A 46,418-nucleotide genomic window follows, 5' to 3' on the forward strand; every position below is an offset into this window, starting at 1 on the left:
GGCAACACCAGGCACTGCTGAGCGCCGACGACGACCCTTCTCCTAGTCGGCCGGGCCATCGGCCGGGCCGCTGCTTGGTGAGGATCTGATGGGCGGCTCGACGGACCTGGTGCTGTCCTTGTTGTCGATCCTCGCGATCGTGGTGTTGACCCTGGGCACCGCGGTGTTCGTGGCGGCCGAGTTCTCCCTGACCGCACTGGAGCGCAGCACGGTCGAGGCCAACGCCCGCACCGGCGACCGTCGCGACCAGCTGGTCCGTCGGGCGCACCGCACACTGTCGTTCCAGCTGTCGGGCGCCCAGGTGGGTATCTCGATCACCACGCTGGCCACCGGTTATCTGGCCGAACCCGTCGTCGGAGAGTTGATCCGGCCCGGTCTGGACGCCATCGGCGTGCCATCCAGGTTCGCCGGCGGCCTGTCGCTGTTCCTGGCGGTCCTTATCGCGACGTCGCTGTCGATGGTGTTCGGCGAGCTCGTGCCCAAGAACCTGGCCGTGGCCCGGCCGGTCCCGACGGCCCGGGCGGCAGCACCGTTGCAGGTGCTCTTCTCGATGCTGTTCACCCCGGTGATCCGGATGACCAACGGCACCGCCAACTGGATTCTGCGCCGACTCGGCATCGAGCCCGCCGAGGAACTGCGCTCGGCGCGCTCGGCTCAGGAGCTGGCCTCGCTGGTGCGCAACTCCGCCCGTAGCGGATCCCTCGACCCCTCCACGGCGTTGCTGGTGCACCGCTCGCTGCAGTTCGGCGAGCGCACCGCCGAGGAGCTGATGACGCCGCGATCCAAGATCGAGGTCCTCGACGCCGGTGATTCGGTCGCCGATCTGATGGAGGCCGCGATCCGGACCGGCTATTCGCGCTTTCCGATCGTCGAGGGCGACCTCGACGAGACCATCGGCGTGGTGCACGTCAAGCAGGTGTTCGCGATCCCGCGCGACGAACGCAGCCGCACGCGGCTGGCCGGACTGGCCCTGCCGGTGGCCACCGTGCCCTCCACCCTCGACGGTGACGCCGTGATGACCCAGATCCGGGCCAACGGCCTGCAGACCGCACTCGTGGTCGACGAATACGGCGGCACGGCGGGCATGGTGACGGTCGAGGACCTGATCGAGGAGATCGTCGGCGATGTGCGCGACGAGCACGACGACGCCACCCCCGACGTGGTCCCCGCCGGCGCCGGCTGGCAGGTGTCCGGCTTGCTGCGCATCGACGAGGTCGCGGCCGGCACCGGATTCCGTGCGCCCGAGGGCGAATACGAGACGATCGGCGGGTTGGTCCTCCAGGAGCTGGGCCACATACCGGAGAACGGCGAGGCCGTGGAGCTCACCGCGTTCGATCCCGATGGCGATCCCGACCGGCCGGTGCGATGGCTGGCCACCGTGGTGCGCATGGACGGTCGTCGCATCGACTTGCTCGAGCTCACGCGCCTCGACGGCCGGGAGGACAGCCATGGGTGACATTCTGGGCGTGCTGTTGACCGTGCTGCTCCTGGCGGCGAACGCGTTCTTCGTGGCGGCGGAGTTCGCGCTGATCTCGGCTCGCCGGGACCGGTTGCAGGCCCTGGCCGAACAGGGGAAGCGCAGCGCCGTCACCGTGATCCGGGCCGGCGAGCACCTGTCGCTGATGCTGGCCGGTTCCCAACTTGGCATCACGATCTGCTCGATCCTGCTGGGCCGGGTCGGCGAACCGGCTGTCGCCCACCTGCTGGAGATGCCGTTCGGGTTGCTCGGGGTCCCCGACGCCGTCCTGCACACCGTCTCGTTCATCGTGGCGCTGGCCGTCGTGGTGATCCTGCATGTGCTGCTCGGCGAGATGGTGCCGAAGAACATCGCGATCGCCGGGCCCGAGACCGCCGCGATGCTGCTGGTCCCGCCGTACCTGGTGTACATCCGCGCCGCCCGGCCATTCATCGCGTTCTACAACTGGTGCGCCAACGCCACCCTGCGGGCCTTCCGCGTCGAACCGAAGGACGAACTGGAATCGGCCGTGTCGACGGTCGAACTCTCGGAGATGATCGCCGAGTCGGTGTCCGAAGGGCTGCTCGACACCGAGGAGCACGGCCGGTTGACCCGGGCCCTGCAGATTCGCAGCCGCACGGTCAGTGACGTGGCGATGCCGTTGGACGACATCCACGCCATCCCGGTCGCGGCCGAGGGCAGCGGTCCGACGGTCGGCGCGGTCGAGCAGGCCCTGACCGAGACCGGTTACTCCCGCTTCCCGGTGACCGACACGTCCGGGACCGCCATCGGTTATCTGCACATCAAGGACGTGTTGCCGCAGCTCAACGATCCCGATGCGGTGGTGGACGTGGCGATGGTGCGTCCGCTGCCGCGGGTGCCCGCCTCGTTGCCGCTGCCCGACGCGCTGTCCCGGATGAGACGCAGCAACAGTCACCTGGCCCTGGTGATCGCCGACGGCACCGCCGCCGACAACCCCGACGGTGCCGATCCGGTCGGCGGCACCGTCACCGCCATGGTGGCGCTGGAGGATCTGGTCGAAGACCTGGTCGGCACGGTGCGTGACGGTACGCACCGTGTCTGAGCTGACGCTCTCGGCGATCGAACGGGTTCTCGACGAACCTGACTGGACCGCTGCCGAGGAGCGTCACCGCGACCGCGTCGAGCGCTTCGTGGCGCCGCACCGGCGCCGGCAGGAGCGCGGCGAGGCGCACCCGGTGTGGGACTTCCTATTCACCTACTACAGCCTGCGGCCGCGCCAGTTGCGACGCTGGCATCCCGGCTTCGGCGCAGTGTTGGGCGGACCGGCCGCGCGGCGCTATCTCAGCGTCGGCGGTTACACCGAACACGCCCGCGGGGTCACCGTCGGGCATGACTATTTGGTCACACGCGCGGCGACCGTGCGGTTCGTGGCACGCCTGATGCGCGCCACCGCTTCGCGGACACCGCGGATGAACTGTTTCGGCCTCCACGAATGGGCCATGGTGTACCGCTCGCCCGAGATCCGCCACGGCCAGGTGCCGTTGCGCCTCGGTGCGACCGGAACCGATGCGGTGGTCGAGTCGATGCCGTTGCGGTGCAGCCATTTCGACGCGTACCGCTTCTTCACCGAAGCCGCCGCCGGCCGCAACGACCGAGCGCTGAGCCGGGAGCAGCAGATCGACACCGAGCAGCCGGGCTGCATCCATGCCGCCATGGACTGCTACAAGTGGGCCTACAAATTGGGCCCGCTGGTGTCCTCGGACCTGGTGATGGACGCGCTCGAACTGGCCGCCGACGCGCGGGCGTTGGATATGTGTGCCAGCCCATACGACTTGAGGCGCTATGGTTTCGAGCCGATCGCCATCGAAACACCGGCCGGGCGTGCCGAATACGTCAGGGCGCAACAACGCATCACCGAACGTGCGGCTCCCTTGCGGATCACGCTGGCTAACCAGTGTGAGCTGTTGCTCACCGGGCTGGACGGCTGAAAGGCCGACGTTACCAATGGGTAAGCTGGATAAACGGCAGGCGCCGCACGGCGCCTGGAGCCGAGGGAGGAAACGCGCATGACCAATCGCGTGACTGTCGGAAACCTGCGCGTGGCACAGGTGCTGCACGACTTCATCACCAACGAGGCACTGCCGGGCACCGGCGTCGACCCGGACAGTTTCTGGTCCGGCGTGGACAAGGTCGTCGCTGACCTCACCCCCAAGAACCAGGACCTGCTGGCCCGTCGCGACGAGCTGCAGGCCCAGATCGACAAGTGGCACCGCTCGCACGTGCTCGAGCCGGTGGACCCCGAGGCCTACAAGCAGTTCCTCACCGACATCGGTTACCTGCTGCCCGAGCCGGCCGACTTCACCGTCACCACCTCCGGCGTGGACGACGAGATCACCTCGACCGCGGGCCCGCAGCTGGTGGTGCCGATCCTCAACGCCCGCTTCGCGCTGAACGCCGCCAACGCCCGGTGGGGCTCGCTGTACGACGCGCTGTACGGCACCGACGTCATCAGCGAAGAGGACGGTGCCGAGAAGGGCACGGGTTACAACAAGACCCGCGGCGACAAGGTGATCGCGTACGCCCGCAAGTTCCTCGACGAGGCCGTGCCGCTGGCCGAGGGTTCGTGGGCCGACATCACCGAGGTCAAGATCGAAGACGGCGTGTTGTCCCCGGCCCTGGCCAACCCCGAACAGTTCGTCGGCTACACCGGCACGCTCGGTGAGCCGCAGTGGTCGGTGCTCCTGGTGAACCACGGTCTGCACATCGAGGTCCTCATCGACCCCGACTCCCCCATCGGCTCCACTGATGCCGCGGGCATCAAGGACGTGGTGCTGGAATCCGCGATCACCACGATCATGGACTTCGAGGACTCCGTGGCCGCCGTCGACGCCGACGACAAGGTGCTGGGCTACCGCAACTGGCTGGGCCTGAACCGCGGGGATCTCGCCGAAGAGGTCAGCAAGGGCGGTAAGACCTTCACCCGCGTGCTCAACCCGGACCGCACCTTCACTCGGCCGGACGGCGAGGGCGAGCTCACCCTGCCCGGCCGCAGCCTGCTGTTCGTCCGCAACGTGGGCCACCTGATGACCAACGACGCGATCGTGGACGCCGAAGGTAACGAGATCCCGGAGGGCATCCAGGACGCGCTGTTCACCGGCCTGATCGCCATGCACGGCCTCAAGACCGGTGACGACAACGGGCCCCTGCAGAACAGCCGGACCGGCTCGGTCTACATCGTCAAGCCCAAGATGCACGGGCCCGAAGAGGTCGCGTTCACCTGCGAGCTGTTCAGCCGCGTCGAGGATGTCCTGGGCCTGCCGCAGGCGACGCTCAAGGTCGGCATCATGGACGAGGAGCGCCGCACCACGGTCAACCTCAAGGCCGCCATCCTGGCCGCGTCCGACCGCGTGGTGTTCATCAACACCGGCTTCCTGGACCGCACCGGCGACGAGATCCACACGTCGATGGAGGCCGGCCCGATGATCCGCAAGGGCGCCATGAAGGCTCAGCCGTGGATCAAGGCCTACGAGGACAACAACGTCGACGTCGGCCTGGCCACCGGTCTGGCCGGCAAGGCGCAGATCGGCAAGGGCATGTGGGCCATGACCGATCTGATGGCCGACATGGTCGAGCAGAAGATCGGCCAGCCGAAGGCCGGTGCCACCACCGCGTGGGTGCCGTCGCCGACCGCAGCCACTCTGCACGCGATGCACTACCACCAGGTGGACGTCGAGGCCGTGCAGAAGGAACTGGCCGGCAAGACCCGCAGCACGATCGAGGAATTGCTGACGATCCCGCTCGCCGACTCGTCGCTGACCTGGTCGCCTGAGGAGATCCACGAAGAGGTCGACAACAACTGCCAGTCGATCCTGGGCTACGTGGTCCGCTGGATCGACGCCGGTGTCGGTTGTTCGAAGGTGCCCGACATCCACGACGTCGCGCTGATGGAAGACCGTGCCACGCTTCGGATCTCCAGCCAGCTGCTGGCGAACTGGCTGCGCCACGGCGTCATCACCGAAGAAGACGTCAAGGCCAGCCTGCGCCGGATGGCCGCGGTCGTCGACGAGCAGAACGCCGGCGACCCCGCGTACCTGCCGATGGCTCCGGATCCGGAGGCCAGTATCGCCTTCGGTGCGGCGCAGGAGTTGATCCTGTCGGGCGCTGCGCAGCCCAACGGCTACACCGAGCCGATCCTGCACCGGCGTCGCCGCGAGTTCAAAGCGAGCACCGCCGGGAAGTGATTAGACTTCGGCGGGTCCGGATGACTAGACGGCGCGAGACGTACAGGGGTTAGGAATGGGCAGGCACAGCATTCCCGACCCCGAGGATGCGGCCGAAGAGCCCGGCCACGGGCGCATCGGCGACTTCCGGTACTCCGGCGACTACGAACAATCGGGCCGCGAGCCGTCTCGACACGCCGATCACGGTTACCGAGACGAGCCCGAGTACCGTCCACCCCGTTACGCAGACGGTGACGACGACTACGAATCCGATTACCACGACTCGGAGTACGCCGACTACGACGAAGCGGACTACGCCGAAGACGACGAGTACGCCGCCGGTTATCGCGGCGAGTATGCGTCCGGCTATCACGACGAGTACGCCGAAGATCTTGACGCGGACTACGCCGACGACGAGCCGACCACGCAGTTCGGTGCGGTCTCCGATGCCCCGCCCCCGCCCGCTCCGCCGCCGTCCGGTCGGCAGCACGGCGGGGACTGGGACGGCGGCGAATGGACCGGCAGCCACCGCGCGGTGCAGACCGGCCGGCGCGGGGTCAGTGTCGGTGTGATCGTCGCACTGGTCACCGTGGTGGCCGTCGTCGGCGCGATGATCCTGTGGAAGTTCTTCGGGGATGTCCTGGCCGACCGCAGTGACGCCGCGGCCGCCCGCTGTGTCGACGGCGAGCTCGGGGTCGCGGTGATCGCCGACCCCACCATCTCGACGTACGTCGAAAGTCTGGCCAACAGCTACAACGAATCGGTCAGCCCGGTGGGCGACCGATGCGTCAAGGTCCGCGTGCAGTCCGCCGAATCCGACCGGGTGGTCAGCGGTTTCGCCAACGCCTGGCCGAGCGAACTCGGTGACCGGCCGGCCCTGTGGATCCCGGCCAGCAGTATCGCCGAGGCGCGGCTGGAGGCCACCGCGGGCGCCAAGACCGTCAGCGACAGCCGGTCCCTGGTCACCTCCCCGGTGCTTCTCGCGGTCCGACCGCAGCTCAAGGATGCGTTGGCACAACAGAGTTGGGCCACCCTGCCGCAGCTGCAGAGCTCCCCGGCCGCGATGAACGCGCTCAAACTGCCCGGCTGGGGCACCCTCAAACTCGCACTGCCGACACGCAGCAACGGCGATGCCGCCTATCTGGCCGCCGAGGCCGTGGCCGCGGCCACCGCACCGTCAGGCGCGCCCCCCACCTCGGGCATGAGCGGTGTCAACAGCTTGTTGGGCGGACAACCCAAGCTCGACAACACCGAGTTGGGCACGGCGCTGGATGCGTTGATCGATGCGTCCGACCCGGCCACCGCACCGGTACACGCGGTCGCCACCACCGAACAGCAACTGTTCCAGCGGGGTAGCACGCTCGACGACGCCCAGTCCACGTTGGCCGGCTGGGTGCCGCCCGGCCCCACCGCCACCGCCGACTATCCCGCGGTGCTGCTGGCCGGTGACTGGCTGGAGAACGAGCAGGTGACCGCGGCCAGCGAGTTCGCCCGTTTCCTGCGCAAGCCGGAACAGCTCGCCGAGCTGGCCAAGGCCGGGTTCCGGGCCGAGGGGACGACGCCGCCGTCCAGCGACGTCACCGACTTCTCGGAACTGGCCGCGCCGCTGTCGGTCGGTGACAACACCATGCGGGTGACGCTGGCCAACGCCACGGCCACGCCGTCGGAGAGCCGCGCGGTCACCATCATGCTCGACCAGTCGATGCCGACCGAAGAGGGCGGCAAGTCCCGGTTGGCCAACGTCGTGGCCGCGCTCGACAGCCGACTCAAGGCCCTGCCGGACACCTCGGCAGTGGGATTGTGGACCTTCGACGGCACCGAGGGCCGGTCCGAAGTCTCGATGGGGCCGCTGGCCGAGCCGGTGAGTGGGCAACGTCGTTCCGATGCACTGATTTCCACGCTGGATGAGCAGTCGGCGTCCGGTGGCGGGGCGGTGTCGTTCACCACGCTGCGGCTGGTCTACAACGAGGCACTGGCCAAATACCGTGAGGGCCAGGCCAACTCCATCCTGGTGATCACCACCGGCCCACACACCGACCAGAGCCTTGACGGCGCGGGCCTGCAGGAGTTCATCCGCGGCGCGTTCGACCCGGCAAAGCCGGTGGCGGTCAACGTGATCGACTTCGGCGGGGGTTCCGACCGAGCCACCTGGGAAGCTGTGGCACAGGCCAGCAGCGGCACCTATCAACACGTAGCCAGCTCGGCCTCACCCGAATTGGCCACCGCCGTCAACACCCTGCTGGGCTGAACCGGTCGCTTGGGCTGAGCCGGTCGCTTGGGCTGAACCGGTCGCTTGGGCTGAGCCGGTCGCTTGGGCTGAGCCCGCCGCGCCGTTTTCTACCTCAGGGTCGTTCCGAACGACTTAGCACGACCCTGAGGTAGAAATCGACGAGCGTACGCGCTACGCGAACGCTCCAGCTGTTGGGCGCGCTACGCGAACGCCTCCACCGGCGGGCACGAGCACACCAGGTTCCGATCACCGTAAGCCCCGTCGATACGGCGCACCGGCGGCCAGACCTTGGGCCGGAAGCCCTTACCCAACGGGTAGGCCGCCTGCTCACGGGTGTACGGGTGATCCCAGTCGGCGACCAACAGACACTCGGCGGTGTGCGGGGCACCGCGCAGCGGATTGTCATCCACAGACCACAGTCCGGCCGCGACTTTTTCGATCTCGGCACGGATCGCGATCATCGCGTCACAGAAGGCGTCGACCTCGGCCAGACTCTCGCTCTCGGTGGGCTCGACCATCAACGTGCCGGCCACCGGGAAACTCATGGTGGGTGCGTGGAAGCCATAGTCCGCCAAGCGTTTTGCCACGTCGTCGACGGTGACGCCGGTGCTCTTGGTGATCGCGCGCAGGTCCAGGATGCACTCGTGGGCCACCATGCCGTTCTCGCCGGTGTAGAGCACCGGGTAGTACTCATCGAGCCGGCGGGCCACATAGTTCGCCGAGGCAATCGCGGTCAGAGTGGCTGCACGCAGCCCCTTGGCCCCCATCATGCGGATGTAGGCCCAGGTGATCGGCAGGATCGACGCGGACCCATACGGTGCGGCCGAGACGGTGTGCTCGTCGGGCAGCTCGTCGGCGAGCGGATGGCCCGGCAGGAACGGGGCCAGGTGTGCGCGCACCGCGACCGGCCCGACGCCGGGACCACCGCCACCGTGGGGGATGCAGAACGTCTTGTGCAGGTTGAGATGGCTGACATCGCCACCGAACCGGCCGGGCCGGGCCAGACCGACCAGCGCGTTGAGGTTCGCCCCGTCGACGTAAACCTGGCCACCGACGTCGTGCACGGCCGCGCAGATGTCGGCGACGTCGTGCTCGTACACCCCGTGCGTCGACGGGTAGGTGATCATCAGCGCCGCAACCCGATCGGCATGTTCGGCGATCTTGGCGCGCAGGTCGTCGAGGTCGACGTCGCCGTTCTCGCGGCAGGCGACCACCACGACGCGCATCCCGGCCAGCGCGGCCGAGGCCGCATTGGTGCCGTGTGCACTCGACGGGATCAGGCACAGGTCGCGGTCGGTGTCGCCGCGGGACTCGTGGTAGGCCTTGATCGCCAGCAACCCGGCGTACTCGCCCTGAGATCCGGCGTTGGGCTGCAACGAGATCTGGTCATACCCGGTGATGCCGGTGAGCCAGTCCTGGAGGTCGGCGATGAGCTTGCGTAGTCCCGGATTGTCCGCGGCCGGCGCGAACGGATGCTGACGGCCGAACTCCGGCCAGGTGATCGGCTCCATCTCGGCGGCCGCGTTGAGCTTCATCGTGCACGAGCCCAGCGGAATCATGCTGCGGTCCAAGGCAATGTCCTTGTCCGCCAACGACCGCAGGTAGCGCATCATCGCGGTCTCGGTACGGTAAGAGTTGAACGCCGGATGGGTCAGGAATTCCGATGTGCGCGTGGCGATTCCGGTGTTCACCGGATCAGCCGCGGGTGCGACTCCGAACGCCTCCAGCACGGCGGCCACATGCTCGCCGGTGGTGACCTCATCGCACGACACGGACACGTGATCGGCGTCGACCCGCCACAGGTTGATGCCCTTGGTCTTGGCGGCCGCGATCACCTCATCGGCCCGGCCGGGGACTCGGGCCAACACGGTGTCGAAGAAGGTGTCGTGTACCAGGGCGTCGCCCAGACCCGCCGCGATCGCCGCGGCATGATCGTGCACCCGGCGGGCGATCGCAGTCAGCCCGTCGGCGCCGTGGTAACTGGCGTACGTCGCAGCCATCACCGCCAACAGCACCTGCGCGGTACAGATGTTGCTGGTCGCCTTGTCCCGGCGGATGTGCTGCTCGCGGGTCTGCAGAGCCAGGCGGTAGGCCGGCGCACCGTCGGCGTCCACCGAAACGCCCACCAATCGGCCCGGCAACTGCCGCGCATGTTTGGCGTGCACTGCCAGATAACCGGCGTGCGGCCCGCCGAATCCCATTGGCACACCGAACCGTTGGGTGGTGCCGAACGCGACATCGGCGCCGATCTCCCCGGGCGGGGTGATCAAGGTCATCGCCAGCAGGTCGGCCCCGACGGCCACCAGGGCGCCCCGATCGTGGGCATCATCGACCAGGCTCGTCCAATCCACGACACGTCCGCTCGCACCCGGCAGCTGCACGATGACCCCGAAGAAGTCGCCCTCGGGAAGCCCCTCGCGAAGGTCGACGGTGACGATCTCGATCCCGAGCGGACGGGCCCGGGTGGCCAGCACTGCGGCGGTCTGCGCGTACACATCGGTGTCGACCACCAGACGGTTGGACTTGGACTTCGTCGCCCGGTGCATCAGCGTCATCGCCTCGGCCGCCGCGGTGCCCTCGTCGAGCATCGAGGCATTCGACACTTCAAGGCCGGTGAGGTCGGACACCATGGTCTGGAAGTTCAGCAGCACCTCGAGGCGGCCCTGGCTGATCTCGGGCTGGTACGGGGTGTAGGCGGTGTACCAGGCCGGGTTCTCCAGAATGTTGCGACGCAACACGGCCGGGGTGAAGGTGTCGAAGTAGCCCTGACCGATCATCGAGATCGCGGTGGTGTTCGAGTCGGCCCGCGCACGCAACTCGGCAAGCGCCTGCTCCTCGGTGGCCGGATCGGGCAGGACCTCCAGCCCCGGGGCCACGCCATCGGAGGCCAGTGCGTCGAGAATGCCGGCCGGCAGCGCCTTGGCGGCGAGCTCGTCGAGAGACGACACACCGATCACGTCGAGCATGGTGGTGACGGCTGCGGCGTCCGGGCCGATGTGACGATCGGCGAACCGCGGTTGATGCTGGTCGGACACTAGACTCCCTGAGGCGCAGACGTGCGCAGACGCGCAGACGTCGTAGGCGTCCCTCCCCCTCTGTCGTCGACCCGGTCCGGGCGCCTGAGAGATTCAGCCCCTGCGGGCCTTTCCCCATGGGCGGGTGCTCGACGGCACCACTTTCCAGAGGCATCGGGGCCTGGCGCGGTCCTGGGTGCCTGAGAGGTTGACGGAGAGGTATTGCTCCTTCGGCGTCCGTGACTGGCTGTCACGAAGCTCTCCCGCACGAGGGCGATGCGTCGCCTATCTTACCGGGCGGCTAGCCGATCTTGCGGTCGCGACTCTTGCGCCGCGAGGCCAGCTCGTCTTCGGGCGCGGCGATGGACTCGCCACCGTCGGCGCGCTCGCCCGGGAAGTCGGCGATCGCACCGGTCAGCTCGCGCATCGCACCCGACACCGCGATGCCGAACACGCCCTGGCCGCCCTGCAACAGGTCCACGACCTCCTCGGCCGACGTGCATTCGTAGACCGTGGTGCCGTCGGAGAACAGCGTGATGTTGGCCAGGTCCTGCACGCCGCGCTGACGCAGGTGATCGACCGCGACCCGGATGTTGTGCAACGAGATGCCCGTGTCCAGGAGCCGTTTGACGATCTTGAGAACCAGGATGTCCTTGAACGAGTACAGCCGCTGACTGCCCGATCCGGCGGCACCGCGGATGGACGGGACCACCAGCGAGGTGCGGGCCCAGTAGTCCAGCTGCCGATAGGTGATCCCGGCGATCTGGCAGGCGCTCGGACCGCGGTAGCCGACCAGTTCGTCAGGTACCGAGTCATCGGGGAACAACCCACCCTGGACGGCTTCGCCGGACGGCCTGACAGGCGGCTCCGCGCCGCTTCCGGTGGTCAGATCCAGCTCTTCCTGCCGTGGCGTGTCACCCACTGTGAATCCTCTCGCCGTTCGAACTCGCCCGCGCCATACTCAATGTCCTGCACCACAGCAACCTCTGCCACGGCGGTTTTCGGCAAGCTCGAATGTGTCGAGCATACGCTTCCCGCCGGGCCCGGAATGCCCGCTGCCAAGAAAGTATGGCGCCCGAATCCGCGCCCCGATGACTGCCGCGCCGCGTGTTGACACCGATATGCCCAGTTGAGACGTATCCGTGACCTCGCGGGCGCCGGTCATGTCGCCTTGAAGTCGTCCGGGGAGACGCTGTCCAGGAACTCCTTGAACTTCTCCACCTCGTCTTCGCGGACGGTGCCGGTGGCCTCTTCGTCGTTCTCGTCGGGAATCAGCAACCCGGCCTCGGCCAGCACCGCCTCCTCGACGTAGATCGGCACGCCGACACGCAGGGCGATCGCCACCGAATCCGACGGGCGGGCCGACACCTTGACGTCACGGTCGAAGATCAGGTCGGCATAGAAGGTGCCTTCCTGGAGGTCGACGATGCGCACCTCTTTGAGCGAATGCCCCAGGGCCGTGATGACATCGCGGATCAGATCATGGGTGAGCGGCCGGGCGGGCTCGACACCCTGCTGCTCCAGCGCGATCGCCGCGGCTTCGGACTGACCGATCCAGATCGGCAGATAGCGATCACCGTTGGATTCCCGCAAGAGCAACACGGGCTGGTTCTGCGGCTGCTCAACCCGAATGCCGACCACACGAACCTCAGCCATCTGTGCCTGCCCTCCGCACCGCCGTGCCGTTTCGTCGATTTTTCGTCCGTCGTGCCATTCGCCTGCGCATCCGCTCAAGGACCCGGCGTTGACGAATTAGCCGTCGAAATGAGTCTAGTCCTCAGCGATCCAGAACGTCGCGTACGGCGGACTTGATCAGGGACGTGTGGAGAGTGATCGCCAGGGCGGCCACTTCACGGGCCAGGTCGTCGGCCCGGTCCCGGGCTCCGGCCTTGCCCGCCTTGCCCACCGGGCCGGCGATCTGGGCGATCAGGTCGGACTGCCGGTCGGCCGCGGAGCGGAACGCCCGCAGATGCCGTGGCTCGACACCGTAGTCGCCCAGGGCGCGGGCACATTGGGCGATGACGACGGAGTGTTCGTCGAAAAGCCCGGCCGGCCCGGCGGTGATGATGCCGTTTCGCAGCAGCGCCCCGAGCGTGTCCTCGTCGACGCCCGAACGGGCCAACAGATCTTCCCGGGACAGCCGCACCTGGGTGGGCGCCACCCCGGCAACACCGGGACGGGCCCCGTCGCCCCCGTCGTCCTCGCCCTCGGCGACCGGCACCAGACGGGGAACCCCGTAGGCCGAACCGGTCTGCGGAATCTCCCCGTCCGGCTGGGCGTCCAGCTGCGCCTTGATCACCTTCAACGGGAGGTACTGGTCGCGCTGGGCGGTCAGGATGAACCGCAACCGCGCACAGTCGTACGCGGTGAAGCGCCGGTACCCCGACGCCGTGCGCTGCGGCGTGACCAGTCCCTCGGCCTCCAGGAACCGAATCTTGGAGATCGTGACATCGGGAAAGTCGCCCCGCAGCAGGTCCAGCACGGCGCCGATCGACATCCCGGCCAGTGCAGGTCTGTCGGGGGCAGTCATCGGCTAGCTGCTGGAGCTGCTGTCGTCGTCAGAGCGGGGGCCGGTGAGAAACACCAGGCGGAACTTCCCGATCTGTACCTCGTCGCCGTTGGCCAGCACGGCCGAATCGACCGGCTCCCGGTTGACGTACGTTCCGTTCAGGCTGCCGACATCGACAACCTGGAACTCGCCGCTCTCCAACCGGAACTCGGCGTGACGACGGCTCACCGTGACGTCATCGAGGAAGATGTCGCTGTCCGGGTGACGTCCTGCCGAGGTGGTCGGCTGATCGAGCAGGAACCGGGACCCCGCGTTGGGTCCACGCTTGACGACGAGCAATGCCGAACCCGCGGGCAGGCCCTCGACGCCGGAAACGGCGCCTTCGGTACCGGCCGTTGCGGGCGCATCCAGCTCGTTCAGGAAGTCTGCACGGAAAACCGATGTGGTTTCCACCGTCACGTCTTCCGACGACTGGTCGGCCCCCAAATTGCTGTCTTTGTCCGTCACCCGCTGCTCCTCACTGGCTGCTGTGGCGTTGCCCGGCGTGGCCCCAGCCCATCGTCGGTCTCACCGTCGACCGTACCGCGCCTCAGGCACCATTGTGTCCACCAACGCCGGATCCGATGGGGAAGATCTCTGCGCGCCGGGCACGGTCGAACCGGTCTCGGCGACCGGCCCTCGAAACCCTAACAATCCCTCACTCGGTCACCGCGGCGCGGTAGCCGTCCGCGTCGAGCAAACCGGACAGCGCCTCCTCGAGGGTGCCCTCCTCGAGCCGCAGATCGACCAGCCAGCCTTCGCCGTAGGGGTCGGAATTGACCAGCTGCGGGCTGTCTTCCAGATCCCCGTTGACGGCAACGACTTTCGCGGCGACGGGGGCATACAGATCCGACACCGACTTGGTGGATTCGACCTCACCGAACGCATCGCCCGAGCCCAGTTGGGCCCCGACGTCGGGCAGTTGGACGAATACCACGTCACCGAGCGCGGACTGGGCGTAGTCGGTGATGCCGACGCGCACCGTGTCGTCACCGGTGCGCAACACCCACTCGTGCTCCGAGGTGTAGTACAGGTCGGCTGGGATCTCGCTCACGGCGCTCCTTAGTTCGTGGAGTTGATTGCTCTGGTCAGGTGAAGCTCACTTGACCGGCTGAGCGTATTGGCGAGGTTTCGGTTGCCGCAAGGCGGTGACGTCGACCCGCTCGGCCTGTTGTACCACCATCGTGCCGCCGACCCGCTTGACACTGTCCATTGCCCCGCCGGGAATGTTCATCGCCGCCGCCAGCGTCGGTGGATCCCCAATGGCCAGAACCGAATACGGCGGTCGCAGGGTGACGTCGTCGACCGCCAGCGCCCCGGGCGCGCCGACGATCCAGGTGTCGATGCCCACCCGCACCGCCGACGGCTGCTCCCCACCGCGGATCTCGATGGCCTCGGCTCCGGCCGCGCGCAATTCGTTGATCACGTCGAGCATGGTCTCGGCCGGCACCCCGGGCGCGTTGTCCTCTATGGTCAACGTCACTCCCGGCCCGGTGGCGGCCACCGTGCCGATCTGGATGGACAGCGCCTCCAACCGGGCCTGGGCATTTTCGATCGCCGCCTGGTCGCTGCTGCCGGAAGCCTGGAGCTGCTGCAGGGTCCGCTGCAGATCCGACACCTCGGTGTTGAGTGAGGCCTCACGTTGCTGCAGAGAATCCAGCAGGATGAGCAGATCCGCCGGACGTGCGGTCTCCAGCGAATCTCCGGACTCGTTCTGGCGCACCTGCGTGACGATCGCCATACCCAGCAACAGGCACAGCAGCACCCCGAGACCGCCGAACACGAGCCGCGAGCGACCGCCACGCACGATCCGAAGATTGCGGAACCGGCGTGGCGAGACATCCGGGGGCATCTCATGACGGCCGTGGTGCTCGGCCGAATGCGCGGCCGGTTCGGCCTTGTCCGGTTCCTTCGTGTCCGGTTCGGTGTTGTCCGGTTCCGTCGTGTCCGGGTCGGTGTCCTTGCCGGTGTCCTTCGAGGACTCGGGGTCGCTCATGTCACGCGCCGAACAACCGTCGCCGCAGCGCGGCGGCATTGCCGAAGATCCGGATGCCCAGGACCACGATGATCGCCGTGGACAACTGGGTGCCGACACCGAGTTGATCGCCGACGTAGACGATCAACGCCGCCACCAAGACGTTGAACACGAACGACACCACGAACACCTTGGCGTCGAAAATCCGCTCCAGATAGGCCCGCAGGCCCCCGAACACGGCATCCAGCGCTGCCACCACCGCGATCGGCAGGTACGGCTCGACGAACTCCGGAACGCTGGGGTGGAACACCAATCCCAGCACGATCCCGATGACGAGCGCGACGATCCCGATCATCTAACGGTCAATCCTGTGCACGTCAGGTCTATCCAATCCGTTTGGCGAAGTTGACATCTCGTACCGACACCGGGGGAACGGTCAGACCGTCACCCACGCTCACGTTCACCCCGGCTCCATAGGAAATCTCCAACAGCCGCAGCCGGTGCAGGCCCGGAGAGCGTTCGAAGGCATCGGCCATTCCCTTCGGTGGTCCGATGGCCACAATGACATATGGGCTCGTGATCGGCTGATTGTCGACCAGAATTCCGCCGCCGGCCTGCCGGATCGTGACACCGGCGCCGACCCGCACGCCGCCCACCGAAACCGCCTCTGCGCCACTGGCCCACAGCGAATTGACCACGAGTTGCAGATCGCGGTCGAGGATGACCTGCTGGCCGCCGGCAACCCGCTGTTTCGACACATCGCTGAGATCCTTGGACATGCCCGGATCGGTGACCGTGACGGTCAGCCCCGGACCGATCATCCCGACGGCCGCCGCCTCGATGTTCGCGGTGTCGAGGTCACCGAGCAACTGCTGGCCGTTCTCGTCCATACCGAGGCGGGTGCGACGTTCGGAGTCCACCTGATCGACCAAGGCGTCGCGCGCGGCGGCGGCCTGGTCGGCACTGAGCGCAGCCGCCCGCACCCGCCCGGCCATGGTGTGCTGGGCCTCGCGGGCGGCCGGGGCCGCGGTCTGCGCCTGCCCGGCCGCCACGGCGAACACCGTGGCGATGGCTGCTGCGCCCACCACCAGCCACCCGAGGTCGACCAGCCGACGACGGGGCCGGTCATCGGCTTCGCGAGCCGCGGCGGCCGCGGCATAGCCGGGATCGAGGTGCTCGGACAGCAGCGACCGCAACAGTGAGGGCACCGGAATCCGTTTGGGCGCGTCGGCTTCATGATGATTGAGCCCGGCACCGGACTCGTAGCCGCCCAGCGTGCTCATGACCGGACCGTGGGAAGTTGTCGCACCACCATCGTCACCTGGATCAGGTAGACCACGGCCGACCACAGATACAACGCCAGCCCCCAGAGCAGGAACGCCCAACCGCAGGCCAGCACCACCCGGCTCCACAGTGCTGGATCTTGGGCGTCCGCCGTCCCGAGCAGCACCAGCGGGAAACCGGACATCAACGCGAACGTGGCGGCCTTGCCCAGGTAGGTCACCGGCAGTGCGGTCAGCCCGCGACGGCGCAGCACCGGCAGCGTCGCGGCCAGCACTGCATCCCGACCGAGCAGGGTCAGCACCAACCACCACGGCACCGTGCCGTACAGGGCCAGCGCCAGCGGGACGATGACCATGTAGATGCGGTCGACGAGCGGATCGAGCAGCTCGCCCAGCCGCGACGACTGGTTGGCCACCAGCCGGGCGATCTTGCCGTCGGCCCAGTCGGAGAAGCCGCTGAACATCAGGATGGCCACGGCCCACACGTTGGCGTGCGCGCCGAACAACAGCCACAGGAACACCGGCACCAGCACCAGGCGCAGCACACTGAGCACATTCGGCACCGTCAGCACCCGGTCGCGCGCGGCAATCGGCGCGTGTTCCATGCCTAGAACTTAGCGGAACACCCCTGGCAGGCTCAGCGCCGACATGGTGTCGTCGTTGAGTGGGTTGTCGTGCACCATGTAGGTCCACGTCGAGGTCGGGCGCGCGAGTTTGGACAGATCGATGCCCGGCTCGTCCTCGATGGAGTCGGCCGTCTCGAACGTCTGTTGGGCGGCCTCGATGGCGTCGGCGGCCAGCGAGGCGAACGCGTCCACGGCCATCCGGTGGAATTCGTCGAGCGGGTTCTGCCGGCCCAGCGCCCGCAGGTGGATGCTCTCGCGGATGTCGGCCAGGAACGCCAGGTGGTCACACCAGCCACGGTCGAGGTGGTACAGCATGATCAGCCGGCAGATCTTCGTCAGCTTCTCCTCGGCGTCGTCCCCCAGCTCCTCAGCGAGCTTGGCATACCGCTCCGGCGAGCGCTCCTCGAGTTCGCGGCGGGCGGTGTCGGTGCGCAGCAACGTCTCGCGGCGGTCGACGATGATCGCGCGCTGTTGGGCGATCAGCTGGTTGTAGCGCCAGGTGTTGGCGTGCACGTCGAGCAGCCGGCCCTCGGCGACGCGCTGGGCGTGGTCGAGCAGACCCGCGGCCTTGGGCGCGACGATGCGGCCGTCCTCGTCGGTCTCGGTGGGCAGCTTGGCGTCGTCGAGATGGGCGGCGACCACCTCGTCCTCCCAGCTGGAGAAGAACACCGAGGAACCCGGATCGCCCTGGCGTCCGGCACGGCCCCGCAACTGGTTGTCCAGACGTTCGGTCTGATGCCGGCCCGTGCCCACCACGTGCAGGCCGCCGAGCTCGGCGACCTTGTCCTTGTCCTCCGAGTCGTCACCCACATCGGAGCCACCCAGCCGGATGTCGGTGCCGCGACCGGCCATCTGGGTGGACACCGTGACCGAACCCAGCTTGCCCGCCTCGGCGATCACGGCGGCCTCTTCGGCGTCGTTCTTGGCGTTGAGCACCACCGCCGGCACGCCGGCCTTGACCAGCCTGCGGTGCAGGTCCTCGGACTCGGCCACGTCGTGGGTGCCGACGAGCACCGGCTGGCCGGTGGCGTGCACCTCGGCGATGTGCTCGACGATGGCGTGGTTCTTGGCCGCCTCGGTGAGGTACACCCGGTCGGTCTCGTCCTCACGGATGTTGGGCTTGTTCGGCGGGATCGGCGACACCCCGAGTTTGTAGAACTGGCGCAGCTGCTCACCGGCGGCCAGGGCGGTGCCGGTCATGCCGCACACCGTCGGGTAGCGGTTGACCAACGCCTGCACCGTGATGGTGTCGAGCACCTCACCGGTTTCGGTCGTCTCGATGCCCTCCTTGGCCTCGACCGCGGCCTGCAGACCGTCAGGCCAGCGCTGCAGCGAGGCGATGCGCCCGCGCGACGAGTTGATCAGGTGCACGGCACCGTCCCGGACGATGTAGTGCACGTCGCGTTGCAGCAGCACGTGCGCGTGCAGGGCGACGTTGATCTCGGTGAGCGTGGTGGCGACATGCTCTTCGGAGTACAGGTCGATGTTCCCCAGCCGGGCTTCCAGCTTGCGCGCCCCCGCCTCGGTGAGGTGCACGTTGCGGTTGTCGTCGTCGGTGTCATAGTCCGCCCCCGCGGTCAGCTCACCGACCATCCGGATCACCTCGACCCGTGGCTGTTCGCGGTGGCTGGTGCCGGCCAGCACCAGCGGCACAAGCGCCTCGTCCACGAGCACCGAATCGGCCTCGTCGATGAGTGCCACGTCGGGGTTGGGCGACACCAGATCGGCGACATCGGTGACCAGCTGATCGCGCAGCACATCGAAGCCGATCTCGTTGACCGAGGCGTAGGTGACATCACACTCGTAGGCCTCGCGACGTTCGTCGGCCGTGGAATCGGCGGTGATCCACCCGACCGTCAGCCCCAGCGCCTCCAGCAGCGGGCTCATCCATTCGGCGTCGCGGCGGGCCAGATAGTCGTTGATGGTGATCACGTGCACATGCCGGCCGCCGATCGCGTAGCCGGCCGCGGCGATCGCCCCGGCCAGGGTCTTGCCCTCACCGGTGGCCATCTCCACGACGTCACCGGCCAGCATGCGCAGCGCCGCGAGCAGCTGTACATCAAAGGGCCGCAGAGACGTCGTTCTTTCGGCGGCCTCACGCGCCAGCGCCAGGAACTGCGGCATGTCCGCCGAAGCCGCCAGATCCTGCAGTTCGAGCAGCTTGGCAGCCTTGGTGAGCTGCTCGTCATCGAGCTTGGCAGCCTTGTCTTCGAATGCGGCTGCACCCTTGACCTCGGAGAGGGACCGAGCCTGATTGCGCTCGGTGCTGGCCCCCAGCATCTTCCAGAACTTGCTGCTCAAGCGGCCCGGTTTGGCGGTGGACGTCTTCGGCACATGTTCACGGTACGCGGACGCGCCGACTGGCCCCGAGCGTGACCCCGAACCGGATCGGCGCAGCGCGCCGGGGAGGACGTCCCACCCCGCTGCGGCCGGTTGTGGAGGGTACTTTTCCCGCATGGAGATGTTCAGCCCGACACTCGACTGGAGCACCGAGCTGCAGACGTCGCTGGTCTGGATCGCCAAAGGGTGGTTGATCGCGGCGGTGTCCACCATGGTGATCCTGTTCCTGCTCGCCCGGTTCACCACGTGGGGCAGCCAATTCTGGCGCGTCACGGGCGGATACTTCACCGGAGCCGGGAGCATCAAGGTGTGGCTGTGGCTGGCGGCGTTGCTGCTGTCGGTGATCACCAGCGTCCGCCTGTCCGTGCTGTTCAGTTTCTACGGCAACGATCTGATGACCAGCTTTCAGGTCATCGCGGCCGGCCTGGGCAACGGTAACGAGGCCGTGCGGCAATCGGGCAAGGACGGCTTCTGGTTGGCGATGACGGTGTTCGTCGTCCTGGCGATCCTCAATGTTGCGCAGATCATGATCGACCTGTTCATGACTCAGCGGTTCATGCTGGCCTGGAGGAAGTGGCTGACCGACGATCTCACCGGGGACTGGCTCGACGGCAAGGCCTACTACCGGTCCAGGTTCATCGACGACACGATCGACAACCCAGACCAACGTATCCAGGCGGACATCGACATCTTCACCGCCGGTGTCGGCCCGTTGCCCAACACGCCGAACAACACCTCCACCGCCACGTTGCTGTTCGGCGCCATCAGCGCCATCGCCTCGATGATTTCGTTCACCGCGATTCTGTGGAATCTCTCCGGCGAGATCACCCTGCCCCTGGTGGGAATCGACCTGCCCCGGGCGATCTTCTGGATCGGAATCGTCTACGTTCTGTTCGCCAGCGTCATCGCGTTCTGGATCGGCCGGCCGATCATCACGCTGTCGTTCAACAACGAGAAGTACAACGCGGCGTTCCGCTACGCACTGGTGCGGCTGCGTGACGCATCCGAGGCGGTCGCCTTCTACCGGGGCGAGATCGCCGAACGTACCGGGCTACGCCGATTGTTCACACCGGTCGTGGAGAACTACAAGAAATACGTCAATCGGATGACGGGCTTCCTGGGATGGAACCTGTCGGTGAGCCAGGCCCAGGAGCCTCTCCCCTACCTTGTGCAGTTTCCGCGGTTCTTCAGCGGAGAGATCACGCTGGGCGCGCTCACCCAAACGGCGACCGCCTTCCGCGAGATTCTGACCGGCTTGTCGTTCTTCCGAAACGCCTACGACAACTTCGCCGGGTATCGGGCCGCGATCATGCGTCTCCACGGCTTGGTCGTCGCCAACGAAGAGGGCCGGGCGCTGCCCGAGGTCACCACCACACCGTGTGAGGACGGCACGGTACAGCTCACCGACGTCGAGGTCCGCACCCCTGACGGCAGGCAGCTCATCAACCCGCTCGACCTGCACCTGCAGGTCGGCGACACCCTGGTGATCACCGGCCCGTCCGGCAGCGGCAAGACCACCCTGCTGCGCAGCCTCGCCGAACTGTGGCCGTTCACGTCGGGAACACTCACCCGCCCGTGCGGCGCCAACGAAACGATGTTCTTGTCGCAGTTGCCCTATGTCCCGCTCGGTGACCTGCGCGCCGTGGTGACCTACCCCAGCGAAGAGGGCTCGGTCGACGACGAGACGCTCAAGCGGACTCTCGACGAGGTCGCCCTGGCGCACCTGGTCGGCCGGCTCGACGAAGTCCAGGACTGGGCCAAGGTGCTCTCTCCCGGTGAGCAGCAACGGATTGCGTTCGCCCGGATCCTGCTCGTCAAACCCAAGGTGGTGTTCCTCGACGAGTCCACATCGGCGCTCGACGAGGGTCTCGAGTTCATGCTCTATCAGCGGGTGCGCACGGATCTGCCCGACACCATCCTGGTCAGTGTCAGCCACCGCACGACCGTCGAGCAGCACCACACCCACGAACTCGAGTTGCTCGGTGACGGCGAATGGCGGCTGGGTCGTGTCGAAGACGAAGACGATCTGATCAAGCAACCGTGAGCGCCCGTTCCCGGTAACTTCGGCGGCTATGGAGATGTTCACCCAGTCACTGGACTGGGGCAACGAGATCCTGGCCTCGCTGTTCTGGGTCGCCAAGGCCTGGGTGATCGGGGCGTTCATCCTGGTCGCGACGCTCGCCGTGCTGGCTCTGGCCACCACGTGGGGCCGCCAGTTCTGGCGGGTCTCCGGAGGATATTTCGTTGGGCGCCAGAGCATTCCGGTGTGGGGACTGCTCGCGGTGTTGCTGTTGTCGGTGATGGTCTCGGTGCGCATGGACGTGCTGTTCAGCTATTACCTCAACGACCAGACCACGGCGCTGCAGGTGGCGTTCTCGGGTGCCGGCTCGGGCAATGAGGCGGTGCGCCGCTCCGGAATCGACGGCTTCTGGCGCTCGATCCTGATCTTCGGGCTGTTGATAACGGCGGATATCACCCGCACCCTGCTCGACCTGTATCTCATGCAGTACTTCATCGTTCGGTGGCGGGTGTGGCTCACCCACCGGCTCACCGGCGACTGGTTGGACGAACGGGCCTATTACCGCGGACGGTTCATCGGCGGCTTCGGCGGCACCCCGATCGACAACCCGGATCAGCGCATCCAACAGGACATCGACGTGTTCACCACCGGCACCGGGCCCGAGACCAATACGCCCACCGTCGCAACGGCGCAGACGCTGCTGTTCGGGTCGGTGTACGCGATCGTGTCGGTGGTCGCCTTCACGCCGATCCTGTGGAATCTGGCCGGCCCGTTGACGATCCTGGGCGTGACGGTGCCCAAGGCGTTGTTCTGGATCGCGCTGCTGTGGGTGGCGGTCACGACGGTGGTGGCGTTCTGGATCGGCCGGCCGATCATCGGTTTGACGTTCCGGAACTCGTTGACCAACGCGGCTTTCCGGTATGCGCTCGTGCGCGTTCGTGACGGTGCCGAGGCGGTCGGTTTCTATCACGGCGAACGTAGTGAACGGGGCACCCTGGCCACCCGGTTCGCCGCGGTGATCGCGAACTACCGCAGGCTGGTGTTGCGGGGCGTCGCGTTCCTGGGCTGGAACAGGTCCATCAACCAGATCATCGACCCGCTGCCGCTGATCATCCAGGCGCCCCGGCTGTTCGCCGGTCAGCTCACCTACGGCGACGTGCTGCAGTCGGCGAGCGCCTTCAACCGGGTGCAGAGTTCCCTGAGTTTCTTTCGTGCGGTGTACGACGCGTTCGCCGGCTACCGGGCGGCCGTCATCCGGCTCGACGGTCTGGTCACCGCCAACGAACAGGCAAGGGCGCTACCGTGTTTGGACACCGGGACGAGCGACAACGGCGGGGTGGAGCTCCAGGGCGTCGAGGTGCGATCACCGTCGGGCGAGCTGCTTCTCGACGGACTCGACATGCAACTGGCCCCCGGGGAGTCGTTGGTGATCACCGGCCCGTCCGGTACCGGGAAGACAACGCTGCTGCGCAGCCTGGCCAGACTGTGGCCATACGGCTCAGGTACGGTGCGCTATCCGGAACAGGGCGAGGTGATGTTCCTGTCCCAGCTCCCCTACGCCCCGCTCGGCGACTTGCGAACGGTGGTCTGCTATCCCGCACCGGCAGGCACCTACAGCGACGACGAGATCCGCGCGGCACTGGAGGCGGTGGCCCTCGGGAACCTGACCTGCCGGCTGGACGAGGACGCCGACTGGGCCAAAGTGCTCTCTCCCGGCGAGCAACAGCGCATCGCGTTCGCCCGCGTCCTGCTGGCCGCGCCGGCCGCGGTGTTCCTCGACGAGGCCACCTCGGCGCTCGACGCCGGCCAGCAGTACGCCCTCTACACCACGCTGCGGACTCGGCTACCGGACTGCATCGTGGTCAGTATCAGTCACCGCGACAGCGTGAACCGGCTGCACGACCGTCGCCTCGAGCTCCTCGGCGACGGCCGCTGGCAGCTCACCCAACCGGTTTAGCGCGCCGCAGCGTGGGTGCCGGCGCGACGGCCGAAGAACGAGCCCTCGCCCAGCTGCACGCCGCTGGCGTATCCCTGGCCGTCCTGGGCGATGTTCGATGCGCAGGCACCCGCCGCATACAAGCCGGGAACCACGCTGCCGTCCTCACGCAGCACCTCGCCGTCGATCGACACGGTCAACCCGCCCATGGTGAAACCGGAGTACATCGCGATGCCGAGAGACAGGTCGAACGCCGCCCACGGCCCCTTGTCCTGCACCGCAACGTAATCGGACTGCTTGTGGAAGTCCGGGTCGACGCCGTCGGCGGCATTCTTGTTGTAGCGGTCCAGGGTTGCGGCCAGGTTTCCGGCCGGAATTCCCAGTGCCTCTTCGGCTTCGGCGATCGTCTCGTAACCGTCGATGAACTTGATCAGCGGCATGGCCGGCATCTCCATGTGTTCCTCGTCGACGATGAGGTACGCCTGCTGGTCGGGCTGCTGCAGGACGAACGCCGAGGTGCGCGAGTGGTAGGAATCCTCGGCCACGAAGCGTTGACCCTGATTGTTGACGATGACCCCGGTCAACAGGATCTCCGGCGGATACGCCGCGGCGGTGATGAACAGCTGGTCCATGCCGTTGGCCGCGCCACCGGCCGAGACACCCATTCGGATGCCCAACCCGTCGTCGTTCGGGTTGCCCAGGATGTAGGGCTCGACCTCGCCATGGTGCTTGGTGCGACGCTTCTTGCCCAGCGCCGGCGTGTATTCGGCGACCATCTCGGGGTTCATCGCGAAGCCGCCGGCCGTGATGATGACGGATTTTGCCCTGACACAACCGGTTTCACCGAAGTGCTTCCACTTCACCCCGACCACGGCTTTGTCCGGGCCATCGTCGACGATCAGGTTGGTGGCACCCATCTCGTAGCGGATCTCCACGCCCAGCGTCTCGGCCCGCTTCAGCAGGAGATCGATCACCATGGCCGCCCCGCCCAGCTCGCCGGGCACCGGCACCGAGTGTCCGCGGGGAGCCGGCTTGGCCTGCTCGATGAACGGCCACACCTTCTCATTGCCCGTGTAGGACAGCCCCTCGGTGCCCGGCGGGACGACAACCTTGCCCGGGTAGTAGCTGCGTTCGAACTGAAAGCCTAGTGCCTCAAGCCAATTGAAATGCTCGACACTTCCGTCGCAGTAAGCCCGGATCTTGTCCAGGTCGGGTTCGCGCGATACCGCGACCAGGTACTTGTACATCTCCTCAGCGGTGTCAGGGTGGCCGGTGGCCTCCTGCACCGCGGTTCCCCCGCCGAGATAGAAGTGCCCGCCGGCCATCGCGGTGGTGCCGCCGGCCGCCGCAGCCTTCTCCAACACCAGAACCCTGGCCCCGGCCGCAGCGGCGCTCACTGCCGCGCAGCCTCCGGCGATGCCGAAGCCGATCACCACGACGTCGAACTCGTCGGACCACGATGCGACATCCGCAGCCGCTAAGACCTCGGGGACCTCGGGGATTTCCTTCACTGCTGCTCCTGTTTCACATAGTCGAAGAACGCCCGGATCTCGGGCGGGATGTAAGCGATTTCCAGATACGGCACCCCGGCCGCGGCCGCCGACACGTAGGCGAAGGTCATCCCGCCGGGCATCTCCCCTCGGCACACCACCGGTGACCCGTCGGTTTCGGCGTCGCGCAGTTTCGCCTCGAAGGCGCCGGGATCCTCGGCCTCGATGCAGATGTGGTGCAGCCCCGGTCCGTGCTGCTCGAGGAACTCGGTATAGACGCCTTGTCCGCGTACCGGCGAGATGAGTTCCAATTGGGTGTCACCGGCGTAGCTCAGCGAGATGTCGGCGACGAAGTCGGCGGGGCGGCCACGGTAACTACAGGTTTCGGGGGCAAAGTGCACCTCGGGCATCCGCACCCACCGCCGGGCCCCCAGCAGGGTGCTCAACGCACGTTCGGTGGCGTCGAGGTCCGCGGTCACCCAGGCAATCTGGACAGGTGTCTGGTCAGGCATCGCGATCAGAATATCGCCCGCCGACCGCAATGGCTAGAACGTGTTCTAGTTCGGTGTTTCGCCCGGTCAGGGCGGCCCGCCGAACAGGTTGGAGACCTGACCGGCAGCGGGGGCACCGGCGCCGCGGGCCTGCCCGCTGGCGTTCTGCCACGACACTGCCGCCGGATAGTTGCCCCACGTGCTGTTGAACATCCCGACGATGGCGGCGCGCCCGTCGGGCGTGATGACGTAGACCGGGCCGCCGGAGTCGCCCTTCTGGCTGACGATGCCGTTCGCCATGGTGAACCACCCGTTGTTGACCGCCTGAATGGTGCCGCAGGTCTCGCCGGTGACCACCCCGAAGTGACACACCGGAGCGCCCGGCGACGGCTGGAAGGCCGGGTCTTCGACGAGCATGCGTCCGCCCGGCAGGACGTTGTTGACCGCGACGTCACCGGCCAACTGGATGGTCTCCCAATCGGAGATCATGTGGTTCGTGTCGACGGTGGCGCCATCGGGCGTGTTGTCCTGATAGGCGCCCATGTGGCCGATGAAGTTTCCGTCCCGGTCACCGACCGGACCATCGGCCCGGCAGTGCCCGGCGGTGAACCCGACGCGGCTCAACGGATCCACGAAGCCGAGCGTGCAAACGTTGGTGCCCTGGCGGATTTCCATCCCGGGGTACACCAGCGATCCCGCGGCGGCCGCCGGGGTCGGCACCGTCAAAACTGCGGCGATCGGGGCCGCAGCCAGCGCCCGCATCGCATTACCAATCCTCCAGTACACGGCCGGCCCTCCCGATCGGCGGATGTGGGTGAAGTCACCCTACCGATATCAATATCGGCGGGCGGGCAACTTCGTTACCGGGAGTACCCAGTTCCGCAAGCCGAAACGACGCGCAAACCGAAACGACGATGGCCCGGACCAAAGGGGCCGGGCCATCGAGGTACAACAGGTCAGGGAATCGTCAAGACCTGGCCAGGGTGAATCAGGTCAGGGTTGGCGATGCCGCTGGCATCGGCGATCTGCTGGTACTTGCTGCCGTCACCGTAGAACCGCTCGGCGATCGCCCACAGGGTGTCGCCGGAAACCACCGTGTAGGTACGGGGCTCGGGCGCCGGCGGGGGTGGCGGCGGCGCGGCCGGCTCGGGTGCGGCGGCCGGTGCGGGCTCTTCGACAGCGGCCGGGGCCACCTCGGGCTCGGGCGCGGCGGCCTCGGGGGCCGGTGGCGGCGGCTCGGTGGTGTCGGTCTTGGACGACCAGGCCGGCCCGTCCGCGGCGTACAGCACCAGATTCCGGTCGTCCTGGAGAACCAGTTTGACGTCCTTCTTGCCCTTGGTGTCGGTGTGCCACACCGGCTTCTCGGGGGTGTACAGCACGAAGTTGCCGTCGGTCTGCACCTCGGCGCGCACCACGTCCTGGCCGTTGGTGGAAGTTGACCAGACCGCTTTGTCACGTGCGTACAACACGAGGTTGCCGTCATCCTGCAACGTCAACGTGTACGCGCCGTTGTTCGAGGTGATCGATCCCCCCTTCTCCAGCTTCTGCCCTTCGGTCAGTGTGTCTCCCACGCAATAACCCCTTTCGTGACCAAGTTCCGGATTGTGCACCCGGTTCGGTCGAGCTTACTGATGTGCGGTTTGCTTTGGTGCCATTCGGCTCGGCTCGAATTCAAACGTCTGGCCAACATCACCCGAACCACGCGGCGGCGGTCACGAATCGAAGCCGCGCCCCGGGCGATTCCCATGGCGGCCAACGGCTCTGGCGGAAACGGCAGGGACCGCTCGCGCGCTCTCTGCAGGGTGCACCGATCGAAGCGGTGTCGCGACGGGGGGACGCGCTATCGAACCGGCTGAGCGTCGGCGACCTGTGCGGGCTGCCAACCTGGTGGACCGAAGACGTAGCCCAGCCGGTCGCGCAGCCGACGCGCCCGCCGCACGTCCCGGGCGATCGCCACATATTCGTGAGTCTGCAGCGTCCAAAGGTTGAACGTGTCCACCGGCTTCGTCAGCCCATAGCGCGGTCGGAACACCTCGGGCTGGAACGTGCCGAACATCCGGTCCCAGATGATCAGGATCCCGCCGTAGTTGCGGTCCAGGTACAACTCGTCACAGCCATGGTGCACACGGTGATGCGACGGGGTGTTGAAGATGAACTCGATTGGCCGCCAGAGCTTTCCGACCCGCTCGGTATGCACCCAGAACTGATAGACCAGGCTCACCGAGAAGCTGAAGAACACCAGCCAGGGCGGGACGCCCAACAGCGGCAAGGGAATCCAGGCCAGGATCTCGCCGCTGTTGTTCCACTTCTGGCGTAGCGCGGTGGCGAAGTTGTAGTACTCGCTGGAGTGGTGGGCCTGGTGCGTGGCCCAGATCAACCGCACCCGGTGGGCAATCCGGTGGTAGGAGTAGTACAGCAGATCCACCCCGACGAGGGCGATCAACCAGGTGTACCAGCGGTCAGCGGGCAGATGCCATGGCGCCACATACGCGTAGATGGCGGCATAGCCCAACAACCCCAGCAGTTTCCAGGCCGACATGGTCGCCATCGACACCAAGCCCATCGAAATGCTGGTCCATGCGTCGCGCGCGTGGAACGACCCAGCGGGGGCTCGTTGCGCCTCGACGTGTTCGAGTCGACGCGCCGCGGTCCATTCCACCGCCAGCAGCAGGAGGAAGAACGGGATGGCGAAGACCACCGGATCCCGCATCGGTTCGGGCAGAAAGTCCAGGATGGACCGGATCATTTCCATGGCAGTTTCTTTTGTCTCGGCGGATCAGCGGATTCGTGCTATCGGAAGTTGAGGATGCGGCTTCCCCAGGCCGTGTGTAGATGACGGTCCAGGTCGGCGACGGTTTTGTCCTGTTTGTCTATCACCAGCGTGGCGCGGTCCTCGCGGCGGTACGGCCGCCACACCGGTTCCCCGGCGGCGCCGACGGGCTCGCCCGTGCCGGCGAAGTTGACCCACCGCCGACGCACCCGGCGGGACACGCCTCGCCCATGCTTGAGCCCGCCCAGTTTGAACGTCGGGTCCTTGGGCCCGGCGACCAGATTGCCCCACACGTACGGCAGCTCGGTGGCGTGGGCAGCGCCGAGCCGCAGCAGCCGCAGCATCGGGGTCGTGAAATCGAAGCGGTACAGGTAAACCGGTGCCACCGCGCTGTGCCCATCGGCGAACCACAGGGTCGGCATCCGAAAACCGATGTCGCGCGCCACGCCCAGGCCGATCGCCTTGGGCCGCAGGCCGGCGTACGCCGCGGCGACCTGTGCTTCGGTCGGCAACTGCAGCCCCGGCTGCTCGTCGGCGATCGCGGCGAACATGGTTCGCAGCGACTCGGGCGTGATCGGCATCAGGGGTGACTTCATCCAACGGAACACGGTGGCCTCGTGCTCGTTGGTGCCGATGATCAGCGGCACCGGGTGGCTGCGACCGTCCCGGGCGGCTGCCACCGGATAGTCCGGGACCAGATCGCCGTCGACGATGGGCGCGAAGGCCAGCAGGCCCGGCGACTGGTTGGGAACCGCGTCGTACACCTCTTTGGCCACGGCCAGCAGCCTGGGCACCGGCACTTCCGAGAGCTGCGCGACCTCGTCGCGCCCGATGCCCAGCCGATCCAGGACCTGGGCGGTGACCGCCCTGGCGCGCTCGGTGTCGTAGACCGATGTCGCCGGGGAACTCTGCGCGATGGCGGCGCTGAACAGCCCCTCGGCGGCCGGGCTGGTGAGCAGCGTGGTGATGATGCCGCCGCCGGCCGACTCGCCGAACAGGGTCACCCGGTTCGGGTCACCGCCGAACGCCGCGATGTTGTCACGTACCCACTGCAGCGCAAACAGCACGTCGCGCAATCCCGGGTTGGTGTCGAACCGCAGCCCCTTGGCACCCGGGTGCCCGTTGAACTCCGAGAGGTCGAGGAAACCGAAGGGACCCAGCCGATAGTTGACGGTGACCACCACGATGTCGCCCTCGCCCGCCAGCACCGCACCGTCGTAGAGCGGCTGGCTTCCCGAGCCGAGTACGTAGGCGCCACCGTGGATCCAGACCATCACCGGCTTGGCGTCGCCGGCCTCGGTCCCACTGGGTGCCCAGACGTTCAGGACGAGGCTGTCCTCGCCCTGCCGGCCGCCCAGGTCGATTGGCAGACGCGGGTCGGTGATCTGCGGGCAGACCGGCCCGGCGCCGGTCGCGTCGACGACCTCCTGCCGACGTGGCGGCGGTTGCGGTGCGCGCCACCGCAACTCGGCGACCGGGGCCGCGGCGTAGCGAATGCCCATCCACCGCTTGGTCGTTCCGTCGTCGGTCCCGCGAACCGGGCCGTACCCGGTCTCGATGACCGGCGCACCGGCGTTGGTCGGATCGGGCATCGGGACTCCTGGGCAAAGCTGGACGGGCTCCCCCACCGTACCCACCGGCGTGACGGGAGATAAGTTTGTCCGGTGCGGACATGGGCGTTGTTGATCACGGCCGTCGTCACCGAAGTCACCGCCACCCTGTCGCTGCGCGCATCCCAGGACCATGCGGCCTGGCTGGTTCTGGTGGTGTCCGGTTACGCGGCGGCGTTCGTGTTGCTGACGCTGGTCCTGCGGGCGGGCATGCCCGTCGGCGTCGCGTACGGAATCTGGGGCGCGCTGGGCACCGCGGCAACCGCGGCGCTGGCCGCGGTGTTGTTCGGCGATCCGTTCACCTGGCCGATCATCGCCGGGATCGGGTTGATCGTCGCCGGCGTCCTGCTCGTCGAGCTGGGATCACACCCGCGTGGAGCCGAATCGTGATGTGGCTGGCCCTGTCTGGGGCGATCGTGGTGGAGGTGCTCGCAACGCTCGCGCTGCGCGCCTCGGACGGGTTCCGCCGTAAGGCCTGGATCGCACCGGTGGTGACCGGTTACGTCACGTCGTTCTATCTGCTGTGGCTGTCGCTGTCGCTGGGTGTGCCGGTGGGCATCGCCTACGGCATCTGGACCGCGTGCGGCGTCGCGCTGGTCGCCGTCATCGCCCGCTTCCTGTTCGCCGAACCGTTGACCCCACTGATGATGCTCGGCATCGCATTAATCGTGTCGGGCGTCTTCACGATCGAGTTGGCCGGCGTCGGGACGTAGACCAGGTGCCGAGACCCGTCGGCCCGGTAACACCCCGGCCAGCAGGATGGCCACGATCCCGGCCAGCGGCACGACCAGCAGGCCGGCCCGCAATCCGGCGGCGTCGGCGACGAATCCGACGAGCAGTGGCGCACCGAAGAAACCGACCCGCATCAGCCAGGTGACCACGGTCAAGCCGGTGCCCGGCCGCAGACCGGGCAGCTGGTCGGCCGCATGCATGGCGGCCGGGACCAGGGTGGCCACCCCGAGACCGGCCAGCGCGAAGCCGGCGATCGTGAGGCCGATGCTCGGGAACGCGAGCGCGGTTCCCATCCCGACCGCGGTGATCACGCCGCCCGCCCGCACCACGGCGGCTTCGCCGAAGCGGTCGACCAGCCGGTCCCCGGTGAGCCGGCCCACGAACATGAACCCGACGAGCGCGATGTACCCGAAAACCGCCAGTGCCGGCGGTGCGTGCAGAAAGTCGCGCAAATACAAGGTGGCCCAGCTACTTCCGGAATCCTCGACCGTGGCACCGGCGATCGCGATCGACACCAGGGCCAGCAGCACCAGGTACACCCGCGGGCCGGCGCTGGTTCCGAGCGGCGCGTGCGCCGCCGGGTGGTCATCATGGTCGGGGCCGGGCAGCAGATAGCGGTAGGCGACCAGGGCCACCGCACTCAGCAGGGCGGCGATCACCGCAAGATGGAGGCTGCGCGGCACGCCGAGGGCGATGGCGCCGGCACCGGTGAGTCCGCCCAGGATCGCCCCGGCGGCCCACACCGCGTGCAGCGAATTGATGATCGAGCGGCCGTGTTCACGCTGCAGGCGCAGGCCGTGGGCATTCTGCGCCACATCGACCACCGAGTCGCAGGCCCCGGCCAGAAACAGGGCCGCGGCCAGCATCAGCGGTGTGCTCGACAATCCTGCTGCCACGATGAAGGACCCGAGGGCCACCGTGCCGATGACGGCGACCCGGGCACTGCGGAACCGCCGGATCAATGCTGCCGCAGTCAGTCCGGCAACCAGCGCCCCGCCGGAGAACGAGGCGACGGCGGCTCCGTACACCGCATTGCTGAGGTGCAGGTCGGTCTTGATCTCCGGATAGCGCGGCAGCAGGTTGGCGAAGATCGCCCCGTTGGTGAGAAACAGCGCGCCGACGGCGATCCGCGCCCGGCGCAGGTCGACAGCGCCACGCTGATGCGGAGCCGAACTTCGTGCCATCGAGTCGACCCTACCGACGCCGTCGCCTGACACGATCGGCCCTTGGGCCGCAAGATTGAGACCATGACCGCACTCTCCCCAGCCCTGCTGGAGTTGGCCGGCCGCTACGGCGTGGCCGCGGAGTTCGAAGACTGGACCGGCCGGCGCACCGCTGTCAGCGAGTCGACACTGGTGGCCGTGCTCGACGCGCTGGGCGTGCCGGCCGGCACCGAACAGCAGCGTGCCGATGCGCTGGCCGCCCATGACCGGCAGTACTGGCAGCGCGCCCTGCCGCCGATCGTGCTCGGCCGGTCCGGGGTGGCGTCGAGGTTTTGGGTCCACGTCACCCACGGAGATCCGGCCGACGTCGCACTGTTGCTCGAGGACGGCACCGAACGAACCGGGCTGCGGCAACTGGAGAACAACCGTTCCCCGTACGACACCGGGGACCGGCTGATCGGTGAGGCCACCTTCGAACTGCCCGCAGACCTACCGCTGGGCTATCACCGGCTCCGGTTGGGTCCGCCCGGCTCCCGCACCGAGACCCCGGTGGTGATCTCGCCGGGCACCCTGGCCCTGCCCGCCCGGCTGGGCCGACGGCGCGCGTGGGGGCTGGCCGTGCAGCTGTACAGCGTGCGCTCACGAAATTCCTGGGGCACAGGCGATCTCACCGACCTGACCGATCTCGCCGTGTGGTCTGCCAGCCGGCACGGCGCAAGCTTTCTCCTGGTCAACCCGCTGCACGCGGCCGCGCCGGCCGCGCCGATGGAGCCCTCCCCGTACCTGCCCACCTCACGACGCTTCGGCAATCCGCTGTACCTGCGGGTGGAGGCCATCGCAGAGTTCGCCGCGGTTCGCCATCGCCGGCGTCTCCGAGGGTTGCGGACCGCGCTCAACACACACGCCGACGGACATCCGACCATCGACCGGGACGCCGCCTGGCGGGCCAAGCGCGCAGCGCTGGAGCAGGTGTACCAGGTGCAGCGCTCGGCGGGCCGGGAGTTGGCCTACGCCGCGTTTCGCCACCGGCAGGGGCCGAGTCTGGACGATTTCGCGATCTGGTGTGCGCTGGCCGAGGAGTACGGCAACGACTGGCATGCCTGGCCCCACGCACTGCAACATCCGGGCAGCCCGGAGGTGGCCGAGTTCGCCGCGGCCAACCCGCAGGCCGTGGATTTCCATCGCTGGCTGCAGTGGGTCCTCGACGACCAGCTCACGGCGGCTCAGGCGACCGCACTGCAGGCCGGGATGGAGTTGGGCGTCATGAGTGATCTCGCGGTCGGCATCGACCCCGACGGCGCCGACGCCTGGGCACTCCAGGACGTGCTGGCCCTCGGCGTCACGGCGGGCGCGCCGCCGGACGAGTTCAACCAGCTCGGCCAGGATTGGTCGCAGCCGCCGTGGCGGCCGGACCGCCTCGCCGAGCAGGCCTACGAACCGTTTCGGGCGGTGGTCAACATGGCGTTGCGGCACTCCGGCGGCGTGCGTATCGACCACATCATCGGGATGTTCCGGTTGTGGTGGATTCCCAAAGGCGCCGCGCCCACCGAGGGCACCTATGTGCGCTATGACCACGAGGCGATGATCGGCATCATCGCGCTGGAGGCGCATCGGGCCGGCGCTGTCGTGGTCGGCGAGGATCTGGGCACGGTGGAACCGTGGGTGCGCGATTACCTGCACGACCGGGGCCTGTTCGGAACCTCGATCCTGTGGTTCGAGTCCGACACGTCGGGCGGGCCGCTACCCGCCGAACGGTGGCGGGAGTACTGCCTGTCCTCGGTGACCACCCACGACCTGCCGCCGACGCCGGGTTACCTGGCCGGCGCGCACGTGCGGTTGCGGGATGAACTCGGATTGCTGACCCGCCCGGCCGACGAGGAGCTGGCCGCCGACCGCGCCGCGCAGGGCGCCTGGTTCCAGGAGTTGCGCCGGGTGGGTCTGCTCGGGCCCGAAGCCGACACCGATCAGACCGTCACCGCGCTGTACCGGTACCTGGGCCGCACGCCGTCGAGACTGCTGGCACTGTCGCTCCCCGACGCGGTGGGCGACGTGCGGACCCAGAACCAGCCCGGGACCACCGACGAGTACCCCAACTGGCGGATCCCGCTGACCGGCCCGGACGGGCAGCGTCTCCTGCTCGAGGACGTATTCGTCGATCCGCGGGCCGCGGCGTTGAGCGACGTCATGGCCGAGATCACCGCCCACGCCCGAGAGGCCGGCATGTAACGCGGGCGGCGTCTGCTCCGGTTTCACATTCATCAGTGCTGCGATATGTTCGCAACCGCACCCGACTGACGGAGTACACGTGAACAAGCTTGTTGCGCTCGGCGGCGGTCTGCTTGCCGCCGGTTCGATCGCCCTGGTGGCTGCCGGAACCGCCACCTCACAGCCGACCTCGACCTCGGTCAACGTCGTGGGCGAGCCGTACATGAAGGCGCTGGCGATCCTCAAGAGCCAGGGCGTCAAGGCCACCTTCGGCGGCTCGTTCGGCAGCGCTCTTCCGCAGGCCGAGTGCCTCGTCGATTCCCAGAAGGTCAACTCCAGCGGCAAGATGATCTTGATGCTGGATTGCAGTGAGGCCGCGGCCGAGCAGTCGGCCGATTCCGCAGTCCCGGGCGGTCCGCGCGTGGGCAGCAACGGCGTGACCACCGTGACGCCGACCCCGGTGGTTCCGATCGCGGGCGCACCGGGGGCGGGCACACCACCGCCGGCCTGATCCTGCGGCGGGAATGACCGATCGAGTAACCCGGTACCGTCGTTCCCACCTAAATACGTACACTGCTGAGAGACCACTCATTTCAGGGAGGCTCTCGATGCTGCGTCCGTTGCGGTTCGACCACGAGATCGATCCGGGTCCGGTACAGATCCAGGCCCGCAAGGTGCACTTCGATCTCGATGACATCCCGTTGCACTGGATTCCGGGGCATCCGGTGGCCTCGACCATGGTGAATTTGTTCAACGTGGTGCTGCCGATGGCCGAGCACTGGTTCGTGGCGACGTTCAACGAAGCGCTGCCGTATGTGCGCGATCCCCAACTCGCCGACGACATGCGGGGTTTCATCGGGCAGGAAGCCACCCACGCCGAAACCCACGACAAGGTGCTCGACGAGTTCCTCACCGCGCACGGTGTCGATTACCAGCCGATCCTGTCGGTGGTCGAGCACATGTTCACCAAGATGCTGGCCCCGACCACCTCGACCGATCCGCGTCGCAAGCTGTCGAACCTCTGCGACCGGCTGTGGCTCATCGCGGCCATCGAGCACTACACGGCCGTGCTGGGCGACTTCGTGCTGAACTGCACGTGGCAGGACTACGACGCCGATCCGACGATGACCGATCTGTTCCGCTGGCACGGCAGCGAGGAGGTCGAGCACCGCAGCGTCGCTCACGACGTCGCGGTGTACTTCCAGGACAGCTATTACAGCCGGGTGCGGGCGATGTCGGTCGCGGCGACGGCGGTCTATCTGTTCTTCCAGCGCGGCTGTTGGGCAATGGTCAAGCGCGACCCGTCGCTCGACATCGGCTGGTGGCAGATGAACCGGATGCGCATCCGCGATTCCAAACTCGGCCTGCTGCCCAAGTTCTCCCGGATGTTTGGCACCCACACCCTGACCTACTGCCGGCCGGGGTTCTCTCCGGAGGAGATGGGCTCGACCGCGCAGGCGGTCGCGTATCTGGCCAGCTCCCCCGCGGCGCGGGCCGCGCATCTGTGACGGGCCGCGGTATGCCGCTGTTGTCGCGCTATCGTCAACTGCCGCCGAGTATGTCGGGGCGGTTCCGGCACGATCCGATGCTCGGTCTGGCCGAGGTGACGATCTCCACCATGTGGGCAGTCAGCCGCTATCTGCGCCGGCCCACCCCACCTGCAGAACTCGACCGCACGATCACGTTGACCGTGACCGAGCGGCAGGTGGTCGCCCACGACCAGGACGTCATCGCCCTGACACTCGCCGCTGCCGACGGTCGCCCGCTGCCGCAGTGGCACCCCGGTGCGCACATCGATTTGCACCTGGCCAGCGGGCGGATCCGCCAGTATTCGCTGTGCGGCGATCCCGCGGTGACCGACAGCTATCGAATTGCGGTGCGGCGCATACCTACTGGCGGCGGCGGTTCCGTCGAGGTGCACGACACCCTTACGGTCGGCACCCGGGTCAGCACACACGGCCCGCGTAATGCGTTCGCCCTCACGGTGCCCGGTTACGGCTCCCCCGCGCAACGGTTCCGCTTCATCGCCGGTGGGATCGGCATCACCCCGATCTTGCCGATGCTGAGCCTGGCCACCCGGCTGGGGGTTGACTGGTCGATGGTCTACGCCGGGCGCAGCCGCGACAGCCTGCCGTTCCTCGACGAGTTGGCCCGATTCGGTGACCGGATCGAGGTACGCACCGACGATGTCCACGGCCTGCCCAGTCCCGCAGACCTGCTGGGCGCTTGCCCGGACGGCACCACGGTGTACGCCTGTGGCCCGGCACCGATGTTGACCGGCGTCCGCAGTGCCCTGGTCGGCCGGGACGACGTCGAGCTGCATTTCGAAAGGTTCGCTGCGCCACCGGTTGTCGACGGCGCCGAGTTCTCGGTCACGATCGCCTCAACCGGTGCGAACGTGACGGTCGCGGCCGACGAAACACTGTTGGCCGCATTGGGACGGTCTGGGGTGAATGCCCCGTACTCCTGTCGCCAGGGGTTCTGCGGCACGTGCCGGATCCGGGCCACCGACGGGACGGTACAACACCGCGACACGTTGTTGACCGACCCGGAGCGCGACGCCGGTTATCTGTTGACGTGTGTGTCGCGGGCCGAGGCCGGGCAACGGTTGACCCTCGATCTGTGAGTCGTCAACAGGTGGGCGGGTCTCCCTCGCTATACCCGGCCAGCTGCGGCGCGGCCATCAACTGATCGAGCAGCGGGCGCTGCCCGGCAAGCAGCTTTTCCCGGGCGACTGCCACCGAAACCCAAGCGACACGGTCGATTTCAGGAAACTCGCCGAAGCGTCCAGACCCTTTCGGCAACTCCACGGTGAAGGTGTTGCTGACCGCCGCGGCCGGCTCGAAGTCCCCCTGGACCGCGAACGCCGTGACCACCTTGCCGCCGGCCTGCTTCACCGGAACCAGATCGATGCGCGGACCGGCAGGCGGCGGCGAGCCGAGTTCCTCGGCGAACTCTCGTTGCGCAGCCAGCCACGGATCCTCGCCCTCGGTGTACTCCCCCTTGGGCACCGACCAGGCCCCGGCGTCTTTGCGGGCCCAGAATGGTCCACCCGGATGGGCGATCAAGACCTCCACCCCGGTTCCGACGAAGCGGTACAGCAACACCCCGGCGCTCAGCTTGGCCACCGGATGCACGCTACGCGATGAGCCGATCACCGCGATTCGCCTCGGCCCGCCGGTGACGTACGCCACGTTGCTACAGCGCGGTGGCTCGTCTCACTTCAGACGCGGTGCCCACGTGTGACGCAGCCCTCGTCAAGGGTTTTCGGCCAGCCGGAATTTTAATTATGAACTGCCGGTTAACCAGTAGGTAACACCTAAAAAGACCGGCGACGGCGCGTGGGCGGGGTGTCGTCGACGACCTTGACGCGACACAACAGAAGAGTGAAAGAAGGCACGAAAGATGATGAGGATCGGGTTTGCCGCGGCGTTCGCAGGCGCCGCTGCCGCGGCGGTGATCGGCTTGGCCGCACCCGCTCAGGCAGCACCGAGCGGTCCGGGCAACGCCGAGCAGACGATCAGCCAACTGCAGTCGCAGGGCTACAAGGTGATCGTCAACCACGTCGGTTCCACCCCGCTGAACAAGGCAACCGTCGTGGCTGTGCGCCCGGGTCAGACCTACAGCCGGACGGATTCGGGAAGCCCTGGCGGCGACTTGCAGACCACCGTATTGAACAAGACAGTTTACGTAGATGTGAAGTAAGCCCAAACATCGCGAAACGCCAAGGAGGGGCGCCCATTTCGGGCGCCCCTCCTTTGCGTCCGGGGGAAGTGGCCGAGACGGTGCGCGCTAAAGTCGCCGACGTGCGACGTTTTTCCCGCTATGTCGCCCTGGGCGACAGCCAAACCGAAGGACTCTGGGACGGCGACGACACCGTCGGCCTGACCGGTTTCGCCGACCGGCTCGCGGCCCGCCTCGACGCGCTCTATCCGGGGCTGGGTTATGCCAATCTGGCCATCCGGGGTCACCGGATCGGCGATCTGCTGCACACCCAATTGCCGACCGCACTGTCGATGTGTCCCGACCTGGTCACCGTCTGCATCGGCATGAACGACGTGACCCGGCCGGGGCGCTCGTTCCAGCGCGCGTTGGATGACCTGGACTACCTCTACCGCACGCTGGCGGATTCCGGTGCCACGGTGGTCACCACGACGTTCCCGGACATCACCCAGATCCTGCCGGTGGGCCGACTGCTCGGGAAGCGGGTGGTCCAGATCAACGCCGTCATCAACGATGCCGCCGATCGATACGGGTTCCGCCTCGTGGATCTCTACGCGGCTCCCTCGATGCGTGAGCCGCAGACGTGGAGCGCCGACCGGGTGCACGGTTCGGCCCGGGGGCACGCATTGTTCGCCGCGGCGGCGGCCGAAGCGCTCGAATTGCCCGGCAGCGACCATGATTGGGCACTGGCCAACGAGCCGGCCCAGTTCCAGACCTTCCGGTCCCGCGCCTACTCGCAGGTGTTGTGGACGCAGAACATGCTGATGCCGTGGCTATGGCGCCATCTTCGCGGCCGGTCGGGCGGTGCGGGCCGCTCGCCGCGTCGGCCTGAGCTGATGTTCCTCGGCGGTTGAGCGGACTCGAGGTCAGATGCCGGTCCAGGCGGAGTCGAGTTCCTTGGCCACGTCGATCACCTTGGCCTGCTCGGATTCCGGGCTGTCGATCTCGCCGGCCACGTGCGCGGCGATGAACCGTTTGATCTCGGCGTCCACCCCGGCCAGGATGCGCAGCACCTCCGCGCGCAGCGACGTAGAGGTGACATGGATCGAGATGTCGGACGGGCGCGGCTTCTTGACATCGAGGATCAGCAGCAACGGCTCGGCCGCCAAAGCCGAGGCGCGCAACGCTATTTCGCCGAACACCATGAACTTGGGCCGGTCGATGCGTAAGTCGATCGTCATGTCGATCTCCAGCGGTATCCGGATGGAGAACGTGATGGTGTCACCGACGATGCGGCTGACCCGGGGCTTTTGGATCTTGACCCGCGCGGTGACCTTGGCGATCTTTCCGGGCCCCTGGGCGATGGGCCCCATTTCGAACTCGTCACCGGCGATCGCCCCGATGGCGTCGCCGACCCGGTCCTCGGAGACGGCCACCTCGAAGAACCGACGGCCGAATTCCTCGTAGGTGATGTATGCGTGGTCAGCCATGATCCTTCTACGGTCTCATGACGGCGCCGCGGCGGGGTGCAGCCGGGCCGGAAGTTCCGCTCACATCGCCTCCGCGTAGTACCGCACCCGCGAGATCGCACGTGGCTTGCCGCCGAGTTCGGCGATCAGCACCGCGCGCCCTCCGCCGTTGTCCAGCCCGGCCACCACGCTGGATCCCGAGGCGATCAGCTTGCGCCAGACGCCGCCCGCGATGCGGTCCACCAAGCCCGACGTGGTCGTCGGTACGTCGTCGCCGAAGCAGATGGTGGTGCCGGTCCCGAGCCGTCGCTGCACGGCGACCGCGTCGCCCGCGCACAGGTCATCGAGCACTCCGGCGATCAGGCGCTTACCCGCCCGGCCCGGGCCGCCGACGCCCTTCGCGAAGCCCAGCGCTCCCGCCGGCCCCTGGTTGCGCAGCAGCGCCCCGGCCAGCTTCAGGCCGACCGGCAGCGCCCCGACGCCGGCGCGAGCGAACTGTTCGATCATCGACGGCAGCTCCCAGTACGCCTGCAACTCCGCGATGGCCGGTCCATCCGGGCCGGGTGTGACGGCGTAACGCAGGTAGGCCGGAATCCGCATGGTGACCGATGCACTCATGGCGACCTCGAGTTCCAGGTCACGGATCACCGTCGAGCCGGCGACGATGTCGGCATCGCGGTGGAACGTGATGTCGCGCGGGGCGATGAAGGTGTCGTAGAAACGTCCGATCTCGACGCGTCCGCGGTGCGGCTGCGAACCCACCGGATCTTCGACCCGTCCGCCCGCAGCGAACAATCCCACCCACCGAAGGCGGTCGTGTGCGCCCGCTGCCTGCGGCGACAGCTCGACGGTGGCTAACAGGTCGTCCCGTGTGAAGGCCATCTGTTTCGTTTACCATCCCGCCCGTCGGCCAGTGCGCGCACACTGGTGTTTGACACGTGGCAAGCCCACCACATCGAGGAGAGCGCAATGAGTGGCAGTGGACCGTTCGGGTTCGATCCCGAGGATTTCGACCGCGTCGCCCGCGAGGCCGGTGAGGGGTTACGCGAGGCTCTCGACGGGTTGGGCCGGTTTCTCAACAACCCCGGTCAAGGCGTCGGGTGGGCAGGCCTGCTCGATGAGGTGACCAGGTTTTCCCGGCCGAGGACCGAGCCGGAGACCACCGGCGAGGCGGGCGACGGTGTGTGGGCGATCTACACCGTCGACGAGGCCGGCGGCGCCCACATCGAGCAGGTCTATCCCAGTGAGCTCGAAGCGCTGCGCGCCAATGCCGGCAACACCGATCCCGGCCGTCGGGTGCGGTTCCTGCCGTATGGCATCGCGGTCAGCGTGCTCGACACCGATACCGGTGAGTAACAACGGCTCCGAATGCCGACTGCTCGGCTCGGTGACCGGCTAGGCTCTTGCCCCATGATTCGCGAGTTCTTCGGTGCCACGGCAGTCGCGGCGGCGGCACTGGCAACAGCGCTGTCGGTGGCGCCGGGTGCGGCCGCTGACGACAACAGCAACATGTACCCGGACAACCCGGGCCGCTACCCCACCGATGTGCCGGGGATGAGCTACGAGGCGTCCAACGGTGCGCCGTGCTACAGCTGGGAACGCAACGTGTTCGGGCGCGGCCCGGGCGGAACAGCGATGCAGTGCCGCTGGATCCCCAACCAGTGGCCGCCGGTCTACACCGGATTCTGGACTTATGCCTATCCGTTGCACGGTGTGCAGGAGATCGGCTCACCGTGCCCGGGGCCGCAGGCCGCGGCGCAGTCCCCCGACGGACGGCCGATGCTGTGCCTCGGGGCGCAGGGCTGGCAGCCCGGCGTGTTCACCGGTGACGGGTTCTTCCCGGGCTGAGGCCCGCGTCACAGGCCACCGGCCATACACGTGGGCGATCAGTGTATGGTCGGGTGGCCCGAATCCGTGCACACCAGGAGTGCCATGAGCGCTGACGTGAAATTCGATCTGTCCACAGTGTTCTCGACGGTGGCGCGAGCCATCGGCGATCAGACCTTCCTGGTGTGGCGGGACCGGCGGTTGACCTACCGCGAGTTCAACGCCCGCGTCGACGGTTTTGCCCACTACCTGGTTTCTGCCGGCCTCGGTGCGCACACCGAACGCGACGCGCTGGCCGGGCACGAGTCCGGTCAGGATCACCTCGGCATCTACCTGCGCAACGGCAACGAGTACCTGGAATCGATGATCGGCAGCTATCGCGCGCGGGTTGCCCCGTTCAACGTCAGCTACCGCTACGTCGAAGAGGAACTGCTCTACCTGCTGACCGACTCCAACGCCCGGGCGGTGATCTACAACGCCGAGTTCGCCCCGAGGGTGGCCGCAATCCGCGACCGGTTGCCGAATCTGCAGGTGCTGATCCAGGTGGCCGACGAATCCGGCAACGACCTGCTGCCCGGCGCGGTCGATTACGAGACCATCCTGAAAACCCCGGCGCCGCAAGTCGGTATGCCCACACCCTCGGGTGACGACCTGTACATCCTCTACACCGGCGGCACCACCGGCATGCCCAAGGGCGTGCTGTGGCGCCAGCACGACATCTTCCTGTCCTCGATGGGCGGACGCCCGTTCGGCAGCGATACGTGCCTCAGCTCGTACGAGGAACTCGCCGAACGGGCCGCCAACGCCGGTGGCGGATTGTCCCTGTTGATGATCCCGCCGTTCATGCACGGCGCCGCCCAGTGGGCCGCCTACAACGCGGTCACCATGGGCGGCAAGCTGGTGATCCCCGACGATGTGGTGCGGATGCAGCCGGACAACGTGCTTCAGTTGGCCGAACGCGAACGGGTGCTGAGCATCCCGGTGGTGGGCGACGCGATCGCCCGGCCGCTGGTCGACGAGATCGAGAAGGGCGGCTACGACCTGTCCGGCCTGTTCACCATCACCAACGGCGGTGCGCCGCTGTCCCCGACCGTGCGCAAACGCATCCTGACCGCGCTGCCGCACCTGACCCTGCTCGACGCCGTCGGCGCATCGGAATCCGGCGCACAGATGAGCACCTTCTCGACCGCCGGTGGTGAGAGCGAGGCCGCGACGTTCACCCCGCAGTCCGACACCGGCGTGGTGGCCGAGGATCTGTCCCGGGTGCTCGGGCCCGGTGAGGGTGGCGGCTGGCTGGCGCGCCGGGACCTGATCCCCCTGGGCTACCTCGGCGACGAGGCCAAGACCGCGCGCACGTTCCCGACCATCGACGGGGTGCGCTGGTCGGTTCCGGGCGACCGGGCAAATGTCTTGGAAGACGGGCGTATTCAGCTGCTGGGCCGCGACTCGGTCACCATCAACTCAGGTGGGGAGAAGATCTTCGTCGAGGAGGTCGAGCGGGCCGTCTCCGCGCATCCGGCGGTGTACGACGTGGTGGTGGTCGGCCGGCCGTCGGAACGTTGGGGCAGCGAGGTCGTGGCGGTGGTGCAGTTCGCCGAGGGCGCGTCGGCCACCGACGAGGAGCTCATCGAGGTGTGTCAGCAGTCGATTGCCCGCTACAAGATCCCCAAGGCGTTCATCCGCTCGGCGCAGATCGTACGTTCGCCCGCAGGCAAGGCCGATTACCGCTGGGCCAAATCGGTGGCGACCGAGCCCGCGGAGGCGGTCTAGTTCCCCGCGCGAGCCGACACTAAAACCCCTGAAATCAACGGGTTTTAGGGGTTCTCACGTCTGCTCGCGGGAGAAGTGGGTGCCGATCGCGGCGAGCATCGTGGAGTGCGCGGCAACCGCCTGCGCCACGGTGACCGGCAGCAACGGCCGGGGCGCGGCGATCGTCAGCTCCTCGGTGATCCTGGTTCCGGTTTCGGTGGCGGCGAAATCCACTCGGCTGTCCAACGTCACCCGCGGGAACTGGCGAGCCTGTGCGGTGACAACGCCGGAGGTCGGCACGACGAGGCGGGTCCGGTACGTGATCGGCATCGTGAAGGGCCCCAAGGGAATCCGGTCGCGGACCCGGTAATCCTGCCGATACCCGTCGGCCAGGTCCAATCGGGCCCCGCGACGCACCCACTGCACCAGCGGATGGACCTGGGCGATGTTGTCCAAGTCGACGTAAAACGCCCGGACCCGCGCCGGCGGTGCGGGCACCTGCGCGCTGACACTGCGGCGGGCCTGCCCGATCCAGACGTTCACCTGAGTCAGTTCACCACGATGCGTAGCTGCTCCCAGCCGCGCACGGTCGAGGTTGGCGCCAGTTGCGCACTGTCATAGTCGATCTCCCATTCGGGGAACCGATTGAGCAGTTCGTCGAGGGCCACCCGGCCTTCGAGGCGGGCCAGGTTGGCACCCAGGCAGTAGTGCAGACCCTTGCCGAAGGTCAGGTGGCTGATGTTGTCGCGGTGGATGTCGAACGTGTCGGGGTTGCGGTACCGGCGTGGGTCCCGGTTGGCCGCCCCGAACAACAGCAGCATGGCGCTGCCGGCCGGAACCGTGATGCCGTCATATGCGAAATCCGTTGCCAACCAACGGGCAACGTGCGGTCCGGTGGGTTCGAAGCGCAACGTCTCGTCGACCGCGCGGGTCAGCAGCGAACGATCCTGCGCCACCTCCCGACGCTGGTCGGGATGTTCGGCCAGCACCTTGGCCAGCCAGCCGATGAGCCGGCCGGTGGTCTCGTTGCCCGCCCCGGCCACCACCTGGGTGTAATGCAACACCTCTTTACGGTTGAGCTTGCGGTTGACCCCGAATTCATCGGTGAACTCGACATTGAGCAGCGCGGTCATCAGGTCGTCGGACGGGTTCTTCGACCGCCATTCGACGTAGTCGGCGTAGATCCGGCCATCGGCGATCCGATCGGCCTGCGCCACCTTCATCGGGGCACCCGGTTTGGTGCGCAGGTTGGCGTCGTTGGCGTCGCGAACCCCGATCTGCTCGGATTCCGGTATGCCCAGCAGCATTCCGATGACCCGCATGGGCATCATCGAGGCCAGTTCGGCGATGATGTCGAAGCCGCCGGACCCGACCAGCGGATCGAGGCACCGCACGCAGAACTGCCGGATCTGGTCCTCGATCTCGGCCATCCGCCGCGGCGTGAACACCCGTGACATCAAGCCGCGTAGCAACGTGTGCATCGGCGGATCCTCGAACATCATCACGCCCGGCGGCATGTCGAAGTCCGACTTCACCAGTTCGAGGATGTCACTTCGGCTGTTGGAGAACGTTTCCCAGTCCGACAGCGCCCTTTCCACGTCGGCGTGCCGGGACAGTGCCCAGAAGTCGTAACGCTCGTTGTAGTAGAGCGGGGCCTCATCGCGCAAGCGGGCGTAGACCGGGTACGGGTCGGCGACGATGCCGATGTCGTAGGGGTCGTAGTACACGGTCATTTCAGGCAACTGCCGGCGTCGACGGGCAGGGTGACCCCGGTGATGTACCGAGCCTCGTCCGAGGCCAGGAACAGCACCGCATTGCTGATGTCCTCGGGAGACACCCACGGGATCGGCAGCACGTGAAACGTCTGGCAGATCGGCGCCAGATCGTCGGGCCCCGGGTTCTCCAGGTCCGGCCGAAACATGCGGTACGTCTTGTCGTTCATCAGCATGGGACTGTCGACGTGGGTGGGATGCACCGAGTTCACCCGGATCGAATGCTGTCCCAACTCGACGGCGAAGCTGCGCATCAGCCCCACCACACCGTGTTTGGCCGCCACATAGTGACCGGTGAAGGGATAGGCCTTGGAACCGGCCACCGAACTGGTCAGGATGATCGAACCGCCTCGGCCGCCGGCAAGCATGTGCGGCACACCGGCTTTCACCGTTTTCCACACCCCACTGAGGTTGACGTCGATCATCTCCTGCCAGAGGTCCTCGTCCATCCGGTCCAGCCTCACGCCGGTGGTACCGATACCCGCGTTGGCCGCGATGATGTCCAGCCGGCCGAGTTGTTCGACGCCGCCGCCGACCGCGCCCGCCAGGGCGTCGAAATCGCGCACATCGACCTCGGCGGTGACGATCCTCCTCCCGAGGTTCTTGACCAGATCAGCGGTTTCGGCCAGATCCGCGGCAGTGGACCCGAGCGCCGGTGACCGCTCGAAAGTGGCGCAGATGTCGACGGCGATGATGTCGGCACCTTCTTGGGCCAGCCGCACCGCATGGCTGCGTCCCTGTCCGCGGGCCGCCCCGGTGATCAATGCGACCTTGCCGTCCACCCGACCTGTCATCCCCCACCCTCCGCCAACTTTGGGCGATCGCCCAATAACTACACTCAGGCCATGTCTAGCAGTCGCCGCCGCGCGTGGTCAAGGGTGCGATGAGCACCCCGAAAACAACCGCCGGACGCGACTCCACCACCCGGCGGGCACTGATTCGGGCCACCGCGGCAGTCATGCTCGAGGAGGGCTACGCCGCGGCCACATCGCGACGGGTGGCCGCACACGCCGGCGTCAAACCCGCACTCGTGCACTACTACTTCCCCAGCATGGACGACTTGTTCATCGCCGTCCTGCAGGCCGGTGCCGAGTCCAACCTGAGCACCCAGCAGCAGGCATTCGCCGAAGATCGCCCACTGCAAGCACTGTGGGAGCTCAACAACACCCAGGGTGCCGCGCTGTGGATGGAGTTCATGGCATTGGCCAACCACCGCAAGGCAATCCGTAGTGAGATCGCCGGCTACGCCGACCGTTTCCGCGAGCTCGAAGAGGCGGCGATGGCCTCGGCGCTGGAGTCCCACGGCGTCGACACCGACGAGTTCCCGCCGGTGGTGATGTCGATGATCGTGGCCAGCCTGGCCCGCATCCTCGTGCTCGAGGACGGGCTGGGCATCAACCGCGGCCATGCCCAGGCACAGCAATTCGTACGACGCTATCTGGACCGGTTCGAGCTCAACCCGGGTGAGCGAGCATGAGCCTTCTGCACGAGTTGATCTCGACTGCGGCACTCACCGCACCACGGCGCGCGGCCGTCATCGCCGACGACGGAACCACCGCGACGTTCGCCGAGTTCGATCGTCAGATCCGCGGTGTCGCAGGCTGGGTCGCCGATCGGACCGCCCCGGGCGACCGGGTGGCCGTGATCGCCGACAACAGCGCGGCCTACGCCCAGCTGTATTACGCGGTGCCCCACAGCGGGCGCGTGCTGACCTTGATCAACCAGCGGCTCAGCCCCGCCGAGCAAGCGGTTCAGCTGGCCACTGCGGCGCCGCGGATCTGACGATCGAACTCGGCGAACGTCGCGGTGGTTCCGTCGTCGGCGATGACGGCCGCGCGCCGTGGTGC

General features: G+C 67.4%; 44 protein-coding genes and 1 riboswitch. Of the genes, 20 read left to right on the plus strand and 24 right to left on the minus strand.

Translation table 11 applies throughout. The annotated features are described in order from the left end of the window. The first annotated feature begins 88 nt into the window (after positions 1 to 88). The 5 genes from A5733_RS20880 (at position 89) to A5733_RS20900 (ending at position 7,906) form a co-directional block, all read left to right on the plus strand. The gene (locus tag A5733_RS20880; protein WP_076241520.1) at positions 89 to 1,456 is read left to right on the plus strand and encodes a hemolysin family protein; all 1,368 of its coding nucleotides are present in this window, start codon (positions 89 to 91) and stop codon (positions 1,454 to 1,456) included. Next, positions 1,449 to 2,540, plus strand: a complete 1,092-nt coding sequence (locus A5733_RS20885) for a hemolysin family protein (RefSeq protein ID WP_076241521.1) — start codon at positions 1,449 to 1,451, stop codon at positions 2,538 to 2,540. Before A5733_RS20880 ends, A5733_RS20885 begins: the two co-directional genes overlap by 8 nt. Next, a complete protein-coding gene (locus A5733_RS20890) occupies positions 2,533 to 3,426 on the plus strand; it encodes a 3-methyladenine DNA glycosylase (RefSeq protein ID WP_233152750.1) in 894 nt (297 codons plus the stop codon). The genes A5733_RS20885 and A5733_RS20890 overlap by 8 nt, the downstream gene beginning before the upstream one ends. Before the next feature lie 78 nt (positions 3,427 to 3,504). Then, positions 3,505 to 5,679 carry a malate synthase G gene (locus A5733_RS20895; protein ID WP_076241523.1) on the plus strand — a complete coding sequence of 725 codons (2,175 nt, stop codon included), beginning with the start codon at positions 3,505 to 3,507 and terminating at the stop codon, positions 5,677 to 5,679. A 55-nt stretch (positions 5,680 to 5,734) separates the two neighbouring features. Continuing rightward, entirely contained in the window at positions 5,735 to 7,906 is a 2,172-nt protein-coding gene (locus A5733_RS20900) for a substrate-binding domain-containing protein (protein ID WP_076241524.1), read from the plus strand. Between the two features lie 182 nt (positions 7,907 to 8,088). On the opposite strand, the gene gcvP is transcribed toward A5733_RS20900, so the two are convergent. From gcvP to secA2, 11 genes are all read right to left on the minus strand, one after another. Continuing rightward, positions 8,089 to 10,923, minus strand: a complete 2,835-nt coding sequence (gene gcvP, locus A5733_RS20905) for an aminomethyl-transferring glycine dehydrogenase (protein WP_076241525.1) — start codon at positions 10,921 to 10,923, stop codon at positions 8,089 to 8,091. Positions 10,924 to 11,079: 156 nt separating this feature from the next. Then, positions 11,080 to 11,178, minus strand: a riboswitch (glycine riboswitch). A 25-nt stretch (positions 11,179 to 11,203) separates the two neighbouring features. After that, positions 11,204 to 11,824: a MerR family transcriptional regulator gene (locus tag A5733_RS20910; protein WP_067773469.1), complete on the minus strand. Its 621-nt coding sequence runs from the start codon at positions 11,822 to 11,824 to the stop codon at positions 11,204 to 11,206. Positions 11,825 to 12,063: 239 nt separating this feature from the next. Next, positions 12,064 to 12,558 (minus strand): bifunctional nuclease family protein, encoded by a 495-nt coding sequence (locus A5733_RS20915; protein WP_067773467.1) that lies wholly within the window; start codon positions 12,556 to 12,558, stop codon positions 12,064 to 12,066. 121 nt (positions 12,559 to 12,679) lie between these two features. Beyond that, positions 12,680 to 13,432: a MerR family transcriptional regulator gene (locus A5733_RS20920; protein WP_142254125.1), complete on the minus strand. Its 753-nt coding sequence runs from the start codon at positions 13,430 to 13,432 to the stop codon at positions 12,680 to 12,682. 3 nt (positions 13,433 to 13,435) lie between these two features. Further along, positions 13,436 to 13,918, minus strand: a complete 483-nt coding sequence (gene garA / locus A5733_RS20925; protein WP_067773461.1) for a glycogen accumulation regulator GarA — start codon at positions 13,916 to 13,918, stop codon at positions 13,436 to 13,438. 190 nt (positions 13,919 to 14,108) lie between these two features. Then, a complete protein-coding gene (gene gcvH, locus A5733_RS20930; RefSeq protein ID WP_067773458.1) occupies positions 14,109 to 14,504 on the minus strand; it encodes a glycine cleavage system protein GcvH in 396 nt (131 codons plus the stop codon). A 45-nt stretch (positions 14,505 to 14,549) separates the two neighbouring features. Beyond that, positions 14,550 to 15,302, minus strand: a complete 753-nt coding sequence (locus A5733_RS20935) for a DUF881 domain-containing protein (protein ID WP_067773559.1) — start codon at positions 15,300 to 15,302, stop codon at positions 14,550 to 14,552. A gap of 145 nt (positions 15,303 to 15,447) precedes the next feature. Further along, positions 15,448 to 15,780, minus strand: coding sequence for a small basic family protein (locus A5733_RS20940; RefSeq protein ID WP_067773455.1), 333 nt, complete (start codon positions 15,778 to 15,780; stop codon positions 15,448 to 15,450). Positions 15,781 to 15,808: 28 nt separating this feature from the next. Beyond that, entirely contained in the window at positions 15,809 to 16,708 is a 900-nt protein-coding gene (locus A5733_RS20945) for a DUF881 domain-containing protein (protein WP_067773452.1), read from the minus strand. Then, positions 16,705 to 17,313, minus strand: a complete 609-nt coding sequence (locus A5733_RS20950; protein ID WP_076241527.1) for a CDP-alcohol phosphatidyltransferase family protein — start codon at positions 17,311 to 17,313, stop codon at positions 16,705 to 16,707. Before A5733_RS20950 ends, A5733_RS20945 begins: the two co-directional genes overlap by 4 nt. Before the next feature lie 9 nt (positions 17,314 to 17,322). Beyond that, complete coding sequence (secA2, locus tag A5733_RS20955; protein ID WP_076241528.1) at positions 17,323 to 19,668, minus strand: accessory Sec system translocase SecA2; 2,346 nt, start codon at positions 19,666 to 19,668, stop codon at positions 17,323 to 17,325. A 121-nt stretch (positions 19,669 to 19,789) separates the two neighbouring features. Between secA2 and A5733_RS20960 the strand changes: the two genes are divergently transcribed. Further along, complete coding sequence (locus tag A5733_RS20960; protein WP_076241529.1) at positions 19,790 to 21,718, plus strand: ABC transporter ATP-binding protein/permease; 1,929 nt, start codon at positions 19,790 to 19,792, stop codon at positions 21,716 to 21,718. Between the two features lie 28 nt (positions 21,719 to 21,746). Further along, entirely contained in the window at positions 21,747 to 23,651 is a 1,905-nt protein-coding gene (locus A5733_RS20965) for an ABC transporter ATP-binding protein/permease (protein WP_076241530.1), read from the plus strand. Here A5733_RS20965 and A5733_RS20970 read toward each other — a convergent pair. The 6 genes from A5733_RS20970 to A5733_RS20995 form a co-directional block, all read right to left on the minus strand. Continuing rightward, on the minus strand, positions 23,648 to 25,132 hold the full coding sequence (locus A5733_RS20970; RefSeq protein WP_067773553.1) for an FAD-binding protein: 1,485 nt from the start codon (positions 25,130 to 25,132) through the stop codon (positions 23,648 to 23,650). The genes A5733_RS20965 and A5733_RS20970 overlap by 4 nt on opposite strands. A 5-nt stretch (positions 25,133 to 25,137) precedes the next feature. Then, on the minus strand, positions 25,138 to 25,632 hold the full coding sequence (locus A5733_RS20975; RefSeq protein WP_076241540.1) for a VOC family protein: 495 nt from the start codon (positions 25,630 to 25,632) through the stop codon (positions 25,138 to 25,140). Between the two features lie 66 nt (positions 25,633 to 25,698). Further along, positions 25,699 to 26,373, minus strand: coding sequence for a hypothetical protein (locus A5733_RS20980; RefSeq protein ID WP_076241531.1), 675 nt, complete (start codon positions 26,371 to 26,373; stop codon positions 25,699 to 25,701). 194 nt (positions 26,374 to 26,567) lie between these two features. Continuing rightward, on the minus strand, positions 26,568 to 27,182 hold the full coding sequence (locus A5733_RS20985; protein WP_067773433.1) for a LysM peptidoglycan-binding domain-containing protein: 615 nt from the start codon (positions 27,180 to 27,182) through the stop codon (positions 26,568 to 26,570). Positions 27,183 to 27,451: 269 nt separating this feature from the next. Then, entirely contained in the window at positions 27,452 to 28,363 is a 912-nt protein-coding gene (locus A5733_RS20990) for a sterol desaturase family protein (RefSeq protein ID WP_076241532.1), read from the minus strand. A gap of 38 nt (positions 28,364 to 28,401) precedes the next feature. Beyond that, positions 28,402 to 29,973, minus strand: a complete 1,572-nt coding sequence (locus tag A5733_RS20995; RefSeq protein ID WP_076241533.1) for a carboxylesterase/lipase family protein — start codon at positions 29,971 to 29,973, stop codon at positions 28,402 to 28,404. Between the two features lie 72 nt (positions 29,974 to 30,045). On the opposite strand from A5733_RS20995, the gene A5733_RS21000 reads away from it, so the two are divergent. Continuing rightward, complete coding sequence (locus A5733_RS21000; RefSeq protein ID WP_067773425.1) at positions 30,046 to 30,381, plus strand: multidrug efflux SMR transporter; 336 nt, start codon at positions 30,046 to 30,048, stop codon at positions 30,379 to 30,381. Further along, the gene (locus A5733_RS21005; RefSeq protein ID WP_076241534.1) at positions 30,381 to 30,704 is read left to right on the plus strand and encodes a multidrug efflux SMR transporter; all 324 of its coding nucleotides are present in this window, start codon (positions 30,381 to 30,383) and stop codon (positions 30,702 to 30,704) included. The genes A5733_RS21000 and A5733_RS21005 overlap by 1 nt, the downstream gene beginning before the upstream one ends. Here the strand turns inward: A5733_RS21005 and A5733_RS21010 are convergent. Next, entirely contained in the window at positions 30,654 to 31,907 is a 1,254-nt protein-coding gene (locus A5733_RS21010; RefSeq protein WP_067773419.1) for an MFS transporter, read from the minus strand. The two genes, A5733_RS21005 and A5733_RS21010, sit on opposite strands and share 51 nt — an antisense overlap. Positions 31,908 to 31,970: 63 nt before the next feature. Between A5733_RS21010 and malQ the strand changes: the two genes are divergently transcribed. The 4 genes from malQ to A5733_RS21030 all read left to right on the plus strand — a co-directional run bounded on the left by malQ (position 31,971) and on the right by A5733_RS21030 (position 36,717). Further along, positions 31,971 to 34,112, plus strand: a complete 2,142-nt coding sequence (gene malQ / locus A5733_RS21015; protein WP_076241541.1) for a 4-alpha-glucanotransferase — start codon at positions 31,971 to 31,973, stop codon at positions 34,110 to 34,112. A gap of 79 nt (positions 34,113 to 34,191) precedes the next feature. Continuing rightward, on the plus strand, positions 34,192 to 34,602 hold the full coding sequence (locus A5733_RS21020) for a hypothetical protein (protein WP_067773416.1): 411 nt from the start codon (positions 34,192 to 34,194) through the stop codon (positions 34,600 to 34,602). Positions 34,603 to 34,699: 97 nt separating this feature from the next. Then, positions 34,700 to 35,599, plus strand: a complete 900-nt coding sequence (locus A5733_RS21025; protein ID WP_067773413.1) for a metal-dependent hydrolase — start codon at positions 34,700 to 34,702, stop codon at positions 35,597 to 35,599. An 11-nt stretch (positions 35,600 to 35,610) separates the two neighbouring features. Next, positions 35,611 to 36,717: a PDR/VanB family oxidoreductase gene (locus A5733_RS21030; protein ID WP_076241542.1), complete on the plus strand. Its 1,107-nt coding sequence runs from the start codon at positions 35,611 to 35,613 to the stop codon at positions 36,715 to 36,717. Positions 36,718 to 36,721: 4 nt separating this feature from the next. Here A5733_RS21030 and A5733_RS21035 read toward each other — a convergent pair whose 3' ends face one another. Then, on the minus strand, positions 36,722 to 37,219 hold the full coding sequence (locus A5733_RS21035) for an NUDIX domain-containing protein (RefSeq protein WP_076241543.1): 498 nt from the start codon (positions 37,217 to 37,219) through the stop codon (positions 36,722 to 36,724). Positions 37,220 to 37,496: 277 nt separating this feature from the next. Here A5733_RS21035 and A5733_RS21040 point away from each other — a divergent pair, with 277 nt between their 5' ends. Together A5733_RS21040 and A5733_RS21045 are read left to right on the plus strand one after the other, a co-directional pair. Continuing rightward, positions 37,497 to 37,796 (plus strand): hypothetical protein, encoded by a 300-nt coding sequence (locus A5733_RS21040; protein ID WP_067773410.1) that lies wholly within the window; start codon positions 37,497 to 37,499, stop codon positions 37,794 to 37,796. Between the two features lie 101 nt (positions 37,797 to 37,897). Then, entirely contained in the window at positions 37,898 to 38,668 is a 771-nt protein-coding gene (locus A5733_RS21045; protein WP_076241544.1) for an SGNH/GDSL hydrolase family protein, read from the plus strand. 12 nt (positions 38,669 to 38,680) lie between these two features. Here A5733_RS21045 and A5733_RS21050 read toward each other — a convergent pair whose 3' ends face one another. Together A5733_RS21050 and A5733_RS21055 are read right to left on the minus strand one after the other, a co-directional pair. After that, positions 38,681 to 39,244 (minus strand): hypothetical protein, encoded by a 564-nt coding sequence (locus A5733_RS21050; protein WP_067773407.1) that lies wholly within the window; start codon positions 39,242 to 39,244, stop codon positions 38,681 to 38,683. A gap of 60 nt (positions 39,245 to 39,304) precedes the next feature. Further along, positions 39,305 to 40,105, minus strand: a complete 801-nt coding sequence (locus A5733_RS21055; RefSeq protein ID WP_076241535.1) for a ketosteroid isomerase family protein — start codon at positions 40,103 to 40,105, stop codon at positions 39,305 to 39,307. A gap of 87 nt (positions 40,106 to 40,192) precedes the next feature. Here A5733_RS21055 and A5733_RS21060 point away from each other — a divergent pair, with 87 nt between their 5' ends. The 3 genes from A5733_RS21060 to A5733_RS21070 all read left to right on the plus strand — a co-directional run bounded on the left by A5733_RS21060 (position 40,193) and on the right by A5733_RS21070 (position 42,820). Beyond that, positions 40,193 to 40,579, plus strand: coding sequence for a hypothetical protein (locus tag A5733_RS21060; RefSeq protein WP_067773401.1), 387 nt, complete (start codon positions 40,193 to 40,195; stop codon positions 40,577 to 40,579). A 54-nt stretch (positions 40,580 to 40,633) separates the two neighbouring features. Continuing rightward, entirely contained in the window at positions 40,634 to 41,071 is a 438-nt protein-coding gene (locus tag A5733_RS21065; protein ID WP_067773398.1) for a hypothetical protein, read from the plus strand. 84 nt (positions 41,072 to 41,155) lie between these two features. Further along, positions 41,156 to 42,820, plus strand: coding sequence for an acyl-CoA synthetase (locus tag A5733_RS21070; RefSeq protein WP_076241545.1), 1,665 nt, complete (start codon positions 41,156 to 41,158; stop codon positions 42,818 to 42,820). 54 nt (positions 42,821 to 42,874) lie between these two features. On the opposite strand, the gene A5733_RS21075 is transcribed toward A5733_RS21070, so the two are convergent. The 3 genes from A5733_RS21075 to A5733_RS21085 are packed head-to-tail and all read right to left on the minus strand — an operon-like array spanning position 42,875 to position 45,365. Beyond that, a complete protein-coding gene (locus tag A5733_RS21075; RefSeq protein ID WP_076241536.1) occupies positions 42,875 to 43,342 on the minus strand; it encodes an SRPBCC family protein in 468 nt (155 codons plus the stop codon). Positions 43,343 to 43,347: 5 nt separating this feature from the next. Next, positions 43,348 to 44,532, minus strand: a complete 1,185-nt coding sequence (locus A5733_RS21080) for a cytochrome P450 (RefSeq protein WP_076241537.1) — start codon at positions 44,530 to 44,532, stop codon at positions 43,348 to 43,350. Continuing rightward, positions 44,529 to 45,365 carry a mycofactocin-coupled SDR family oxidoreductase gene (locus A5733_RS21085; RefSeq protein WP_076241538.1) on the minus strand — a complete coding sequence of 279 codons (837 nt, stop codon included), beginning with the start codon at positions 45,363 to 45,365 and terminating at the stop codon, positions 44,529 to 44,531. The genes A5733_RS21080 and A5733_RS21085 overlap by 4 nt, the downstream gene beginning before the upstream one ends. 89 nt (positions 45,366 to 45,454) lie before the next feature. Here A5733_RS21085 and A5733_RS21090 point away from each other — a divergent pair, with 89 nt between their 5' ends. Together A5733_RS21090 and A5733_RS21095 are read left to right on the plus strand one after the other, a co-directional pair. Beyond that, complete coding sequence (locus A5733_RS21090) at positions 45,455 to 46,048, plus strand: TetR/AcrR family transcriptional regulator (protein ID WP_076241546.1); 594 nt, start codon at positions 45,455 to 45,457, stop codon at positions 46,046 to 46,048. Continuing rightward, positions 46,045 to 46,353, plus strand: coding sequence for an AMP-binding protein (locus A5733_RS21095; RefSeq protein ID WP_076241539.1), 309 nt, complete (start codon positions 46,045 to 46,047; stop codon positions 46,351 to 46,353). Before A5733_RS21090 ends, A5733_RS21095 begins: the two co-directional genes overlap by 4 nt. Positions 46,354 to 46,418: the final 65 nt, after the last annotated feature.

It is taken from the genome of Mycobacterium sp. NS-7484, assembly GCF_001953975.1.
GTDB lineage: Bacteria > Actinomycetota > Actinomycetes > Mycobacteriales > Mycobacteriaceae > Mycobacterium.

Excerpts from the sequence above, each read along its gene's own strand:
- A5733_RS20880 (WP_076241520.1), top strand. The coding sequence starts at position 89 with ATGGGCGGCTCGACGGACCTGGTGCTGTCCTTGTTGTCGATCCTCGCG.
- A5733_RS20885 (WP_076241521.1), top strand. The coding sequence starts at position 1,449 with ATGGGTGACATTCTGGGCGTGCTGTTGACCGTGCTGCTCCTGGCGGCG.
- A5733_RS20895 (WP_076241523.1), top strand. The coding sequence starts at position 3,505 with ATGACCAATCGCGTGACTGTCGGAAACCTGCGCGTGGCACAGGTGCTG.
- A5733_RS20900 (WP_076241524.1), top strand. The coding sequence starts at position 5,735 with ATGGGCAGGCACAGCATTCCCGACCCCGAGGATGCGGCCGAAGAGCCC.
- A5733_RS20915 (WP_067773467.1), bottom strand. The coding sequence starts at position 12,558 with ATGGCTGAGGTTCGTGTGGTCGGCATTCGGGTTGAGCAGCCGCAGAAC.
- A5733_RS20920 (WP_142254125.1), bottom strand. The coding sequence starts at position 13,432 with ATGACTGCCCCCGACAGACCTGCACTGGCCGGGATGTCGATCGGCGCC.
- A5733_RS20935 (WP_067773559.1), bottom strand. The coding sequence starts at position 15,302 with ATGCCCCCGGATGTCTCGCCACGCCGGTTCCGCAATCTTCGGATCGTG.
- A5733_RS20940 (WP_067773455.1), bottom strand. The coding sequence starts at position 15,780 with ATGATCGGGATCGTCGCGCTCGTCATCGGGATCGTGCTGGGATTGGTG.
- A5733_RS20945 (WP_067773452.1), bottom strand. The coding sequence starts at position 16,708 with ATGAGCACGCTGGGCGGCTACGAGTCCGGTGCCGGGCTCAATCATCAT.
- A5733_RS20950 (WP_076241527.1), bottom strand. The coding sequence starts at position 17,313 with ATGGAACACGCGCCGATTGCCGCGCGCGACCGGGTGCTGACGGTGCCG.
- A5733_RS20960 (WP_076241529.1), top strand. The coding sequence starts at position 19,790 with ATGGAGATGTTCAGCCCGACACTCGACTGGAGCACCGAGCTGCAGACG.
- A5733_RS20965 (WP_076241530.1), top strand. The coding sequence starts at position 21,747 with ATGGAGATGTTCACCCAGTCACTGGACTGGGGCAACGAGATCCTGGCC.
- A5733_RS20975 (WP_076241540.1), bottom strand. The coding sequence starts at position 25,632 with ATGCCTGACCAGACACCTGTCCAGATTGCCTGGGTGACCGCGGACCTC.
- A5733_RS20980 (WP_076241531.1), bottom strand. The coding sequence starts at position 26,373 with ATGCGGGCGCTGGCTGCGGCCCCGATCGCCGCAGTTTTGACGGTGCCG.
- A5733_RS20990 (WP_076241532.1), bottom strand. The coding sequence starts at position 28,363 with ATGGAAATGATCCGGTCCATCCTGGACTTTCTGCCCGAACCGATGCGG.
- A5733_RS20995 (WP_076241533.1), bottom strand. The coding sequence starts at position 29,973 with ATGCCCGATCCGACCAACGCCGGTGCGCCGGTCATCGAGACCGGGTAC.
- A5733_RS21005 (WP_076241534.1), top strand. The coding sequence starts at position 30,381 with ATGTGGCTGGCCCTGTCTGGGGCGATCGTGGTGGAGGTGCTCGCAACG.
- A5733_RS21010 (WP_067773419.1), bottom strand. The coding sequence starts at position 31,907 with ATGGCACGAAGTTCGGCTCCGCATCAGCGTGGCGCTGTCGACCTGCGC.
- malQ (WP_076241541.1), top strand. The coding sequence starts at position 31,971 with ATGACCGCACTCTCCCCAGCCCTGCTGGAGTTGGCCGGCCGCTACGGC.
- A5733_RS21025 (WP_067773413.1), top strand. The coding sequence starts at position 34,700 with ATGCTGCGTCCGTTGCGGTTCGACCACGAGATCGATCCGGGTCCGGTA.
- A5733_RS21030 (WP_076241542.1), top strand. The coding sequence starts at position 35,611 with ATGCCGCTGTTGTCGCGCTATCGTCAACTGCCGCCGAGTATGTCGGGG.
- A5733_RS21040 (WP_067773410.1), top strand. The coding sequence starts at position 37,497 with ATGATGAGGATCGGGTTTGCCGCGGCGTTCGCAGGCGCCGCTGCCGCG.
- A5733_RS21050 (WP_067773407.1), bottom strand. The coding sequence starts at position 39,244 with ATGGCTGACCACGCATACATCACCTACGAGGAATTCGGCCGTCGGTTC.
- A5733_RS21055 (WP_076241535.1), bottom strand. The coding sequence starts at position 40,105 with ATGGCCTTCACACGGGACGACCTGTTAGCCACCGTCGAGCTGTCGCCG.
- A5733_RS21060 (WP_067773401.1), top strand. The coding sequence starts at position 40,193 with ATGAGTGGCAGTGGACCGTTCGGGTTCGATCCCGAGGATTTCGACCGC.
- A5733_RS21065 (WP_067773398.1), top strand. The coding sequence starts at position 40,634 with ATGATTCGCGAGTTCTTCGGTGCCACGGCAGTCGCGGCGGCGGCACTG.
- A5733_RS21070 (WP_076241545.1), top strand. The coding sequence starts at position 41,156 with ATGAGCGCTGACGTGAAATTCGATCTGTCCACAGTGTTCTCGACGGTG.
- A5733_RS21080 (WP_076241537.1), bottom strand. The coding sequence starts at position 44,532 with ATGACCGTGTACTACGACCCCTACGACATCGGCATCGTCGCCGACCCG.
- A5733_RS21085 (WP_076241538.1), bottom strand. The coding sequence starts at position 45,365 with ATGACAGGTCGGGTGGACGGCAAGGTCGCATTGATCACCGGGGCGGCC.
- A5733_RS21090 (WP_076241546.1), top strand. The coding sequence starts at position 45,455 with ATGAGCACCCCGAAAACAACCGCCGGACGCGACTCCACCACCCGGCGG.
- A5733_RS21095 (WP_076241539.1), top strand. The coding sequence starts at position 46,045 with ATGAGCCTTCTGCACGAGTTGATCTCGACTGCGGCACTCACCGCACCA.